Genomic DNA, 55485 nt, shown 5'->3' on the forward strand with positions numbered 1-55485 from the left:
GCCACGATAAATACTGTGTCGGCGGTGCTCACTGATGTCAAGGCAAGGAGGTGGGAGGCCCGGGGGCTGAACGTAGCTGAGAGGGGCTGGCTTAAGTATTATCCATTCCACAGGTTCAATGAGACGCAGCTTCCCACGCTCAACAGAGGAGACAGGCCTTTAGTTAGGTCAGTAGCCGTCAAGGTTTCATGGAGCGGTCCTGGGCTCAGGCTCAGCAGGCTCTCCCTGCTTGAGTGGATGGAGGCCAACGACCTGGGCACTAAGGGCACCAGGGCTAGGATTATAGAGACTCTCTATAAGAGAGGCTTCATAACATCTAGGGGTTCATACGCTGAGATAACGGACCTTGGCTACGCAGTTTACAAGGTGCTCAGCGAGGTAGCGCCTGAGTTGATGAGCGTCTCACTGACCAGGGACTTCGAGAGAATGCTTGATGAAATATCAATGGGGAAGGCAAGCAGGGAGGAGGTGGTGAGCAGGGCTAAGAAATACATATCAGAGCTGGTTGATAGACAGCTAGACAATAACAATATAAAGGCGATGGGTACTTACTTGGCAGAGTTCATAGGTAGAGTCAGGCCCAGGAGCAGGTGCGCCATATGTGGAAGGCCAACAGGTGGCCAGAGCCTCTGCGAGCTACACCTAGCCGCCAAGAGTAACCTGGAGGAGAGCATAGATGAGGTTGCCAGAAGGCTTGGAGTTAGCAAGGAGGAGGCCCTCAGGAAAATTTCCAACAACAGACTGGCAGGCAAATGGGTTAGGGACGTGGCCGCACTAATGATATCAGGGAAGGAGAGGCCCTAGGGCTGTTGTGACGAGGGATGAAACATGAGCGAGAGCCCACCTATGTAAGGTATCACCAGGGGGTGCCGGCCGCCTATAACCACTCCTTTAACATAAAAGTATGGAGTTCCGCCGACCTCATAGCCATCTATGTCAACAGTGCCGCATATCGATGGGTAACCTGGGTCAGGGAACGGGTTGTTGTCTCCTTTGGTGACGAAACATAGTATTCCATTATGATAGTACTTGTAGATGACCCTGTGAATTACGAGCGCGTTGTCAAGATATATGCCGTAAAAGTTACCCGTAAACTTGTATACTACTACGTCACCAACCCTTATGTCTGCAGGATTAACTTTCTCTATAAACACTACGTCGCCAGTCTGAAGGGTTGGTAACATGCTCTTGCCATCAACTACAACAGCCTGAAGGCCGTATGCCACGTGCCAGTACGCTATAAGCGACGTTAACGCTACTATAACTATGATGAGGGCGACGAGCCCTAAGGAGGCGGCCTCCAGGCCCTCCCGTCCAGCCTTGGAGCTCTGGGACATGACAGCTCATAGGGAGCTTACTTCAGAGCCCTTAAAATCGTTTGTTAGCGGTGTAACTAGCACCCGACGTTCAGCAACGTCATATGCGCAAGGTCCTCACGAGCTTCTGTGTGAGATAAGGCACGGTCAGCGTGCCAGCTATGCTCATGGAGATATAAAAGGACGAGAGATGGTGGCTATGGCTGTGAGCTGACTCAAGGCTCAGCCAGCAGGTCAGAGGCTGCAGGTTTTACATGTGCTATTTTCATCAGACTCAACTTCCACAATGTTGCTATCCCTCTTTATCTTGAAGAGGCCGCCTAACTTCTCGTCAGCTAAGGCCTCCTCAGCGTTCATGGATCTCTTTATTAGTGCCATCCTCATGCTTGGCTTCTTGAGCAGCTTCACTGGGACCCTGTTGAGCTCGCGTTGCTGCCCGCCGAAGTAGATGACCTGTACGCCCTTGCTTTCATCCCTGTAGACTGTGACCCCCTTGAGGCCTGTGAGCCACGCGGTTAAGTAGGCCGTCGCCACCGCGTTCACGCTGGCGTCCTTGGGCAGGTTCACGGTCTTGCTTATGGCCTGGTCCGTGTAGAGTTGGGCCGCCGCCTGGTGGGCTATGTGGTACCACACGTCGAAGTCCATGCTGGTGGCGAAGAGTTTGGCCAGCTCCTTAATCCTCGATATCAGTCTCTCGGCATCCCAGTTGGCCTTAACTATCTTCCCGTCAACCTCCTGCAGCTGGGTGTCCCTTATGGCCTTCTCGACGTCCTCCAGCGCCCACCTTAGGCTGCCCTTATGCCTTGATATAGCCTCAAGCAGTTTTTCTCCGAGCTCGGCGGGGGCCCCCGCCTCAGCTATAGCAGAGTATAGCCTGTCCCTGAACTCCCTGACAACCTCCCAGAGCTCTCCTATTGTAACTCTCCTGAGGTACACCAGGGCAAAGTACGGCTCTATGCCGCTCGTGGTGCCAGCGATTATAGAGATAGTGCCCGTTGGCGCGGTGGTGTTCACCGCGGTGTGCCTCGGCGCCCTGGCTCCCAGGGACCTGCCGTAACCCTTCAGGGCATCCCAGAGCCTGGCCGGGTCATATATGGCCATGGCTAACATGTGCCTCGGGCTCGCGGCCAGCTCCTGCGGCCTCATCCTCTCGGCCTCCGAGAGGGTCTCCTCCGTTACGCCGAACACGTCCCTCAGTACCCTCTCCAGGACCTCAAGCTTCAGCAGCTTCACGGAGCCGTCGGCAGAGACCCTCCTCGCGCTTTCACCCTCCAGTTGGCTTATTATGTAATCGCTAAGCTTCACATCATGATATTTGACCGTCAGGTAGCCATCCCTTATGCTTGCCACCTCAGCGGCCTTCAGCAGCGCTGGAGTTAGCAGGTTCACCATCTCCTCTGGATCCGCCTTTTCCACGCACTTCAGCTCCTTCCAGTCGAACTTCCTGCATTCAAACGCTGGGGCGTGGCCTAGTTTGGAGCCGAGCTCCCAGCTCCTCTTCCATGCCTCAGCCTCTATCATTGCCATAGCTATCATAGTGAACGCCACGGCCTCCTCGCTGTCATACGGTATGTTGAGCTTGGTCAGGGCGTTGGCAAGTCCCATTATCCCAAGGCCCACCTTCCTTGTGAACTTGTTAACCAAGTCCTGCCTCTGGTCTGGCTGCCTGTTGTAATCTATTACCGCGTCAAGGCCATCAACTGCTAGGTCTACATCCTTGGCGAAGTAGTCCAGGTCAAACTTGCCGTCTCTGATGTACTTGTCAAGGCTGAGGGACCCCAGGTTGCAGCTTTCATAGGGGTACAGCGGCTCCTCGCCGCACGGGTTGGTGGCCGCCACGGCCCCTAGCCATGGAGTTGGGACCCACTTGTTGTGGTTGTCAAGGAATATCATGCCTGGGTCTCCGCCCTCCCAGGCGCCCCTTACAATCTCCTCCCACAGCCTCCTGGCAGGGTAGTGCCAGCCGTGCGGGTTCCTCCTTGAGGCGTCCACGTCCTTAGGTATCCTTGACTTCGCCCTCTCAATGACCTCCTCAAACACATTCATGTAGGGGGTCTCTATCCTGTTTTCCCTGAGCACCCTTAGGGCCCTTCCCTCGCCCGTGGCCCTTGAGACTGAGTAGTGAAGCCTGTAGATTCCATCACCCTCATCACTGTACCTCGGGTTTACCATCCACCACTCCTCGCCGTTTATGACAGCCTCCATGAACGCGTCGCGCGTTCCAACGCTTATGTTGAAGTTGGTCAGGAAGGCATCCTGCATTGGCGCCCTCTTGGCCTGTATGAAGCCGGCCTCCTCAGGGCTCTGCCAGCCCGAGGTCAGCTTTGTCAGCGCCTCAAGGGCTGTTTTATCAACCTCATAGTAGCCGTCCTTCTCAAGCTGCTCTAAGGTCTTTCTGTACTGCTCCAGTATTGCGCTCACCTGCGGAGGCAGCAGGGAGGCCAGGGCTTTCCAGGGGTCGTACTCTGGGTTGTAGAGGTCGGGGTGCCAGTCGTGCAGGATGCCCATGTTAGCCCCCCTCCTCTTGCCTCCCTGCTTGACAACATCTGTTGAGACGTCGTAGAGTCTCATGAAGCTCAGGGGGCCGCTGGCCACGCCGCTGGTCCCAGCTACCACGTCGCCCCTTGGCCTCAGCTCCGAGAAGCTGAAGCCCTCGCCGCCGCCGTACTTGAACGTCATGACCTGGACGGTGAGGCCATCCATTATGTCCCTCATGTCGTCATACACCGGGGTCACGTAGCAGGCGCTCAGGGCGCCCCTCGCGCCGTCAGCGTACATGTTGAAGAGCGTCGGCGAGTTAAACATGAACCTGCCCTCTATCATAGCCTTATAGAGGGCGTCGGGGTCAACCCTTCTGCTGAAGCCCAGGGCCACCCTCCTCATTACCATTGAGGGGGTCTCTATGTACCTCCCCCTCAGGTCCTTAGTCATATACCTGCTCATGAGGACCCTGATTGCATTGTAGGTAAACTTCATGTCGTCTTCGCATAAGCTGTTTACACACGAGGGAAGCTCTGAGATCTTGCCGCCGTTAGGGGCGCGACCGCTGTAGGCCTGCCTGACCTCTGAGTATATGTCTAGCAGCAGCAGCTTCTTAGCTTCATTCTCAAGCTCGGGCCTTGTCAGCGAGGCCCTTATGAGCTCCAGCTGCTTCGCATCACTGCTCATTATATCTTCACCTCAGCGTAGCTAGCAACAGAGGGGTGTCAGCGGAGGCTCTTCTACAGCTACCATTGCGTGGGAGGGACCGCAAAATCATCTGGGCAAAATTAGACAAGAAACTACAAAGGCATGGCTGATTATTTGTCAAACCGTAGCCACCGCAGCGATGAGAGGAGTCTCGGTATGACTCGTAGGTCACTGCGGTATTATCATATGCAGTGTCGCTGATGTTCTTGGGCAGCATAGTTTGAGCCCCAGTTACATTCTGAGGCGACAGTTCTTTAGGTTGGGCATAACTCGGCTATCCACACGGCCCGCCGAATACCTATAACTTTCACTGAAACTTAAAGCCCGTGCGGCCAGCCTTGGAGCTCCCAGGAACCTGCAGCGTCTGCGACATCAGGCAGGCAAAGTACTATAGGGCCTCCAGCGGCGAAAAGCTGTGTGACAGATGCCTCTTCAGGCTCCTTGAGAGGTCTATGGCCAAAACCCTCGGCAGGGCGGCCGCCAGGGAGGACAGCAGGTTCGCCGTGCCCATAACTTCGTTTTCGCCGTCAAGCTCCATGCTCGCGGCTAAGGTATTGGCGCACGTGGAGCGTAAGTTTAAGTCTAAGGTATACGTGCTTCTGCCCAGCTTCTACCGTGGGCTTGAGAATTTCCTTGAGGGCCTGCCCCAGCCAGCTGAAGTGGTTAACGTGGCTGTTGACCCACCTCCTCCTGAGAGCTCAGGAATTATTTCATGTGTCAGGTACGACAGGTCGTGGTCGCTCAGGGCTTCAGAGCAGCTGGGAGTTGATATAATTGTCATGCCGCTGGCCAGGACCACCTCAACGCTGGTGCTCCTCGAGTCCCTCATGACAGATGGAGGGATAGGGCGCACGGAGTCCCTAGAGGTGCTCACCGTAGGCAAGGTTAAGGTTGTAAATGCCTTCTACAGGCTCGAGGACGAAGCTGTGAGGGCTGCGGAGTTCCTGGAGGGGTTTAGCGAGGTGCGGCCGGCCTGCAGGGCAACGATTACGGTTAAGGGCATTTACCTCTCAGTGGCCGGGAGGCCGGAGCTGGACCACAGCTCTGAAGAGCTCATAGAGCGCTTAGCGGCCTCAGTTACATCTACATGCCCGGTCTGCGGCGGCGCCTCAGAGGGGGGCGTGTGCAGGTACTGCAAGGCTATGGGACTTGAGGGCCTGAGGGTAAATGTTGGTCCCCGGCCCGTTGGGCCTGGCCCTGGCTATTAAGGAGCCTCTGCAGGAGCTCCCTCTCAGACCTGTTCAGGTGCAGGGTCAGCGCGTAGCCCTGCTTGGGGGCGAGGCTGGGGGGCTTCACGTCATCATCAAGCACTACGTAGCCGGCAGACACTATCTCCTCTATTAGCCTTGGGTGAAGCCTCGTCGCCAGGGACTCGAGGACCTTCTCGAGCTCAATGTGCTTCTTAATCTCACCTTCGCTGAGCTCAGCGCCGCAGACCGCGCAGGTGAGGTCTGGGGTCACGGCCCTGAACCCGCACCTGGGGCACTCGACAGGCGTTGGGTTACCGTACTGGGACCAGAGGGACCTAAGGCTGTCAATTATGTCGTCCGCCTTCAGCCTTAGGGCCTCCCTGTACAGGTAGGGGGCCGCCCTGCCAGCCATCTCGGGCGCATAGGCAACTATGAACTCCAGCTGCTCCCTGGTCAGGTGCTGCCCCCTTGAGAGCAGCGATGCCGACACCGCCTTAAGTACGTTGTCCCTCATGGCCACTATCCTCTTCATGGCAGCCTCCTCAGTTAACTTGGAGGACCTGGACTCAGCCAGAGAGCTTACAATTGAGTATACAAGGTCCTTTATGTCAGCAGGTTGCAGGCCTATCAGGTCAAGCCCTAAGGTCGGTATCAGCCTTGAGGACAGGGACTCGGCAATGGCCTTCACGTCCTCCTCGCTGGTGCCCCTCTTGACAGCTGAAGACCTGCGCCTTCTCTGGGCGGCGGCAGCGTCCTGAGGCTCCTCTGCGCGCTGTTTCCTTCTGCCCCTGGGCAAGTTCCACATCCACCATGTCTGGGTCTAGGAAAGGTAATTAGGGCTAGCAGTTCCGCGGCCTTTAGCCGTCGCGGTTCAAACTTCAGGCGTTTAGGCCACCGTCAACACAGTACAGGCAAGCGAGCGGGGTTGAGCCAGGAGGGCTACGATCCCCTTCAGAGGGCTGAGGCCGTCAGGAGGCTGGTCACGAGGGAGGTTAACGACGTGGAGCAGAGGTTATACTATAGGTTCAGGGCTGATAGGTGGTATGGCGGCATAGCCACCGGCGACGTCATAGGCTGCGACCTCTCGTGCGGCTTCTGTTGGAGCTGGCGTTTCAGGGACAACGTCTCCCTTGGTAAATTTATGACGCCTCAGCAGGCCTTCAATGCCATATACTCAATAGCCAAGTCCAAGGGCTTCACGCAGGTCAGGCTGAGCGGCGCGGAGCCCACCATAAGCAGGAGGCACCTGCTCGACCTAATAGAGCTCTTTGACGAGAGGGGGATAACCTTCATACTTGAGACCAACGGCCTCCTGATAGGAAATGACCCGTCATACGCCAAGGATCTCGCAGCCCACCCGAACGTCGTGGTCAGGGTGTCGTTCAAGGGGGCCAACGCGGAGGAGTTCCACAGGCTCACGGGGGCCAGGGCTGAGTTCTTTGAGCTTCAGTTCAGGGCCATTGAGAACCTGGTCTCGGCCGGCCTGGAGCCCGGCAGGGAGGTCTACGCGGCTGCCATGATAGGCTTCAGCGACGACAACTCCATAAGGGACTTCGTGAGGAGGCTCACCTCAATAGATGAGAGGCTTGCTGACGTGGACTGGGAGTACGTCATACTTTACAGGCACGTTGAGGAGCAGCTCAGGAGGCTGGGGCTAAGGCCTAGGAGGGCCGTGACCCCGGACAACATACCTGTGAGCATGGTATGAATCCCTGGCGGTCGACAGTACGGAAGCGTGAATAGGGGCGAGGCCACTGTAAGACAAGAGGGCGCTTGAGCTACAGGGACCAGCTGCTAAGCGAGGCCAACAAGTGCGTGTACTGCGGCTTCTGCGAGAGCGTGTGTCCTACCCAGCCCTTTGGGCCGCACAGGGGCTACGGTCCCAGGGGCAGGGTCACCCTGCTGAGGGAGCTCCTGGAGGGCCGCGCGAGCCTAAGCGACGAGGTGCTGTCAAGTTTCTACAGCTGCCTGCTATGCAACGCCTGTTCAACAGTATGCCCTGCCAGGATCAGGGTTGGGGACCTAATGAGGATGGCCAGGACAATGCTGTGGGGCGACTCCGTGATTAGCTCTAACGCGGCGGTGAGAACGAGATGAGGGGGCTTAAGATTTCCTCTGTCCTCAGGTTCATGAGAACGTACACTCTTCTCACAGGTTACCCTGTGCCAGCGCCGCCCGGCTTCGCCTCACAGTGGTCGCGGGGCCTCGACCTGAAGAGAGGGGGCGGCAGGTATCTCCTGTTCACGGGGGCCCTCTATCAGCTGGTGCCCTACATCAATGCGACGGTGAGGTTCCTCAGCCTCATGGAGTCACGGGGACTATCTAACCTGCTTGACGTTGCTGAAAGACTCGCGAAGCTGAGGCCCTCTTACCTTCAGGGGCTTGTCAGGCCCGACCCCCACGAGGTGGAAGAATATAACAGGATCCTTAGGTCTATAGCCTCGCTGCTGGTCAACTCGCAGGTAGACTTCATGTACGACCCTGAGGTCTCAGACATGTACAGCGGCGCCCTGCTCTTTGACTATGGGATAGCTGACGGCCTCATGGAGCACGCGACGAAGGTAGCTAAGGCCATAGAGTCCGAGGGGGAAGTAGAGGCTGTAATAACCATAGATCCGCACACGACCCTCACCCTGATGCACTACAGGGAGCTCGTAGGCCTTGACGTTAAAGTTGTCAGCTACTTAGAGGTGGTCAAACCTAAGCCGTCCACCCAGATTAAAGCCACCATTCACGACTCATGTATATATGCTAGGGACCTGGGGCTCGCCGACAGGGTCAGGTCGCTGCTTAAGGGGGCGGGCGTCTCATTGGTGGAGCCAAGGAATCATGGCACCAGGACCTCGTGCTGCGGCGGGCCAGTGGAATCCCTCTCGCCCGGCCTGGCCGAGGCCATAGCTGCGAGGAGGGTTAGGGAGCTCAGGGAGGCCTCTGACGTGGCCATAGCCATGTGTCCCATATGCCTAAGTAACCTCAGGCGGGCCGGGGGATCTGTAGTAGATATAGCGTTGGTCCTGAACGGCTTAGTCAAGCAGTGACGCCATGGCTAGCGACGCTGCAACGATTCCTTGACCTAATACTGCTGATGGTATAGCAGCGATGAGGGGGGCGGTTCTATTGGCGCGCGAGGCGGCTATGTAAGCTAATGGAAGTGCAACGGCTAGGACTAATGAGATGAGGGCCAACGGAAGGCTTGACAGTTCAAGGATCCACGACACGTTAAAATGTACTCCTATGGCGATGCTTATGGCCGCGGAGATCGCATAGGTTATGGCATTAATCATGCGGTCACGCCCCCCTCTAACCTTAGCGGTTACGCCAGTTATCCACAGGGACAGAGCTGCAGGGGTAAGGAATGTGGCCGCTCCCAGCATGAGTGAAGCCACTATGCTGCGATGCCCCCTGCTAACGTAAAGGGCCATAGCTATGACTACAATTAAGGCGGCGAGTGACGTCAGGGGCCCAGAAGTCAATAATGGTATAGCGGCGGCGCCGTCCATTAGGGCGGCGGCGCGTAGCAGCGTAAGGTTATCTTTGTGTGTAGACACGAAGAGCATAGCCGAGAGCAGAGCGAGGGCGCTGGTCATTGAGGCCACCAGAGCTAAAGTCAGAGGAAGGCCAGCTGCTTTAGAAGGCCAAAGCGTACCGTACTCAAAGGATCTGAAGGCCAACGGCAGCCCACTGCTTAGGTCATAGATTAAAGCGGGCGGCCCGCTGGCCACCCTTGAGACCATGACGACGGGCCATGATATGTAGTTCCTTGCGACGAGGGCCACAAGGCCTAGGCCCATGGGCAACACGAGCGTGGCGATCATAACGTCCAGCGACCCTTTAGACCTTAAGAGGCCCCCGGCCCGCGGCAGCAGGGCCGTCATGGTTAATGACATCAAAAGTACAGCAATAGTAAGTAGACTCAGCACCCCGCTGGCATAAATTGAAATGGCTGCTATAGTTGAAGCTATGCCCAGGCCCTCCAACGAAATGGACCTAATCAAAGAACTGCCATCGCCCTTCACGTTAGCGAGCGATGCTAGAAGTCCAACGAAGGGGAACCAGAGCCAGTAGGAGTAAAGGGGGCGTGATAAATGAAGAAGGCAAGCGCTGGAAAGACGAATGCCGTGGCCTCCAGCTCATCATAAAATGAGTAAGTAAGCACCGAACCCACCATAAGGGTTGCGAATGCTGTGACCTCAAGCCACAACCTTGGCAACGTCAGGTGTGATATGAAGTAGACGCTTGAGATGCCGAAGCCCTCCAGGTCCAGGTCAAGTCTTGCTGGGAGCAGGACACCACTTATGAAAACGCGCGGGGAGCTGACAAGGAAAGGCAGGTTAATTATGGCGGCGGTAGCTAACATTGAGAGGGCGCCCTTCATGGTCCTTGACCTGCCAAGCCTTCGAAGCGACAGCGGAAAATAGACGAAGGCCAGAGCAGCCGCGTACTGCCTGTATGAGGCTGCAAGGCCTATCATGACTCCAGCTATCACTGGATTATCTGCGAACGCAACCATTAGAATGGCCGGCGCAAGCCAGCCAGTTATGGGATCAAAGGTCGCTGGGTCCATTATCATGTAAAGCGCTCCCGACGCCACTACTAAGGGGAAGATGTCCCTTCCAGCCTGCTTGAGCCTTAAATATAAAATTGCCAGTGCGGCCCCGAGGACTGCCGAGTCCCAGACATTACCTGGTATCCGCAGTAGCACAGCCGGAATGTAGTAAATGAAGGAGAACGCTGGATAGTCGAGCGACGAAACGAAGCCCACGGCGTGAGAGGCATTATATGGGGGTCCCGCCTTGTAGATAAGCGTCAACTTGTTTACGGCGGTCCTCGATAGCAGGACGCTTGAGTAATTAACCAAGTAGGGGTTCAGGCCTTTGAGCAGTTCCTTGGCGGACTCCAACTGAATTATATAGGAGTCCTCACGGCCCCCGCTTACTATTATTTTACCGTGTAAATATGTCAGAAGAGTCGTGAAGGCCGAGGCCCCGGCTATTATCGCCGAGATTAGCACCACCTTGTTTTCCAGCCCTCTGTTAACTACAACTCCTGACAGCAGCATCATGCTGATGCCCGTCGCGAAGAGCAGGAATGCTATTGCCGCGGCAGCTGGATAGGGAACATAGTAGGGGAAGGGGTACCCCACGAAGCTACCTATGTTAACGTCCGTGCCGTCAGCTCCATAGACCATGACTGAGAGCACTGTTAGGTTAAATCCAATTAATGAAATGAGCAGCTTATTAAAGTCCCTGGCATCCATGCCGGTATCGCCATAATTGGCTGCTCACCGGTAAGGTGCTGCAGGAGAAATAAAAGGGCTGGACCTCTATGACTTTAAATTATGACGAACGACTGCTGGGCTAGCCACGTCATTTTGACGTGAGGGTGGTGCCGCGGCCGGGATTTGAACCCGGGTCACAGGCTCGAGAGGCCTGCATACTGGGCCGGGCTATACTACCGCGGCACCTTGGTACCATATGGGACCTGGGATATTTAAAATTAGCCGTGACCTTGAGGCTGCTCCCTTTTGTTCTCAGCTTTATTATCTATGAACTTCTTGTAGACAAGGTACTCCTCCTTAGCCTTGAGCAGGGCCTTGTAAAACGCCTGCTCCCCTCCCTTGAAGTACTCCTGCATGACCTTCTTGGCGGCCCTTGGGCCCACGCCGGAGGTCATGAGGGCCTCGACCACGTACCTGCCCAGGCCCTGGGACGCGTAGTTTATGTAAAGTATCGCCCTCTCCTGGACCTCCTTTATTAGCTTCCTCTCGTCGTTGTTGGGCTTCTTGAGGGACCCTCTCCTCCAGGCGGCGTACTTTGCGGCGGCCTCCTCTCCCCACTCAGTGGCAGGCAGGGGGGCGATCATCATGGCGCCGCACCTGGGGCACCTGATGGAATCACCTATGTCAGAGACCCTGGCCCTCCAGGCGTTGCCGCAGGCCGTGCAGAGGAACAGCGCCTCCTTTGAAAGCGCGGCCCTCCTGAGGCCCTCAGCTATGTAGTCTATCGCCACCTCCTTTATGTTGGTGGCCAGCTCCCTCCTGAGGTAGGGGTTATTTAAGACCTCCTTGAAGAGCGGTGACGGAGCTGAGGAGCTCACCGCGTGGACCTCCCTGAGGTTTGAGAGGAATTCATGTACTGCAGAGGGGTCCAGCTTATCAAAGGCTATCTCCTTCAGGGTCTCCTCGTCAACTATTGAGCCCCTGTAGGCTTCCATGGCCTTCCTGCCCTGCTCCAGCGAGATCCTGGCGTCAGGGTCGATCACGCCCAGCTTCTTAGCGACCTGCAGGAACCTAGCTATGTACAGGGGCGTTGACCTGACGGCGTCATAGCTCATGGCTACAAGCTCCGCCTGGTCAAGTGACTTGAGCTTTTCAAGGGCGTCCTTTATAGCCTCCGCGGGGACGCCCGATGGCGATGAGAACACTATGGCGTAAGGTATGTAGTCGAACCAGACCTTCATCCTGCTCTCCAGGGCCTTAGATATGAGGAGCGCGAGCATCAGGTTGCCCTTGCTGCCGAGGCAGGCGTAAAGTATGCTGACCCCCTTAGACTCCTCCACTACGGGCTCGCTGTACGTCAGTACCGTGCCCCACGTTTTGCGGCTCTCCTCGGCAACCCTCACAATTCTGTTGGCGGTCTCCTCATCAATGCCTTTGGACCTCAGCAGCTCAAGGCCCTTCTCGGGCTCCATCATAGAGAAGCTCAGTATGCTGCAGACCTCCCTGGCAACCTTTGAGCTAACGGGTATGAGCTCCCCCTCCCATATAGGTATCGCGCCCTCAGCCTCACCGACAGGCTTAGCGTCTATCCTCTCGCTGTCATAGTCTATGTTAACGACCTCCCACACCTTCCCGGCCAGGGTGAAGCGGAACTTCGTGCTCCCGCTGGTTAGCATTGCGACCTCCACGAACCTTTCACTGACCTCGCCAACGAGGTTCGTGGAGGATATGTCGTAAACCTTGAAGTTTATCTCGTCAGGTATCATCGAAACCTCGTAGAGGTACTTAAAGGTCCTTCTCGACCTCTTAATTTCCCCCGTCTCGGGATCGAACTTAATGACCTTCACGGAGTCCAGGTGCTCGGCAACCCTCCTAACGTCATCAAGGGAGACGTGGGCCAGCGGCGCGGCCCTTGCAGCTACCTCATGCACTCTCCTAATGTCGTCCGCCGACCCCTCAACTAGCATTGCAGTCATCTGGTGGGCTAGCACATCAAGCGGGCTGCGCGGGAAGCTGAGGTCCTCGAGTTCCCCCCTCTCGGTCCTCCTAGCTATTGAGGTGGACTCAAGGACCTCAAAGACGTTGTCAAAAGTAACTATCGTGGCCCTGCTCGTCCCCCCGAAGACGTGGCCAGATCTCCCCGCCCTCTGGGTCATGGCTATTACTTCCCTTGGTGACATGAACTGAACAACGTGGTTAACGGACCCAATGTCTATGCCAAGCTCCATGCTTGAGGTGGCGACCATCAGCTTTACCTTGCCCTCCCTGAACTTGGCCTCTGCCGTCTCCCTCACGCTCCTGGACAGGCTTCCGTGGTGTACAGCTATGTTGTCACTGCCAGCGATGTTCCCTATGAGCGATGCTAGCTTCTCTGCCACGGACCTCGTGTTTGTGAAGACGAGCACTGAGCCGCTCTCCCTTTCACCTATCTCAGCTATTCTCCTGGCGGCCTCCTGGAACTCGTCCTGGCCCTTGCCCCTCACTACGTCCACAGTAATTACATACCTTCTCTCCCCCTTGTCCTCAACTATGTTGACTGGCCTGTTGAAGGCCAGGAGCGACGCCGCCTCCCTCTTAGACTTCTCGGAGAGCGTCGCGGAGAGGCCGACCCTCTGGATCCTGCTCCTGGAGGCCTCCTCCAGCCTTTCCAACACCACGGAGAGCTCAGCCCCCCTTTTATTGTCAAGCATCTCCTGAATCTCGTCAACTATGACAAAGGAGACCGACGACCAGAGGTCCCTGCCCTTAGCAACCGTAAGGAGCAGGTTGAGGCTCTCAGGCGTGGTCACCATGAAGTCAGGGGGGCTCTGCAGGAACCTCCTCCTTATGGTGCTCGTGGAGTCCCCGTGGCGAAGCGATATCGTGAAGCCGACGGACTCGACGATCCTAGAGATCCTCAGCGTTACGTCCCTGTTAAGCGCCCTAAGCGGGGTTATATAGATGGCCTTAACGGTGCCGTCTCCTGGGCTGAAGCGCTCAAGCATCATTGACACTACTGGAAAGACCGCGGCCTCAGTCTTGCCGCTGCCCGTTGGGGAGATAACCAGGGTGTTGTTACCTGTTAATATCACAGGTATGGCCTTTTCTTGTATGGGAAGAAGGCCCCTGTAGCCGAGGGACTCTATGGCTGCCCTCAGCTTGGGGTTAAGCATGTCGATGGAGCTCCCCAACGGACTTCATCCACCCTGAACGGGGAAGGGAAGGCTATTAAGGGAGGGGGTCATCGAGTTAAAGAAGGAGCTGCAAGGAGCTGCCTGGTTATTGAAATAAATAAACATAAATATAATATAACATAAGATAAGAGTAGAGTTACGAGGGTAGTTCAGACGACATCTAAGAGCTTAAGCCGCTGCTCCCGCTGCCGCCGCTTGAGGAGCTTTCCTCGCCCTCCTTGCCCTTCTTCTCCTCCTTCGGCGGCGCCGCAGCTATGAGATCATCTATCTTAAGCAGGGCTATGGCAGCCTCAGAGGCTCCCTTTATTACCTGCTTCTTGACCAGCAGAGGCTCGTAAATGTTTATGTCTAGCATGTTCTCTGCAACCTTGCTGTTAAGTACGTCAACGCCAGCGAACGTGAGCTTCTTGCTGTGCAGGGACCTGAGCTGCATCACGGTGTCCAGCGGGTCCATGCCGGCGCTCTCGGCCAGCACGCTCGGTATGGTCTCAAGGGCGTCTGCGAAGGCCTCTATGGCAAGCTGCTCCTTGCCTCCTATGGTGGCGGCGTAGTCCCTGAGCTGCATGGCAATCTCAACCTCTGGGGCCCCTCCGCCGCCCACTATCTTTGGCTCCCTCATTATGTTCCTCAGGGCGTGGAGCACGTCGTTAAGGTTCCTCTCAGCCTCGTCAAGTAGCATGTCGTTGGCTCCGCGGAGTAGTATGGTCACGCTCCTGGGGTTCTTGGCGCCCTCTATGAAGACCATCTTATCATTGCCGACCTTCCTCTCCTCGACGAGGTCGGCGTAGCCCAGGCTCTCAGGCTTGAGGTCCTTCACGCTGGTCACTATCTTGGCACCGGTAGCCTTGGCCAGCTTCTCTATGTCGCTCCTCTTAGCCCTCCTGACGGCAAGTATTCCCTTCTTCGCCAGGAAGTGCTGGGCCACGTCGTCAATTCCCTTCTGGGTTATCACCACGTTGGCGCCGGTGGCGGCTATCTGGTCTACCATGTCCTTAAGTATCTTGGTCTCCTCATCTAGGAACGAGTCGAGCTGGTCGACGTCGCTTACCCTTATCTTTGTTGTTATGTCAGGCTTCTGTATCTCAAGCGGGGCGTCGAGCACGGCTATCTTTGCGTGCTCGACCCTCCTTGGCATGCCTGGGTGAACGACCTCCTTGTCGAGGACTATGCCCCTGACGAGCACGGAGTCCATTAGGCTCTCTCCCTTCTTCTTCTCTATCTTAACGTTGTCAAGGTCTATGTTGAAGCCGCCCTCGGGCTTGGGCTCGGCAACTATCTTTATGGCGCTAACTGCCAGGTCGACCATCTTGTCCTTCTCAGGCCCCTGGCCCGCGTACTTGCTGCCTATGGTGGTGTAGGCTATCTTCCTGAGGTTCTCGTCATTGTTCACGTCGACGGGCATGGCTATCTTGTCCAGGATCTCAAGGGCCTTGTTCATGGCCTTGGTGTAGCCGTCGATTATGATTGACGGGTGTATGTTCTGCTCCAGGAGGGCCTCGGCCTTCTCCAGCAGAGCCCCGGCGAGGACTACGACGCTGGTAGTGCCGTCACCCACCTCAGCGTCCTGGGCCTTAGCTATTTCAACTAGGAGCTTGGCGGCGGGGTGCTGGACCTCCATCTCCTTAACTATAGTGGCGCCATCGTTAGTTACTGTGACGTCGCCGAACGAGTCTATTAGCATCTTATCTAGGCCGCGAGGTCCGAGGCTTGTCTTAAGCATCTCGGCCAGGACCTGGGCAGCCAGTATGTTATTCCTCATAGCCTCCCTGCCGTAAGACCTCTGAGTCCCCTCCTTGAGTATCAGCACGGGTATCCCTTGGGCTGCCGCCATAATTCACCACCGGTATAGCTCTCAATAAGCTATCGTGAGATTACTTCTATAAAAGTTTTTCTCTGGCAGCAGGCCCTGGCTGAGCCACAGGTTTAATTCCGAGAGGTAAATCACGTTTTGTTGGGTTAAGTTAGGGCTCCCTTAAGATTCCCTGGAGCGGTAGGCCCTCCTCCTTGTGTACTTCCTTTCTTCTTTGCTATGGGATTCCTTTAGGGAGCTCAGGAGCTCCTCATTGACGCTTAGCTCTCTTGGCCTGCGGGCTGTCGTAGCCCCTCCCACGGAGCCGCACGATAGGAGCCCCTGGAGGGTGATCAAACACTCGTCGCAGACCCTGAGCACCCTGCTGTCGACGCGGCACAGCCTTGTAGGCACCCTTCTCTCGCAGATGTCACAGACCTCCCATGATAGTATGTCTCGCAAAGCTAACTCCCACCTAGCCCTATACAATCAGGAGCCCTTATTACGCGATCACCAGGACTAGAGACCTCCCCGCTTCTTGCTCTCCTCTTTGATCGCGTATATCCCTATTATCCTCCTGGGCGTTCCGTCAGAGCAGGAGCCCGTGACGAGGCCCACGTAGTCCCCTTCCCTGAAGTCTCTAGTGCTCGTGGAACCCCCGCACTGCTCCACAGTGACTATCTTAGGCCTCTTCCTGAGCTCCTGCAACTTCTTTATGTCGTTCATCTGCTTTATTGTCATCGCAGTAGTCGCAGCTAACAGTACTATGAGGAACATCAGCATGTAATACTGTAGGGTGTTCATCACTGGCCCACCCCCGCGGTGTTGCCAACCCCTATTATCACTACAGTGTCACCCTCCCTGCTCTCACTCCTGATGATCTGCTTGACCCTCTCCACGGCCTTCTCAACGCCATTATATATGTCCTGGTTCATGGCAAGTATGGCCTCGTCCATGCCCATCTTAACGATCACGGCCCTCAGAGGTATGTTATACTCCGTGGCCACCCTCTCGAACCTTATCTTCTCGGGGCCAGGGTCCCCTATTGCGGCTCCGACTCCCTCGGCAACGTCACCTGTGGCCTCCCCCTCGAACTTCAGCGCCGCGTCGACTGTTATCATGAGTGAGACCTTCCTGCCCTGCGCTATGGCCTCCCTTATCACCTTTTCCGCCGCCTCGCCTGGCCTCCCGACAGTGGACGCGGGCCCCTTGGCCTTGACAAGTATTAAGTTGCGTCCCTCGAAGTTAGTCTCTGTGACCACCGTGTCCTCTGTAACTTCCCTCCACTTCGCGTCAGGCCCTGCAAGCCTCATCGCCACCATGGGGCCGGCGCCGTCGCCCACTGGCACCTTGGTCAGGAAGTCGTCCAGGGCCCTCCTGTAGGTCTGCGCCAGCTGCACTATCTGGGGCATGAATATCTCCAGCTGAAGTATCAGGTACCAGTTCTTTGTCTTCTCGCTGAAGAGCAGGAGGTGCCTCACGTACTTATAGATGAAGTTTAGCGCCGAAGTTATCTCAGCAGCCGTGGAGGCTATGCTCCTGGTGACGTCGTCAGAGTTGGGCATGGCCTCTATGAACGAGTCCTTAAACCTCATGTCTCTGATGTTAAGCAGGTGCCTCATCCTGCTTATGATGTCCGTGGGCTCTACCGACACAGGATCTATTGTAAAGAAGTCGGTCAGCCTGTCAAGCAGGGAAGCGGCGTCCTTAGCGTTGTTCTTGTTCATGAAGTCCAAGGTCGCCTTCTTAGCCTCGTCCGCGAGGCCCCCCAGGAGGTTAAGCTTTGACCTTATGTCGGCCCTGTACCAGTAGACCTGAATCCAGTTGCCCAGGCCCGTCAGCCATAGGAATAGGAGTGCTATCCACAGAATGTTGACGCCCACAGTTATCCAAGTGGCCAACGCGTTGGTGGCCATTTTCTTTTCTCTCCGGTTAGCGGAAAACTGCAGAAGCTTTTAAACTATAGCAACTAAGGTCACAGCTTCGTGGCAACTATCACTCCATCGCGGGTTATTACGAAGGTATGCTCGAACTGCGATACAGGGGCCCTGGAGGCCTCTATGAGGACTGGGTACTCGACCAGGGCCCTCGCCTTAATGAGCTCGACAAGTCCGGCCTCTATTTCCTTGCGCTTCCACTCCGGGTAGAGCCACCTCTTGGCAAATGGCAGCGTGCCGTAATGGGAAAGTATGTACTCAAGGAGCTGCCTTGCGGCCTCTGAAATCCTCTGGGGTCTGTTGCCCGTGGCGGAGTATATATACGCCCTGGGCCCGTCAATCACGAGGCCCCTCCCAGTGGTGGCAAAGGGCTCCACTGCGACCTGGGTCCCAGGCCTCAGCCTGTGGTAGAAGAGCGCCCTCTCCGCATAGTTAGGGACTGAGAGGCCAGCGTGAAGGGTATACCTCTCTATTGTGTGGCCTGTCAGGTTCCTCACGGGCTTAAAGCCCATGGACTTTATGACGCTCTCTATGGTTTTGCCTATGTCGTAAACCCTTACGTCAGGCTTCATAACTTCAGCCACCCTGTCGAGGGCGCTCTTGGCCGCGAGGGCCAGCTGCTGGAAGGACTCGCTGCCTATGGCCACCGTCACAGCAGTGTCGGAGAGGTACCCGTCAACGGAGGCTCCCACGTCCACCTTTACGACAGCCTTGTCGGGCACCCTGACGTCGTCATCTATGCCGGGCGAATAGTGCGCCGCAACCTCGTTAACGGAGAAATTGCACGGAAAAGCTGGCCTCGCCCCCCTCTTAATGATAAGTGACTCCACCTCGTCACAGATCTCCCTTGCGCTGGCGCCTGGCTTCACCAGCGAGGCTCCAAGCTCCCTGGCCTCAGCGCCTATGCGGCCAGCCTCCAGAATCCTAGAGATCTCCTCTTGGCTTATCAAAGGCTAACCCTCGCGCTGCGGGGTCCCTGGGAAGGCTATAAGTAGAGACACATAGGTATTTGCTTTTATCCTCTCCAACCTCTGACAGCGCCAGTGGGACCAGGCATGGGGTACCTAGTCTATTATGGGCACTCTGCATTTGAGATTAACGCCTCTGGAAAGAAGATACTCATTGATCCATGGCTCACGAACCCCCTCTCGCCGGTGAAGCCAAGTGACATAACGGGGGTGGACTACATAATTTTGACGCATGATCATGATGACCATCTGGGCGACACCTTTGAGATTATGAAGAACAACCCTAAGGCTAAAGTTGTCAGCACCTATGAGGTAGCCAACTTCGTCGCTGAGAAGATAGGTGACGAGTCAAGGGCCATTGGAGGCAACATGGGAGGCCCTATGGTACTGGAGGGAGGCATAAGGGTGGCCCTGGTGCCCGCCAACCACACGAGCACTCACGGCTCGGCGGTCGGCGCGGTAATAATAACGGGCGAGGGGACCCTTTATCACGCTGGCGACACCGGCATCACAGCTGAGATGGGCCTCATAGGCGAGCTCTACAAGCCCGACATCGCCATGCTGCCCATAGGCGGCCACTTTACGATGGACCACAACGAGGCCGCCAAGGCCGTGGAGCTAATAAGGCCTAAGGTGGCCATACCGATGCACTACGGCACCTTCCCAGTGCTCTACGGCGACCCCCAGGAGTTCGCAAGGATGGTGACGTCAAGGGGGCTGCCGACCAAGGTTGTAGTTCTGAAGCCAGGAGAAAGGTTTGAGTTTAAGTTTTAAGGTCTCAGCCGCCCTTTAGCTAAGGGTCGCTTATGACAAGGATAGCTGTAATAGACAGCGACGAGTGCAAGCCTAAGCGATGTAGCTATCAGTGTATTTCGGTGTGCCCCATAAACAAGAGTAAGAAGGACGTAGCTATCGAGGCCGACACTAAGGCCAGGGCAAGGCCGGTAATTCATGAGGACGTCTGCATAGGGTGCGGCCTCTGCGTCAAGGCGTGCCCCTTTGACGCCATAGCTATAGTTAACCTGCCCGAGGAGCTCAGCGAGGAGGCCGTCCACAGGTACGGCGTTAACGGCTTCAAGCTCTTCAGGCTGCCAATACCTAAGGACGGGCAGATCATAGGGCTCCTGGGCAAGAACGGCGTCGGCAAGACAACTGCCCTGAAGATACTTGCCGGTGAGCTGATGCCTAACCTCGGCAGGACCGACGTTAAGGAGGTGCCAGCCGAGGAGGTTCTAAGACATTTCAGGGGCAGCGAGTTACAGACCTACCTGCAGAAGCTTTACGATGGAAAGCTCTCGGTGGCCCACAAGGTCCAGTACATAGACCTTGTGCCCAGGTACCTGAAGGGGACCGTGGGGGAGCTCCTTAAGCGTGCAGATGAGAGGGGGGTCGCCAGGGACCTGGCCCAGGAGGTAGGCCTGGACACTTTATGGGACAGGGACGTGAGAAACCTGAGCGGCGGCGAGCTGCAGAGGATGGTCATAGTTGCCACGCTGAGCAAGGACGCAAACGTTTACATGTTTGATGAGCCCAGCAGCTACCTTGACGTAAGGGAGAGGGTGAGGGTCTCAAGGCTCATAAGGTCTGAGGTGAAGCCAGGCAAGTACTTCCTGGTGGTAGAGCACGACCTCGCTATGTTGGACTACCTGAGCGACAACGTTCACATACTCTATGGCGAGCCTGGGGTCTACGGCATAGTGTCGCAGCCCTACGGGGTCAGGGTCGGCATAAACGCTTTCCTTGATGGCTACTTGCAGTCGGAGAACATGAGGATAAGGAGCACGCCAATAATGTTCAGCAGGTCCGTCCAGGCCGCCCAGCAGGAGGCGGAGTACAAGTACCTTGAGTGGACCCAGGCCAGGGTAAGGCTTGGGGACTTTACGCTTGACGTGATGCCAGGCTATATCAACGGGGGAGAAGTTATAGCCGTGACGGGGCCTAACGGGATAGGTAAGACGACCTTCATAAGGTACCTAACGGGCGAGCTCAAGGCCGACGAGGGAGTGCCGTTTTCCTACAGGGAACTCAAGGTGAGCTACAAGCCCCAGTATATAGGACCCGACTTCTTCCCGGAGGGCATGACGGTGGCTGACGTCCTCAGGAGCGTTAACCCAGAGGCCGTTACGACCGGCACGTGGCTTTACATAGAGCTCACTGAGAAGCTGGGCCTCCACAGGCTCTTTGACAGGGAGGCAAGGGAGCTGAGCGGAGGGGAGATGCAGAAGCTGGCCATAGCTATGTCACTGAGCAGGGAGGCGGACCTCTACCTGCTCGACGAGCCCTCAGCACACCTTGACGTGGAGGAGAGGCTCGCTGTTGGCAAAATAATAAGGAGGCTCACCGAGACAAGGAAGGCTGCAGCCTTCGTGGCAGAGCACGACATAATGATGATAGCCATGATAAGCAACAGGGCGATGGTGTTCAGCGGCACCCCAGGAGTCCATGGAATAGCGTCCTCGCCAGCGCCGCTAAGGGCCAGCATGAATGAGCTGCTCTCGCAGCTGGGCATAACTATGAGGCAGGAGAAGGAGAGCGGCAGGCCAAGGATAAACAAGGAGGGCTCCTACCTGGACAGACTTCAGAAGGCGAGGAAGGTCTACTTCGAGGTCTAGGCCTCCTCGCAGGGGCCCCCGCATAGCTCCTCCAGCTTCTTCCTTGCCAAGTCCCTGCAGCCAAGCGACGAGCAGGCCTTGCTGAGCAGGTTCAGGAGGTGCCTCGCCTCGGCCGCTGTGGCCTTAGAGAGCAGCCTCCTAACCGAGAGGCCCGGGTCGTCCTCGCCGCTGCCAACTGCTGCGGCCAGCGACCTTGCGTAGGCCTCAGCAAGTGCAATGGTCTTCCTGCTCGGGGGCTCGTACTCAGGCGACCTCTCCCTGGCCTTGTAAATCTCGTAAAGGAGTATGGCGGTGGCGTTGGATACGTTCAGCGCGGTGTACTTTGGCGACGCGGGTATGGTGCAGAGGAGGTCGCACTGGGCCAGCTCATCCCTTGTGAGGCCAACGCTCTCCCTCCCGACAACCAGGGCCACGGTGCCCTTCCTGGCGCTCATCAGCTCAGCAGCCTGTTCAGGCAGGACAGGCGATCTCAGCAGGTCCCTGGCGGAGCCCTCGTCTGAGGTGCACACGCTCAGCTCGACGTCCCTCAAGGCCTCCTTAAGGCTTCCCACGACAGTCGCTTTCCAGGCCATGTCTGAGGCCCTGGCGGCCCACCTGAGGGACTCCGCTATGCTGGCGGTGGGAGACACCAGGTAGAGCTCGTCTACATCAAAGTTCTCCGAGAGCCTGAAGATGTAGCCCAGGTTCACGGGCCCCTCTATGCCCACGGCCACTAGCCTGAGCCTCAAGGCCATCACTTAGAACTCGACGTTCGCATGCCTGCTCCTCATCTCCTCCTCGCTCACGTTAAGCTTTATCATGAGGTAGTAGACGACGCCGTCAAGGAACAGCATGGCCGTGTCCTCAAAGAGCGTGCCCAGAGGGGCCAAGGGCTCGTGAAGTCCAAGTATCTGCCTCGCGAAGTAGTCATCCATCTTGCTTATCTTAGACCTCCCAGGTATCCTGACGACCAGGTCAGCTATGCTCCCCAGGGGGCTCTCAGGGAAAGTAGTTATTGCTATTACATAGGCGCCCACCTTCTTGGCGGCGTCAGCGGCGTCAACTATTAGGCCTGTTCTGCCGGAGCCTGAGATGGCTATGGCCACGTCGCCCTTGGATATGCTGGGCACTATGGTCTCACCGAGCACGTATGAGTTAAAGCCGAGGTGGAGGAGCCTCATGGCAAAGGCCTTGCCCACGAGGCCGCTGCGGCCGGCGCCCATCACTAAAGCCTTACCTTTCCTGCGGTAGACGTCGGTCAATATGTCAACCATCTTGTCGACCTCGCTGACATCTATTACTTCAGCAGCTCTAATCGCGAACTCGGAGATCTCCTTCATAGCCTTTATGGCAGGGTGCTCGGAGCTCAAATGTAGCCCTCTCAAACAAGAGTACCCCTAACTTTAAGTTTTTCATGAAAATGCTAAGCCGCAGCCCAGCGCTCCTGCCGTTAAGTAAAGCAACCTGGAATTTCTGAAGTACTTTACTTTAGCGGAAATGTTTTCACCCCTGAAGCTCTATAGGTCTATGCGGCCCCGCCGGTCTCACGTTGCCTGAGATCCCATAAGGGAGATGAAGATGATGGGCAAACGGTTAGGCGGGGCACACGCGTTATAATCCTTAATTTTTAAGGGTCGCCCTGACCTCAGTTATGGGGGCGCTCTTGAAGAAAGGCAGGGGAGAATCGCCAGAGCCTCCAAGGGGCGTCATAGAGGTCGAAGGCCTTGCCATGAACGGCCTCCTGAAGAGTTTCAGCGTTGAGGACTGCGGTAAGCCTAAGGGGTACCAGAGGATAGTGGCAGAGACCATAGATGGCAGAACTATTAAAACTGGATGCCTTGAGCCTGATGCCGCCAGGAGGGAAGTCATGGTAATGAACTTATACCTCAGGCAGTGGAGCAAGTTTATTGTAAGGCAGGACTCAGGCCGGTGATGTAAGGTATTACCGCTGACCGGAAGTGACGAGACTTGTCCCCCACTGAGGCCGAGGGGTTCTGTAAAGGGGTTTCTAGACCTGAGTCTCAGCTTGTTGAGAGGCTCCTTAGATCCCTGTCGTCTGGGCCGAGGGCGTTCATCATAGACAAGAAGCTCGACGACTACCAGTCCCTTTTAAAGATAATAAACGTAAGCGGCGCGGGAAGGCTTCTTCAGGTGAGCGACCTGGGCAACCTGGTGGTCATCTATATAGACAGGCAGAGGCTTGAGAAGGCGTGCTCCTATGAGGAGTGCGGCGCCAAGAGCGACCCTGTGGAGAGGAACCTGTGCGCAAAGGAGTGCGGCGCCCGGAGAGTTAGCGAGGTCTTTCAGGCCATAGTCAGGAACCTTTGCGAAGCCCTCTCCTCTTAAGCTATTACTTAGGTTCCTTCTTAGAGAGCCTCTCCAGGCACCTGGATATCTGTTCATCCACAACAACGGCCGATGCCATAAGGCCCTTGTTCGGATCGGCCAGCGACTCAGGGGCTGCAGCGTAGAAGTCCCTTATGAGCCTCGCAATGGCAGCCCTTACCAGCGAGCTCTTGCTGACGTGGCAGATCTCGGCTATGGTGTTTATTGCTATCGACTCGGGCAGCGATATCTTAGCGCTTATAGTTATAATCTTTGAGACGTTTATGTCGTCAAGCGATATTATCTCAGCGCCCTGCGTTTCGGAGTACACGCTCTGCATAGCGTAAAGCCCTACAGGTTAACAACCTGTTACTATTATTATCCTATTCCTGTCGAAAGAGGGGAAATACCCTTATTTTTTAACGCTGAACCGATTCCATAGTTCAACGCGAAGCTCCTCCATAAAGAACCTTCGGCTAGCCAAGACTCCATCCATGTGAAGTCCCTCGTCCCTAAGACAGCTGTCTACATTAAACGAGGACAGCGACGACCTTACTATAAGCACCTCGTTGCCGACCTCAGCGGCATCCCTGCACAGCCTTTCATGGTTTGTGCCCTCGCTCCACGCCAGGAACTCCCAGAAGTCGCACTCATCACGAGGGACCTCGCTCGAGGGCAGGTATGGAGGGTTAAGTATCACAAGGTCCCATCTGTTGTTGAGGCACTTGGCGCCATTGCATTGTATAACTGCCGCGTCAGGGCCTAGCGTTGCCCTGGCGCACTCAACGGCGTAGGGAGAGATGTCAACGGCGGCAAGCCTTCTGGGGCGGAAAAGAAGTGAAGACGCCAACGCAAGCACGCCGGAGCCCGTGCCAAGGTCAAGCACGGCCTCGTAGGTCCTCCCCATCTCCTTAAGTTTTACCATAGCTTCTATCGCTAACAGTGAGTCGTCGCTGGGCTCGTAGACGCACCTGGACAAGGCCACCCTAAGCCTTCCAGCCGCAGTAGTTATTTCTGCCCACCTAGGCTCAGACACCTGGCAACACCAATCAGTTGTTCTGGGGCTAGGTCCCTGACCCTGGCGCTTGAGGGAAGACCCTTGAAGTCCTCCGGCACTCTGCCCAGACAACGGAGGGCGGCCTTCGTAACCAGCTTGTTCCTGTAAGAGAACAGGCACCTAGTGACCTTCTCTAAGGCCTCACCGGTGGAGTCCCACCTCCTTATCCTTACCATCCGCACCACGGCGGCGTCAACCTTAGGCCTTGGCCTAAACCACGACGACGGCATTACCCCTATAATTTGCGCCCTGAAGTAGGCCTGGGAAATCACTGACAGCCTGCCGTATAGCTCGCTTCCAGGGCGCGCCGTGACCCTTTTAGCGACCTCAAGCTGCAGTCCGAGAACCATGAGTTCCAGGTTGTTGTTTCTGGCAGCGTTGGTTATTATGGAGCTGCTAAGGTAAAATGGGGTGTTCGAGACCAGTACTGGCGACCTAGCTATGAGCACGTACTTAGCTCCGTCACCGATTACTACAGAGACATTATAAGGGACCCTCGCCATGAGCCTAGCTGCAAGCTCCCGGTCGAACTCCACTGCCAGGACTCTCCTGGCTACATTAGCTATTGATATAGTCAGCTGGCCCTCGCCGGGGCCCACCTCTAATACATCAAGTCCTTCAAAGCCACTGAGGCCTTCAAGGAAGAGGCCTACCCCATCCTTGTTGACAAGGAACCTCTGGCCAAGGTCCCTCGGGTACCTCATTTACGGCCCTCTCTGCGGGCTCCTTCAAGGACAGAGAGGTAATCCAGGAAGGGCACCCCGCTGGTGGAGGGCATCACAAATAGGTTGTACTTTGAACGGCCCTCTAGCTCCTCAAGGACCTTGTCGGTGAGCACTTCAACAGGGTCATCCTTTATTAGCTTGCGTATTTCATCAAAGGACTCGAAGGGCTTCTTGGTCCTGGCGTCCAGAATAGCCATCAGAGTCTTCTTGCCCACTCCCCTGAGGAGCTCTATGGAGTGAAGCCTTATGTTTATGGGCTCAGCCTTATTGAAGAACTCTATGAAAACCCTCTCGTTAGCCTTTATTATGAACTTTACGGCCTCCCTCAGGTTCCTCTTGGCTATCTCCGTTAGGCTTTCATATGTGAGGGGGGTCCTCGGGGCAGCTATGGCCTTAGGGGGCAGCCCCATGTTGGTGAGCGTCCTGGAGAACTCGGCGGGAGAATTAACTATCTCAAGCTCATCGCCAGCCATAACTTTAAGGAGGTCAAGCAGCCTCTGCTCAACCTTAGCTGTTGGCAGGCAGGTCCTCTTAGAGTCGCCGGTGTTAATGCAGGCCATAGGTATGCTCACCTTTCTTGTGTGCCTTCCAACAGGATCGAGGGGCTCCTCCACAGTCTCAAGGACCTCCTTGGTCACTGCGACCTCCTCGAGGGGCTCCACCGGCTGAAGTGGAATGCCGTCAAGCAGGGTGAACCTGCTCTCGCCGATTGCCTGGGCCACCGGCTTCTCCCTGTGCCACCTGTGTGGGTCCAGGTAGTAGCCGGCCTCCATGTAGTCCAAGATTATGGCTTTCCGCTCTACTTGGGACACCTCTGCCTGCTGCTCTCCCCTCCTCGGGGGCCCCCTCGGCGCTGCCATTATGTTACCTACCTAACTATTATCTGGTTGCGAAGCCTTTATATTGCTATAAAACGTCCACTCAGAGCTAAGGTGCCTACGCCCTGACCTCTCGGTAACACACTTTAAGCCTCCCGAGGCACGTCTCCCCAGGGAAGCTACATGAGCGAGGAAGGCGGCAAAGGAAGGAGGAGGATGGATCTTCCAAAGAGACGCGAGGACCTGGAAAGAATATCTGAGGAGGTCGAGGCCAGGGAGCACTCGGAGATGGAGGAAGAGCATCATCACCACCATCATGAGGAGGAAGTGGAGGACGTGGTCTCCGTCCTTGAGCTTCTGGTGGACTCACTGAACGCGAACTACAAGAGCCTGGAGTCTACGGTTAACATTCACTCTGACGAGATAATAAGGATATACAAGATATTGGCCAAGATAGTGGAGGCGTGCGGGGAAGCGGACCCCTCAGCCCGGGAGAAGAGCCTTAAGGAGGCAGTAGAGCTCCTTCGGCCTCCAGTTAAGGCCTAGATGGACTTATCTATTACTACGAAGTCCCTGCTCCTCAGCTTTAGGAGGCCATATATGAACCCAAAGCCTTCAAGTATCCAGAAGGCCGGCACTGCCAGGAGATACCTGAGCTTGCCGGCCCTCCTGACCCCGTAGACGTACACGAACCAGTAGGCGGCGCTGGTGGGCGCCGCCAACAGTAACAGGAGAAGGGAGTGGGTCAGGGGCACAAGGACCCACAGGCCTATGATGCCCACAGTCCTCAGGAATGACTTAATGAAGGTCATCAGCTTCATAGAGTTTGGCGCTCTCTTCCAGCTCTCGAGTATTCCCGCGTGCCACCTGCTCCTCTGCCTGATGAAGTCCCTCACCGAGTTGGGGCTGAGTATGCTCACCCTGGTCCTGCTCTGCCACGTGTGACCCCCAAGCCTTAGGATCTCGGCGGCAAACATGTAGTCCTCCACCCTGCTGGGTACGTTGAAGGCGTTACTCTTCAACAGAAAGGAGCCCTTTACTCCCAGCAGTTCGCCGTGGAGGCCCACGTAGGGCCTCTTTACGAGTCCTGTGAAAAGCCTGAAGAAGGAGATGTCGTCAAGGAACCTTGTGAAGTCCATTATAAATGTCAGGTAGGACCTCCCCCTGCGGGGCATGAGGACGGGGTTAAAGGCCACGAAGCCTCTCCTTTCATAGTAAGGTATCTCGTAGAGGAAGCTGTCGTCAAGGACAAGGTTATCATCATCAAGAAAGACATACCACGTGTCAGGCCTCACGTAGTTTTCCACAAAGTATCTCAGGGCCCTTCCCTTGCCAAACAGGTCCCTTCTGTAATCCTTAGGTACGACGACCACGTTAATCCAGTTCAAGCTCTTCAGGTAGCCCTCTAAAGGCGCGCCCTCATCAATCACTACGTATATTGGAATGTTCAGGAACCTGTTGTGGTTCAGGGACATTATGAGCGAGTCCCTGACCTTCTCATCAGCCACGGAAGGTATTACTAAGGCCACGTTATTGGCCTTTGTCGGGCTCCTCTTTGCGGAGTATGCGGTGAGCGCTATGAGAAGCACTATGAGGTAAACGCTCAGCATGCCCCAGTCGACTGCAATTGCGTACTTGACGTAGGGCTCTGACTGAGGTATTTGAAGCGATGAAACTATTTCCTGCACCGTGTCCGTGGCGAAGACACCTGTAGAAGATGTTAAGGGGTGAAATATATTAACCTAAGCAGCTGCCCGGCGGGGTCACTTATGGCTTAGGCGTACTCACGCCACGTGTAGCCGCACTTGGTGCACCTGTAGAACCTGGTGGGCGGCTCATCCGCGGCCCTGGTCTGCATCATCCACGCCAGCACTTCGTCGTTGCCACACCTGGGGCACCTGACGCTGCCCTTAAGAACCTGCGCCGTGGGCGGTGGTGCGTTTGCGTCGACTACTATTATCCTCTCCTTAGGCGTGTGGGCAACCCTCTCAGTGAAGCTGAGCGGGGTGGCAACGCGCGCCTTGCTGGGCGCCTCCTCCTCATAGCCGCACTTGGGGCAAACGAACACTAACTTGCCGTTAATGGACTTTGGCCTCATTAGCGTGCCACACCTTGGACAGAACTTCATCTGCTGTGCCATGCTTCCTACCCCGTCAGCCTCTGGCAGAGGTATAAATTACAAGTTAAATAGGTTAACACGGCTCTTGGCGGTTACTGGCCGCCGAACCTAAAAGCTGCCAGTGAGGCCCTTCTAATGGCATCCTCGAGCTCCTTGTCACTGATGCCCTTCTTCACCCTTCCGGACGCTATGTTCTCATGGCCTCCCAGGTCCTCTATTACACCCTGCTTGAAGAGCTCCTCAGCTATCCTCATGGCCTCCCCGTGGCCGCTCCTTATTATTAGGAGCTCCGTGTCGTCACCCTTTGAAACAAGGAGGGCCACGGTACCTCTGGTGATCTTATAAAGGGCTGAAGCTAACGCCGAGGCCCCGCTCTTGTTCCACTTGCCCCTGGCATCGACCAGCTTCAGGAAGCCCACGGCCTTAGCCGTCATTGCCAGCCCCGTGGCCACCTCCTTTATTTCCCTGTCACTTCTCTCGGAGACCTCGAGACCCTTTGACACTAGGTTCTCATAATCCTTGGCCGAAGGCACTACCGAGACGTCGAAGGGCAGCACGCTTGAGGCCCACTGCACGTACTTTCTCCAGAGCTCAGGGTCCTTAGACTGGTTTATCGCCTTAGATATGGAGGCCGCCAGCTTTACCATGCCTTCAGTTGCGCTTCTGTTGTTCCTGCTCAGCCAGCCGCCCCCCTCAAGCACCGCCGCGCTCGACACTAGGTCCTTAAGCCTTGGAGTCAGCTTGACGCCGAGCGATTCCAGGAAGACCTTTACCAGCACTGAGGTGGGCGAGAGCCCTATGAATGTAACGGCCGAGTACTTGCCCTCTATATATGTGCTCTTCTCTATGGTTACCTTGTGGTGGTCAAAGTAGTAGATCTTGGGCCTGCAGCCGCTCGCCGTCAGCTGATCTAAGGACGCCTCCACCTCCTGAGTGAACGGTATGTCCAATATTATAACGTAGTCCCAGCAGCCTCCCTTAAAGGCCTCAGACATAGTCCTTGGGCTCGCGGGCCGGAGCTCTGCCGGGCACTTGTTACCCTTTATGGGAAAGGCCTTCGCAACCTCGTTGGCATAGACCATCTCAGCTGACGCGATGATCCCATCTGCGTCCCAGTCACCAACTATCAGTATCTTAGGGCATTGTCCGCTCATTGTGACTCTAAAACCTCCTGCCCCGGCGGAGCCCCAGCTCACTTTACATGTCCAGCAATGAAAAGCGTTTTTAATTGTTATCGCTTTAAAGAGTTAAAGCCTGGGCCTTACAGAATCACACGCTCCTTTGCAGAGCCCCTCAGGCAGCAGGACTAACTCCCCCTCAAGTCCCTTGAAGCTGTAGTAGGTCCGGGCCGAGTAGCACATGGCAGCCAGGGCGGCCACTGCGGCGTCAACCTCATGCCTGTTAGACATGGACCCCGGAACAACCTCAAGGTCAAGGCTTCTTATAATATCATGCACGTCAGCGCAGCCGCTTGACTTAACCGCGCTGGTAGGGTGGGTCTCTATAACTTTAATACCAAGGCTAGATAAGGCGTGGGCTATCCTCATGCCCCTGATGGCAAGCGACCTCATAGAGCGCATCGTTAGGGGGAGCAGCCTGAAGCCCTTTGACACGGCTGCTAGCTCAAAGTCCCTAAAGGGTCCTCTTCCAAGGCTAAGCGGTGAGTCCAGGGCCACAACTTCAGGGAACTCAGCCACTATGAAGTTCAAGATCTCCTCGTCGGTGTGAGTGCTTTTAGTAGAGACGCTTCGGCCCCTTACAACGGCCAGCCCCGTCACCCTTTTCGGGCTGGCCGCCAGGTCTATGCCAACAAAGGACGGCATCAGGGCGTTAGCCTCTCTGGGTCCCTTGGGAGCAGCCTGGCCTCCCTCACGTTCTCGAGGTTAAGGAACTGTTTGACTATCCTCTCCAGCCCAAGGCCTGCCCCACCATGAGGAGGCGCCCCGTACTTGAAGAAGTTCAAGTAGAACTGGAACCTCTCAGAGTTCAAGCCCTTGTCCCTGAGGTTTGCGAGCAGCTGGTCATACCTGTGCTCCCTCTGGCTGCCAGTGGCTATCTCAAGGCCCCTGAAGAGGAGGTCGAAGCCCAGCGTCCACTCCGGCTCCTGGGGCTTCCTCATAGTGTAGAAGGGCCTGACCTTCCACGGGTACTCGGTGACGAAGATGAAGTCGCTGTCGTACTCCTTAAGGGCGTAGTCGCCGAGCTCACGCTCTGCCTGGGGGTCAAGGTCCTCCATGTAGGGCAGCTGGTGGTTGTACCTCTCTTTGAGGACCTCGTACGCCTCCCTTGTGGTTATACGGGGTACCTTGGACGGCACCCTGAGCGTCAGGTCAAAGTAGTTGCGGACAGTCTTAATGGAGTCGTCAGCCTCTGCCTCCTTAGCGAGGTACCTGAAGAAGGACTCAAGCATGTTCATTACATCCTCTGGCCCCTCTATGAAGCCCATCTCTATGTCAAGTCCATGAAACTCCGTTAGGTGCTTCACGGTGTGGTGGGCCTCGGCCCTGAAGACGGGGCCCACCTCGAAGACCCTCTCAAGGCCTGCTATGACCGCCATCTGCTTGTAGAACTGGGGGCTCTGGGCCAGGTAAGCCTCCCTGCCAAAGTATATCACGGGGAAGACCTCGGCTCCACCCTCGGTGCCGGTTGCCACTATCTTAGGCGTGAACACCTCGACGAAGCCGTTCTGCCTGAAGAACTCCCTGAACTTGTTGGCTACCCATGATTCAAACTGGAAGATGGCTGACACCTTAAGGTTCCTGACGTCGAGCCACCTGTAGTCGAGCCTCACGTTGAGCTGGGCCTCGGTGCTCGTGGCCGGTTCAAGGGGTATGGGCTCCACAGGCTTTGAGAGGACCTGAACGTCTGAGGCCTGCAGCTCGTACTTCAGCTTGCTCTTGCTTTCAACAAGAGTGCCCTCAAAGCAGGCCACGGTTTCCTTGACAAGCTCCTTAGAGGCCTCTATGGCGGTCTCGGGGGTCACGCCTTTCTTTATAACGACCTGAAGGACGCCGCTCCTGTCCCTGAGTAGCACGAACCTGACGCCGCCCAGGTCCCTTATGTTGTCGACCCACCCGCACACTCTGATCTTCTGGCCTAGCAGGCTGTTAGCCCTGTCGTATACCTGGGAAATGAAGCTGTCCTTTAGCACGCTGGCCCCCGCGTCGCATGCCGGTGAGCATAATTTTAAGCTTGATAGGGATCATACGCTCTGCATTTTTAAGGTTAAAAATGTAGGACTATTAATAAAATATCTGTGGGACTTATGCCGTCAACGAAGCTTGTCAGCCTAAGCGAGGCCGCTGGCCTAGTAAGGGACAACGACGAGGTCACCATAAGCGGCATGACGTTCTTTAGAAACCCAATGGCATTAATATCTGCAATAATAAGGGCTGGCATAAGGGGCCTCTCGTTCGTCGACAGGGAGCCAGGCCTTGGCCTCGATATTATGGTGGCCTCAGGCGCTGTTAACAGGGTTAGGGCCGCTATGGCCACCTTCGAGCATTACGGCCTGGCGCCTACGGTGAGGAGGAAAGCTGAGGAGGGAGCCATAAGCTACCTGGAGGACACCTGCGGGGCCGTGATAGCCGGCCTCAGGGCCGGCGCTCAGGGGGTCCCATTCATGCCAGCAAGGGGCATCGTGGGCTCTGACCTGCTCAAAATACATGAAGCGGCTGGCACGTGGAAGGTCATAGAGGACCCATTTACTGGGGAGAAGCTAGTCGCGGTAAGGGCCATAGAGCCCGATGTCGCGTTGGTTCACGTTCACGTGAGTGATGAGTACGGCAACGCGGTGATAATGGGGCCACGGTTTGAGGACGAGCTAAAGATAAGGGCCGCCAAGAGGGTTATACTATCTGCTGAGAAGGTGGTCAGCAGCGAGGAGCTTAGGAAGCTAACCAGGGACCTGGGCCTGACGCTCTCAGCGACTTCGCTGTACGTCTCAGCCGTGGTTAGGGCTCCTGAGGGTGCGTGGCCCACGGGAGTCTATGGGCTCTACGAGCCTGATTATGAGGCCATAGAGGCCTACTACAAAGCCGCCAAACAGGGATTAGCAGCGAGCTGGATCAAGGACAACCTATTGAGGAGGTGGCAATGATGTCGAGTAGGCCAACAGACCTTATGATAAAATGTATGGCGAGCTTTATATGCAACGGTGACTACATATATCACGGCTTGGACAGCATACTTCCAACTCTTGCCATGGTATATGCTGCCAGGTACCTTAAGAGGGACTTCGTATGGCACAGCGTGGGCGAGTCCTTTATGCCTGACCCCGCTAGGGTTGCAGTGAGGCCCTCCACCGGCGACCCCTCCATGGAGCCCGACCCAGTGGGGTTCTTCACCACTATAGACTCTTTTGACATAGCTGCCAAGGGAAGGATGGACCTGATGTTCTTTGGCGCGGCCCAGGTGGACGAGGGCGGGAACATAAACTTGACGGTAATAGGCAGCTACGAGAGGCCCAGGGTAAAGCTCCCAGGGGGCGCGGCGGCCGCATATCTGTTCCCCCTGGTTAGGAAAATAGTTGTGTGGGCAAGGCATGAGCCCAGGGTACTGGTTCATAGGGTTGACTTCGTCACGGGGAGCGGCGAGGAGAGGCTCAGGAGGGGGCTGCCGCTTTACCTGTGCACTAACAGGGCCCTCATAGAGTTCACCCGGGAGGGACCCGTGCTCAGGTCCCTGCTGTACGGCTTCACGGTGGACGACGTCCTGAAGTCTGCGTCAATGAGAATAAAGGTGCCTGACAAGGTCGGGGTGATACCCCCTCTCGGCGAGGAGGAGCTGAGGGTCATCTCAGAGGCGGACCCTGGCGGGCTAAGGTATGAGGAGGGCTACGGCTAACTGTAGTACGCTTTGAAGCCAGCTCTAACTGATTGGGAGGGCTCAATGACGGTGAGGCCCATGCGATTATGGTAAGCGTCAGGGGCTCCACTCATGGGCTCTATGGCCACGGAGCCCTTGATCCCAGTGTATATCTGGAAATACCTCATGCTGTCGCTTACTACCCTGACGGCCTCCCTGCCGTTGACTATGAGCTTGACTAGGCCTGAGGGAACGAGGAAGCAGTCGTCGTATTCACCATCATCGCCAAACACGTAATAGTAGAGTTTTCCCGTTGGTATCTTGTCAACGGCCTCACACCTAAAGGCCTCCGCCTCCACCCTCCACGGCAGGTTGCCGACGGCGAAGTAGGGGTGCCAACCCACGACTAAGGGCGCCGTCCTGGGCCCTAGGTTCCTGATCACGGCCTCGGCCGTCAGGAGGCCTTCGCTTATGGAATACGTGACCTGTACGCTGAGCTGTGAAGGGTAGCCTGGGTGAGAGAGCACGGTCTCAAGGGTCACAGAGTCCGCAGATGAGCTGATGACCTTGAACTCCCTGTCAAGAAGCAGGCCATGAATGGCGTTCCCTTCGCTGTTGCGGGGCAGGCTGTATACAATTCCGTCAAAGACGTAAGTTGCGCCCTTGACTCTATTGGCGAACGGTGCAAGGAAGGCCATGCCTGCCTTTGTTGGTGTGGATGGGTCCCCTTCCGTTATTACAGCCCTTCCACTGTGCCTAAGAGCTGCCAGGTAGGCGCCTTTTTCGTGTATGACTGCCTCGTCACCGCCACTCTGAAGCCTTATCAACGACTTTCACCCAAGGAAGGTGGTTAAAACAGGTCATTTTAAAGCTAAGAATGATCGTGCGGTGGGCTAAGTGTAAATAAGGTCCTGGGTCCTTGTTAGGGGTGGCGGATGAGGAGAACTTACCCGACTTAGCGGTGCTGAGGGGCTCAGGGTTCCCGACGCCGTAGGTTTTAGCTAAAAGCCTTCAAAAGGTTTGGCTTTTGCGCAGGCAGAGAGGCCGCGGGTCGTGAGGCCGAGGAAACTGCTGATAGTAGACGGTTACAACGATGAGCCAGGCGGCCTGGGGGTACCTCCGTACATAGACGTGTATGCCAGGTACATGGCTGGGGCGGTGTTTGACGTCGATAAGGCCGCCAAGGCTCACTACATAACAATTGATGAGCTGAGGAAGAGGCCCAACCCGGCTCAGCTGCTGAGGCTTTATGAGGCCATAATATTCATAGCTGGCGTTGTAGTTCCAGGAAAGTACATAGGCGGCAGGCCTGCAACTGCTGAGGAGCTGGCCTCCATAGCCTCGTCGCTTGAGGGCCCGCTCAAGGTCCTGGTGGGCCCAGCCGCGAGGTGGGGCATGGGGCCCGAGGGCGGCTCAGCGGGCTACCCTCCTTCGTTCTTTAAGGCTCACGGCTTTGATGTTCTCGTCACAGGCGACCCGGAGGAGTACGTCTATGACCTTGTTAAGTACGGCGAGGAGGCCGCGTCGCCGAGGGCCATCAGGGAGGACTATAGTAAGGTTAACAGGTTCGCGGTCCTCGGCGCTAGCATAGTGAGGTTTCACCCTAACTTCGGCAAGAACCTCATAGCCGAGATAGAGACCTACAGGGGCTGCGCCAGGTGGGTCAGCGGCGGCTGCTCATTCTGCGTTGAGCCCCTCAGGGGTAGACCAATAGCCAGGGATCCCATGGCAATAGTTGAGGAGGTAAGAGCGCTTTACGAGGTAGGCGTCAGAAACTTCAGGTTAGGGAGGCAGGCTGACATATTGGTCTACAACTCAAGCCAGCTGGGCTCTGAGGAGTGGCCGAGGCCCTCGCCGCAGGAGCTTGAGAGGCTCTTCCATGGTATTCGCACGGAGGCCCCTAACCTTGAGGTACTTCACATAGACAACGTTAACCCAGGCACCATAGCCAGGTATCCGGAGGAGTCGACCGAGGCCCTCAAGGTAATAGTTAAGTACCACACGCCTGGGGACGTGGCGGCCCTAGGCGTCGAGAGCGTTGATCCTCAGGTAGTTAAGCTCAACAACTTAAAGGTGACCGCTGACGAGGCCTTGAAGGCCATAGAGATAATAAACAGGGTGGGGGCGTCAAGGGGTTACAACGGGCTTCCTGAGCTGCTTCCAGGCATAAACTTCATCCTGGGCCTGCCCGGCGAGAGGAGGGAGAGCTATAGGCTTAACAGGGAGTTCCTCGAGGAGATCCTGAGAAGGAAGCTGCTCGTCAGAAGGGTCAACGTGAGGAAGATACTGGCGCTGCCTACCACGAGGGTCTATAACATGAGGTGGGGGATAAGCGGAAAGCTCGAGGCCGAGGCCAAGTCCTTCACTTACTTCGTTAGGCACGTCTTTGACAGGACGGAGCTGTCCTGGGTAGCGCCGAAGGACACCATCATGAAGAGCCTCTGGGTCGAGGAGTGCGAGCTGGGCTACTGCTACGCGAGGCAGGTCGGCAGCTACCCGCTCATGGTTATGATAAGGGGAAGCTACCCGAGGCTACAGTACATAGATGCTGTTAGGGTTGAGAGGGTTCACTCGGCGAGGGCCGTGGAGGGAAGCGTCACACAGACTGAGCCTGGTTAGCCCTGGGAAGCTCGAGGCCTAGCTCGTAGGAGACGAGCCTTAAGGCCAGCACAGTCGCAAGCCCAAAGGCCGATGCATATACCTTGGAGAGCTCCTGCGCAAGGTAGTAGACCACGCCTCCAGCAGCGGCAGCGGTGGCGTAGATCTCCCTCCTGAGCACCATGGGGATCTCCCCCACCAGCACGTCCCTGAGCGCCCCGCCGCCCGTGCCCACCAAGGTTGCAATTATGGCAACGGCCACTACGTTTAACCCCCTCGAGGTGGCCAAGTAGGCCCCAAAGACGGCAAAGTCCGCGAGGCCTATTGCGTCAGCGACGAAGAGGGCCTTTGCAGTTGAAGGCCTCTGCAAAGCTCTCCAGAAGTAGAAGACGCCTATGGAGACAGCTATTGACATTAACAGGTCGAAGGGGTCCTTAAGCACGAGAGGGGGTACCATGCCCAGGAGTACCTCGGCAATTATTCCGCCGGCGTAACTGGTTACGAGCCCAAGCACCGCGACGCCAAATATGTCCAGGCCCTTCCTGACGCCCTTAAGGGCGCCGGAGGCCGAGAAGCTCACTATGCCTATATAGTTAAGCAGCCCGAGCAGCGAGACCATGCCGCGTCGCCTTTAAAGGCGCAGAAGGCGCGCTTTTCAGATTTAACTTGCCCAATGGTCTCAGGTGCTATATTTAACCCTTCGTTTAGGCATATAAGTTATATAGGGACTAAGAGTTGCAGGGACAGGACGAGGAAGGGGGGGCCAGCTCCTTCATTGTCAAGAGAAAGGTCCAGATAACTGGCGGCTCGACCTATATAGTCTCTCTTCCTAAAGAGTGGGCTAAAGCGCTCAATATAGACAAGGGCTCAGAGGTTCTCCTCGAGCTAAACCCAGAGGGGTGGATAAGGCTTAGGTCGCCAAATTCTGCCTCAAGGAGCGTTGAGAGGGTTACTGAAGTATTGCTGAGACCTAACCTGAGCGACGCGGTGCTGTCCATGCAGATAATATCAGCTTACCTAGCGGGCTACGACACCATAAATATAAAGTTCGACACCCAGATGGCCGAGGCCGCTGAAAGAATAGCTAACTTCGTGAGAACCAAGACTATAGGCCTTGAACTGCTGGAGGAGTCCAACGATCAGCTGACCTTGAAGACCGTGGTGGACCTCACCTCCATATCGGCCCACACCGCAGTGGAGAACATGATAAGGGTAGTGAAGTCCATGATAACGGACCTCTCGGACGTGATTGAGGGCTTAAAGCAGAGGGACCTCCTTGATGCAATGATAAGGCGCGACGATATAGTAGATAAGCTCTACCTCTACATATTCAAACAGCTGAACCTAGCGCTCCAGGGCCTGATGAGCCCCAAGGAGCTTGGCATGAACGCGCTGGCCGAGGCTATAAACCTCTACACGATGGTCAAAAGCCTTGAGCGTATAGCTGACCAAGTAGTCTCAATAGCCCAGTGGCTCCTTGACTATAACGGCCAGCTGACCCCCGAGATAAGGCAGCTCTTCGACAAGGTGAAGCTGAGCGTCCTCAGCTCCATAGACCTTATAAACACGCTCTCGCAGGAGCAGATACTCCTCATGTATGAGTCCCTTCACAGGGAGGCGGTGTGGGTGGCGGAGCTCTACTCAAAGGCCAGGGCCTCTGGCTGCGCCAACGAGTGCTACCCGATATTCGACGGCGCCAGGAGGATAGTGGCGCAGACAATAGACCTGCTCGAGGCCATGATGGGCCTGAACGCCCTAAGGAGCCTTGAGAACAGAAGGGCGTTCGCGGCCTGAAAGAAAAGAATAAAACGCCCTTGTCTTTGAGTTGTGCGGGGGTGCAGGTTCCCTTTGGGGAATGTTCGAGGGAGGAGCTTGAGGAGCTTCTGCGCCTTCTGAGGCTCTCCAGGCTTTCCTTTGAAGAGGACGAACTTCAACAGCTCTGCGTTGATGTAAGTAACATCAGGTCGCTGCTTTCAAAGGTTTCGAAGTACAGGGACTGCAGGGTGGAGCCCCTCTATAATGTTTGGGATGAGACCCTGTCGCCGCCTCAGCAGGTGGCAGAAAGGCGCATCACAATAGCGTGGCTTCCTAAGGATCGCCTTAAGGATGGCATGGTCAGGGTGCCGTGGAGGGGCGGGTAACGATGAGGACAAGGACCGCCGCTTCTGTGCTCTCGGAGATGCTCTCGGGCTCCAAGACGCCAGAGGAGCACGTGATGGAGGTATATGAAGCTATAGAGAGGTGGGAGCCAAAAGTCAAGGGCTTCATAACTCTTCTTGACAGGGATTTAGTGATAAAAAGGGCAAAGGACGTTGAGAGGGAGCTCAGAGAGGGCCGCAAGCTCCCACTTGCAGGCTTAGTTGTTGCAGTTAAAGACAACATCTCAACAAGCTTCGCGCCCACCACTGCAGGCTCAAGGATCCTCTCGGGGTACGTGCCGCCATTTAATGCAACAGTTATCGAGAGACTCCTGGAGGCGGGAGCTATAATAATAGGAAAGACCAACATGGACGAGTTCGCGATGGGCAGCACCACGGAGCTCAGCGGCTTCTGGCCAACGCGTAACCCCTGGGACCTCGACAGGGTGCCAGGGGGAAGCAGTGGCGGCTCCGCCGCGGTGCTGGCCTATGGCGGCGCCGACCTGGCCCTGGGAAGTGACACTGGGGGCTCTGTCAGGCTCCCTGCTGCTTACACTGGCACTGTGGGACTTAAGCCGACGTATGGCCTCGTGAGCAGGTACGGACTCATACCGTATGCCAACAGCCTGGAGCAGATAAGCCCTATGGCCAGGTCCGTGAGGGACGTCGCGTTGCTCCTGGAAGTGATAGCGGGCCACGACCCTCGCGACGCCACCAGCCTAGCAATTGACAGGATCAGCTTAAGCTCCACGCCTTCGCCAGACCCCAGGGACTTTCGCATATGTGTTCCCCACGAGATGATAGACGGTTCTGACGCCCCCGTGAGAGGAACCATAACTAAGCTCCTTGACAAGCTGCAGTCGGAGGGCGTCGAGGTAAACTATGACGTATCTCTTCCCTCGGCTGCCGACGCGCTGCCCATATACTATACAATAGCCCTGGCTGAGGCCGCGAGCAACCTGGCCAGGTATGACGGCAAGCTTTACCCCTTCGCCGAGCTGAGGCCCAACTACACGGAGACGGTAACCGCCACCCGCGCCAGGGGCTTCGGCAGGGAGGTCAAGAGGAGGATAGTGCTGGGAGTTATGGCCCTGAGCGAGGGCTACCGCGACGAGTTCTACGTGGCAGCGGCCAAGGGCAGGAGGCTGTTGAGGGACGAGGTTCTAAGACTTACCAGGGGCTGCGTAGTTGCGGGCTCCGTGAGCCCAACGCTGCCGCCCAGGATAGGCGAAAGGATAACGGACCCGCTCAAGCTGTACGCCCTCGACGTCTACACGGTAATCGCTAACCTGGCCGGAGTTCCCTCCCTTGCCATGCCTGCAGGCTTCTACAATGACCTGCCTGTTGGCGTGCAGTTCATGGCAGGCCCTCTTGAGGAGGCCAAGCTGGTCGCCCTGGGCGAGCTCGCTGAAAGTGTTACGGGGCTCGGAGGTGCGATGGCATGAGCTACCTGCCCTTCAGGATAGGCCTTGAGATACACTTGCAGCTCACCGAGGCCGGAACCAAGCTGTTCTGCGACTGCAGCTCAAACTACAGGGGCATGGCGCCGAACACCAACGTGTGCCCGGTGTGCATGGGCCTCCCCGGCGCCTTACCTGTGCCAAAGAGGCAGCCGCTCAGGTTTGCCGCAGCCCTCTCCATGCTAATGAACTGTGAGATGCCGCCAGCAATGATATTCACGAGGAAGCACTACTTCTACCCGGACCTACCCAAGAACTACCAGATAACGCAGTACCAGGGCGGTGGCGGCGCCCCCATATGTCTCAGGGGCAGGGCCAGGTACTATGACCCTGACTCTGACGAGTGGCGCGAGGTCACAATAAGGAGGATAAACGTAGAGGAGGACCCCGGCAGGACTGAGTACGATGGCACGATAACGTCGAGCGAGAACGCCTACATAGACTACAACAGGAGCGGGGTGCCCCTGGTGGAGGTCGTCACGGAGCCAGAGCTAAGGAGCCCCAGGGATGCAAGAAGGTTCGTGGAGTACCTGCTGCTTGTCATGGAGTACATAGGTGCCACTAACCCACGCCTTGACGGGGCCTTCAGGGTTGATGCAAACGTCAGCGTCGAGGGCGGCGAGAGGGTGGAGATCAAGAACATAGGGAGCACCCTCGACCTGGAGAGGGCCATAAGGTATGAGCTGTTCAGGGAGAGCAAGCTCGTCTCCCAGGGGGGCCACGTAGAGAGGGAGACGAGGGGCTGGGACCCCGTCAGAAGGGTCACTAAGCCGCAGAGGGCTAAGGAGACTGAGGAGGAGTACCTGTACTTCCCAGACCCAGACATACCCCCGGTGCCCATGAAGGAGCTCATAGAGGAGGCCAGGCCGCTGACGCTCAGGGACCCCGCCAAATTCATGGAAGTCATAACGGCCCATGGAGTTCCCAGGAGGCAGGCGTGGAGCATGGTGCTCTACAGGCCAGCCCTCTCAGTTTACTTAAGCGCTGTGGAGAGGGGGGCGGACCCGCTTATAGTCGCCAGAATGATAGCTGTTGACCTCAAAGGCCTCATGAAGAAGCAGGGCGTGGACCCACACGAGGACAGCTCATGGCCTTCACCTGAGACCATAGCCTCTCTAGCCGAGCTCATCAGTCGGGGCGAATACACCTACGATGAGATTAAGTACAACGCGTTGCCGCTGCTGGCCACAAACCCTGGGACGCCCATTGAGAAGCTGCTGCCTCCCAGGCCGAGCGACCTGAGCGAGGTAATTACAGCTGTCCTGTCTAAGGAGAAGAAGGCAGTTAAAGACTACCTAAGTGGCAAGGAGGAGGCTCTTGACTACCTGGTTGGCTCAGCGCTCAAGATGAGGAGGGGCTATGCCGTTGACCCTAAGCTTGTGCGCAGCGTCATACTCGAGAAACTAAGGCAACTTCAAGGTAACGACGGGGGCAACTGAAGCCGCCATTGTTAAGGTTAATACATAGAAGTTAAAGCCTTGCTGCGGGACAAGATGCCGGGAGGCAAGCATGGAGGAGAGGCAGGACTTCGTGTGGCCAGATTATACTGCTGAGAGCAACCTGTACTCTGTCTCATGCGGCCTTGCGGGGTTCTTTGGCGTCAAAAGGCAATGTATAGGCAAGAGCTTTGAGATAACCGGCAGGAGGCTGGTACTTATATACCTTGACGCGCTCAGCTGGGACCTCTTCGTGGAGTCAGGAGTCAAACTGTCAGGCTCTGCAACTAGGGCGACCACGGTGTTCCCATCAACAACAGCCGCGGCCCTGAGCACTTTAATGACCGCCCAGTCGCCGGGCGAGCACGGCCTAGTTGGCTACACGGTCTTCAATAAAAGGCTCGGCGGCGTGATAAATGGAATAAAGTACTCGTATATGGCTGAGAGCGGGTCTGGTACCATAGATTATATGCCGCTTCAGAGGGCCTTTCCCGTCAAGCCGTGGCTTGCCGAGAGCTCAGCCAAGGTGTTGGCGCTCATGTCAAGCGGCGCCGCCAGCGGGGAGCTCACCAGGGCTTACTTGAACACCAGGCCTCAGGAGGGCCTAACTAAGATAAAGTCTCACTCCAACTCATTTGAGATGTTAGCCTCCCTCAGGGAGGCTTTAGAGGGCGATCCCTACGACCTCATATATGTATACTATGATAACCCCGACCACATAGGGCACGGCTATGGCTTTAGGAGCCAGCACAGGGACCTAATACTTGAGGAGCTCAGGCTCACCCTGACGCACTTAGATGAGCTTGCCCAGAAGTACAAGGACAGGTACACGTTCCTGCTGCTGTCAGATCACGGTCAAGTAACTGTGAACAACGTCTATGTGTTTAACAATGACGAGGAGTTACTTAAGGCGCTTGAGGTGCCTCCCTACGGCGACTCAAGGGCCGTCTGGTTCAGGACCAGGGAGAACATAAGGGACACGCTAAAGTCCAAGTATAAGCTCGAGGTGATGAGCAAGCAGGAGGTCATAGAGAGCGGCATACTTGGCAGGGTTGACAGCTTTGTAGCTGACAACATAATAGGCGACTACCTGGGTGTGGCGACGGACCCGGCCTCCAAGTACCACTACTCTTACAGGGACGACGACCCTGCCCTGAGGCTCAGGGGCAACCACAGCGGAATGACGCCTGAAGAGATGTACATACCTCTGGTGGTCTGGCAGTAGCCTTCACATTTTAAAAGCCCTTGTAAGGCTAAAGCTGTGAAAGAGTAGGTGGCTATGGCTTACTCGGAGCTGGAGCCTCTGCTGATGTCTGTGGCGGTGGGGGCAATAGTAGGCCTCGTCAACGAGTACAGAAAGATAACAGGTTCAAGGATATTCCTGGGACTGAGAACCTCCATTTTCACTTCAATGTTAGGCTACGTTTTTGCGCTGCTCTATGAGAAAGCCGGTTACCTGCTCCTGGGAGTCGCCTTCATTTCTATTACGGTGATAGCGGCCACCATATACGTGGAGAGGGCCAGGGCCACGAGAAGCTTCGGGGCGACCACTTATGTCAGCATGTTCCTCGTGTTCGCCTCAGGGATATTGGTAGGCATGGGCATGTACCTTCAGGGCACCGTAATATCAGTGCTTGTGGCCGCACTCAGCTTCTACAAGACCCAGCTCCTTAATGCTATATCGAGGATTAGGCGCGAGGAGCTGCTGGCGCTCCTGAACCTCATGGTGATATCACTAGTCATACTGCCGCTGCTGCCAAACAAGTTCATAGGTCCCCTCGGCATCTTCAACCCGTACGAGTTCTGGTTCACGGTGGTGGTCGTTGCCATAATATTCTTCGCCCAGTACGTGACCCTGAGGGTCTCTAAGAGGGGGCTCCTGGCGTTCACAATAATAGGTGGCCTCATATCAAGCACTACCGTGACGCTTAGCCTTATACAGCTAAGCAACGAGAGGCGGGAGGCCTCGAGGTCGCTCGCCCTAAACACATTGCTCTCTAACGTGCCTCTCGCGCTCATACAGGTGCTGGCAGCCATATACTTCACAACTTACTCAGCGCAGCTCGCGGCCATAGTGGCTGTCCCGACCATGCTCATAGCTTTAGCTCTAACCCTCCTTGGGGTAATTAGATTCAAGGAGCTGAGCCCAACTAACATAGAGCCTCCCTCAACGCCGCTTCCGATACTGAGGATAGTGGAGTTTGCCGTGCTCCTCTTCATAATAACTTCGGTCGCCAAGGCCATAGGCGTCCTCTTCCCAAGCCTGTTACCTATTACAATATTCGCAAGCGCCCTCGGGAATGCCCTTGGTGCCGTAATAGCCGTTGGAATCCTTTACAACCGCTCTATAATAACCTTAAAGGTGGCTGCCCAGCTGGCGCTGCTCTCGCTGACCGCTGGTGTAATAGAGAAGGCGTTCCTCTCACTGCTATCGTCCAGCTGGAGCTACAGGAAGCTGGTGATAGCGGGCTCCGCGGCCCTGGGAGGCTTCATAGTGGTCCTCATGTATCTTCTCGGTGTTGCGTAAAGGATACTGACCGTCTTCCGGCGGGCCTAAGGCCCTCTCCGCTCAGGGGTAAACTCCATTGGGGTATTACTAAGGCTTCCCTATATAATGGTTTCAAGCGACGCGGTGACCTTACTTGGAAATATAGGGCTTAGTTTCTATAGAGAAGTACCGAGGAGACCGAAAGTGTCCGAGGCTAACGCGAGTCAGGCAGTTAAAAAGCCCAAGGACATAACGGAGCTGCCTGGCGTGGGGCCTACCACTGCAGAGAAGCTTGTGGAGAGCGGATACGCCACCATAGAGGCCATAGCGGTGGCGACGCCGCAGGAGATAGCCCAGGCCACAGGGATACCGCTGCAGACGGCCCAGAAGATAGTGGACTCCGCGAGGCAGGCGCTTGAGATACACTTCAAGACGGCCCTTGAGCTCAAGAAGGAGAGGATGAGCGTAAGGAAGATAACCACTGGCAGCAAGGCGCTTGACGACCTCTTGGGCGGAGGCATAGAGACTAAGCAGATAACCGAGTTCTTTGGGGAGTTCGGCACCGGCAAGACTCAGATCTGCCACCAGCTCTCCGTGAACGTCCAGCTGCCTGAGGACAAGGGAGGCCTCAACGGAAAGGCTGTGTACATAGACACTGAGGGAACGTTCAGGTGGGAGAGGATAGAGCAGATGGCCAGAGGCCTCGGCCTCGACCCTGACAAGGTCATGGATAACATATACTGGATAAGGGCGATAAACAGCCACCACCAGATGGCGATAGTTGACCAGCTGTTTGACATGCTGGATAAGGACAACATTAGGCTAGTGGTGGTCGACTCGCTGACGAGCCACTTCAGGGCAGAGTTCCCAGGAAGAGAGAACCTAGCTGCAAGGCAGCAGCTGCTCAACAGGCACCTACACCAGCTCATGAGGCTCGCCGAGGTCTACGACGTGGCTGTAGTTGTCACGAACCAGGTAATGGCTAGGCCTGACGTGTTCTACGGGGACCCCACGGCGGCCGTTGGAGGCAACGTAGTTGCCCACGCGCCTGGCATAAGGGTTCAGCTCAAGAAGAGCAGGAACAACAAGAGGATAGCCAGGATAGTCGACGCGCCTCACCTGCCTGAGGGCGAGACCGTATTTGCAATAACAGAGTATGGCGTGCGCGACGCTGAGGAGGAGTGACCTCTTGGAGTGGTCCTCCCTCTCGCTCCTGCCCTGGGCCCTGGTTGCGGTTGTGTCCCTGCCCCCCGCTGTGCTTGACTTCCTGTACAGGTCAGTGCCGGAGCACCTATGGTACGTGGGAGGCAAGGTCGTGGCCGTGATCTCGTTCCTGATATATCTTAAGATTTACCCTTTCAGGCTTCTAACAATGTTCTACCTTGAATCTCTGGCGGCGCCCGCGGCCGTGGGGGCCTCGGTGGCTATGGGACTCATGGGGGCGGGCGACCTCTGGGCGTCCCTAGCAGTCTCTTTAATGCTGCCGGCGCCTCCGCCGGGGAGCCTCATGCCCCCCTCGCTGCTGGTGATACTCTTGGCGGCAGCTATGGAGCTCGTGTCAAGGCCTCTCGTCACGGCGGCCACGGCAGCTAAGCTGGGCCTAAGGGCGAGAGGCCTCAGCATGTCAGTGCCCTGTGACATGGCCCACAGGGTCAGGTGGTGGTTCCCGGAGGGCGCCTCGGCTGTTAAGGAGGTGCCCTCGGAGTCCATATCAAGGGCGTGTCAGGGGGGCGGCGAAGTTCGCCTGCAGGTCGGAATGCCGTTCGTTACATTCATTTTAATTGCCCTGCCCCTGGCTCTAGTCCTGGAGCTTACGTTGTTCAGGGTGCCTTAGATGGACTGGCCTAAGTCGTGGTACAGCATACTGTGGGCTCCCTGGAGAATGACCTACATCTCAACCATAGCTGGAAAGTCGGAGGAGTGCTTCCTCTGCGAGGCGTCGAGGAACCCGGACGAGAGGAGCGCCCTGGTGCTCTTCAAGGGTAAGTACTCATTCATAATACTTAACAAGTACCCCTATAACACAGGCCACCTGATGATAGCTCCCTACAGACACGTGGCTTCAGTTGAGGACCTCACGGAGGAGGAGATGAGGGAGATAGGCCTGCTGCTTAAGGCCTCAGTCGAGGCGATCAGGGCCGTTTACAGGCCTGAGGGGTTCAACATAGGCATAAACATAGGGGACGTGGCGGGCGCTGGGGTGCCAGGCCACATACACGTGCACGTGGTGCCCAGGTGGAAGGGGGACGCTAATTACATAACAGTGGTCGGAGGCACCAAGGTCATCTCGCAGGCCCTGGAGGACACCTATGATAAGCTCAGACCCGAGGTGCAGAAGGCGGCGAGGAAGTATGGAGTTGCAGCCGAGGACTGACAGGAGGATAGTTATAATAACTCATAATGACCTCGACGGCGCGGCTGCCGCGGCCTCCTACCTCAGGATAATAGGGGTTAAGCCGCAGGACGCTGTGATACTGTTCGCAGAGCCGTACAACGTTGATCAAGTTATAGACCGCCTAACGCCTTACCTTGAGCCGCACACTACCATGGCCTTCATGGACATAGGCTTTAACTCACAATCGACCCCCAGGGCTATAGATAGGCTTAGGTCAGCCGCCGTCAAGGACCTTGAGGTGGAGTGGTACGATCATCACGTCTGGGCCGAGGAGGACGTTAGCGCTGTGCAGAGGCTAGGGGCAAGGCTTTTCGTTGACAGGAGCACGTGCGGCGCAGGGGTAGTCATAAGGTACGCCTCTAAGCTTTATGGCGCTGAGGTAGACGACTTCATGAATAGACTTGAGAGGGCCGTATGTGCAGCGGACCTATGGAGGTGGGACGACCCTCTGGCTCCCAAGCTATTTAGGGCTTCAACTTCGCCCCCCGACACCCGTAATGGACAGTGGAAGGAGAAGCTGGTGGAGAAGTTTTTCAACGGAGTTTTATGGGATGACGAGCTTCAGGCCAGACTTGAAGGTTACTTGGAGGAGGAGCTGGCGAACTCATCAGCTGAGCTAAGGAACAGCTATTCTGCTAGCAGCAACGGGTGCGTCATAGCATCTGTGGTGAGGGACTCAGACCTGCCGTCAGACAGCATACTTGGATCAATGCTTGTTTCAAGAGCTCACGCGAACGCCGCTGCGCTAATTAAGAGGAAGGGCTTCAGGAGGGTCTCACTTTCGTTGAGGAGCAGGGGAGTCGCCAACGTTCAGGTAATTGCAAGGCGCCTCGGAGGAGGCGGCCACCCGAGGGCTTCAGGAGCCTCAATCATTCTGCCCATTCACGTAGCGCTGCTGGGTATGGTAAGCAGGAAATACATAGCCAAATACGTGTCGCAAAGGCTCCTGGAAGTTGCTGTGGAAACGGAGGCCTGTAAGTCAACAGCGGATGCAGGTGGCAGCCAGGGTAACTCCATGTAATTACTGCTGGGAAGAGCCTTCCTTCTTCTCCTCTGCTGCCGCAGGCTGGGCCTGCGCCTGTTGTCCCTGCGAGGCCTGCACCTCCTGCGTTCCACCAGCGGCTGCTGACTGCGCCTCCTGCGCGGCGGCCGCCTGCTGGGCCTTTGCCTTCTCCTCCTTTGCCTTCTCCCTCTCTTCAGCCTTCCTCTTCTTGGCCTCAGCTATCTCCTGATCTACGTCAACTACCTTCTTGCAGTTGAGCTTTGAGAGCACATCATTAAGCTGCGAGGGGTCGACCTTGTAGGTGTACAGGTACCTCTTGGTCCTTACCTTTATCTTTGCCTTGCCGTCCCTCGTTACCCTCTTAACCCTGCACTCGAGCGCCTTCTGCGCCACCTTAACGAGGTCATCAACGCTTAACAGCTCTACTGGCACATAGCCTCACCAGCGGCTCTGTACAAGGAATGGCTATAAAAACTCTCCCTCCGCGCGGCTGCATAAGTAACGCTGTCACTTTGCCACTAATGTTTCTGCCTCAGCCATACCGCCCTTCCCGGAGAGCTCCAGTATCCTCATTATAGGAACCATGCTCTGCCCAAGTATGCAGAGACCCCACATGGCATTTATGAGCGGTGGGAACACGTTATAGAGCGCGTAGATCATGCCAGTCAGGCCTCCGATGCTGAGCTTTCCTGACCTGACCTGTTGAACGCCAACGAACGCCATCAGCGCTGGGAGGCCATACCCATAGAGCAGCGAGAGCGACCAGAACACCCTGTCGTAGTGTACCTGTTTTACCATGCCATGCTGCCACTTGGTGATGGAGCCCAGGACCTCGCTCTCAGGCGACTCGCCCCGCAGCAGGGTCTCAATCCTGTGTATCATGTCGCTGTAGTACTTCCTCTCAACGCTCCTGGCCCTCTCGACCCCAGCAAGGTAAGGCTCCAGTATGGCCAGGGAGAGGGGCATAACGGCTACCGTGAGCGCGCCTATGAAGGGCGACAGCTCCCACACCGTGACCGCCGCGGTGGCGGCTGTGAGCAGGTTAGGGACGAACGTGGTATATATGCCTCCTACGTTCCACATCACGAAGTCAACGTCATTTGCAACCCTTCCTATTACGTCTGAGGGGTCGCCGGACTTCCTGAGGCTATTGAGCAGCCTCAGCTTTATCTCGGAGATCCCCTTAACTATCGATACCCAGAAGGGCCTGTAGAGCCACTCCGTGGCCCCGTAGATGGCTGCGGCCAGTGCCATCATAAACAGGGCCCTTCTAAGCCCGAGGCCGTCATCCCTCTGAAGGTAGTTTACAAGGTTGGTTATCGAGAGCGGCACAAGGTAACCTGAGGCATAGGCTCTGAGAATGAAGGCGGCCAGCGCTGTAACGAAGCCTATGCTTATCTCTCGCCTCATGAGGTAGGCCCTGTAGAACTTGACCGTAAGGGACAGCATCTTGGCGCTCCTCAGCAAGCTAACAGTCCCAGCTCGAGGGATCGTTGAGAGTTTTTAAAAGGCGATGAGTTGGCAAGTAAGTTCATTAGTTGGAGTGCAACTACTCTTCAAACGTCTTAAACTTAAGTATGTTAAATCTGACCTTTTCACCCTCCTTTAGCCTCTGGTTGGAGTAACCTCTAACTTCGTAGTCTCCAAGCTCTATGTGGACTAGGTACCTGCCCATTATGAACTCTACAGTGTCGACTACGCCTTCGTATGGGCCCTGGCCTATGATTACATCATCAGCCCTGACGCCTATCGTCCCCTTGAGGCCGAGTACAGAGCCGTCAATTATAGCCATGGGTGGGTCCCCAACAAATGCGGCCACGTACTTGTTAGCGGGATCATAGTAGAGCTCCTCTGGCGTGCCCACCTGAAGTATCCTTCCCTCCATCATTATCGCCATTCTGTCGGCCTCAGCCATGGCCTCTATCTGGTCGTGCGTGACGTATATGGTGGTTATCCTCTCCCTCCTCTGCAGGTCCTTTATGAACCTTCTTGCTGATATTCTCTGCGGCGCGTCTATGTTGCTCAGGGGCTCGTCCAGGAGGAGCACCCTGGGCCTTCTGACCAGGGCCCTGGCCAGGGCGACCCTCTGCTGCTGCCCTCCGGAGAGCTGTGAGGGGTAGCGGTCAAGCAGGTCCCTTATGCCAAGCTCTTCAGCCATATCGATGGCGCGCTTGCGCGCGTCAGGCTCGCCCTCTATGGGCATCATTATGTTCTCAAGGACTGTCTTATGAGGGTACAGAACGTAGTTCTGGAAGAGCATGGAGACGGACCTCCTGCCTGGAGGCAGGTTCGTGACATCAACATTGTCTATGTATATTTTTCCTGCGTCGACCTTTTCGAGGCCCGCTATGCACCTGAGCAGGGTAGTCTTTCCTGACCCGGAGTATCCCAGTATCACAAAAAGCTCTCCGTCGTGAACATCAAGGTCTATGCCGTTTAGTACTCGGTGCTTTCCGAAGCTCTTAACTAGGCCCCTTATTGAGAGCCCCAAGTAGCAGTACCCTGCCTTCTGTGGACCCTTAACTTTAATACTTTAATTCCTTATCACGCGTCAGCCCTGGCCCTAGTTTAGGCCGAGGATCTTCAGAAGCGCCGGCCCCGGCGTGGAGGGGGCTGCGAGGCCTTTCGGACCTCACTGCCCCCTCCAACGTGGCCTGCTTAACTTCCGGGTTCGAGGCGAGTCCGGGTGTTGCCAGGCCACTATGGCCGGGCCGGCAGGCTTACAGTTTCCAGAATGGGGTAAATAAGTGTTTCCTTACGATAGTGACGCACTGAAGACCTTTTAACCAGAGGCCTAGGCCTTTGTCACTTTAAGCCAAAGAACGCTGTTTCAGTCGCTGTTGATAACCTCCACGTGAGCGCGTCTGGCGGCCTCAAGGAACTCGTCATAGGTGAGGGGAAGCCATGACCTTAGCTGTTCATAGAGACCATTGTTTACTCTGTTTGTGCCCTTGTCGTTGGAGTACTTTACTATCTCCCTGTAGGCCCTCGCTATTCTGTCCTTCTTGCTCATAGTTGTTATTATGGCCTTCTCTATGTCGCCGCCGTAGAGGTAGCGGCTCTTGAGGAGGACCTCTACTATCCTGTTTATTCTTTCGGGAACCCCTATTACAGAGCCCTTGAGCTCTATCCTCCTTGGCACGCCCCACGGCACCAGGCTGTCGAGCATTCTGCTGAGGCCAGGCCTCGGTATCTTGTCCACAATGCCCCCTATCAGGAAGGCATCAGCGGTCATCACGTCGTCTGGCTTGAGGGGCGTAGAGGCGTCAGGCCTCAGTATTATGACTTTGTCGGCGTCGTACCCCCAGAGGACCTCGCTGGGCCTGGCGTTGACTATGGCAACCTTGTTGACGCCCATGACTTCATTTATCCACTTGGCGGTCTCTTCATCAGCTCCCGTTATTGACATGTGGGCGTCCCACAGGTACTCCCTTATCACTGAGAGCGTGACGCCCAGCTGAAGCCTGAGCTTAGAGAGCTCCTCGGGCGTGTGCAGGAACTTCATGCTGAGGTCTATCACGAAGAGGGGAAGCGGGGGCTGAGGCAGGTAGTCAAGGAGCGCCCTCCACGGTACAGTCTTCTCAGTGGGCGAGGTCTTCCTCACTATCACCGCATCAGCGTTAACGTCCCCCTTGCCGTACACTATTGACTTGTTTTTGCCCTTCCACTCGGTCTCGTAAGCCTTCTTGCCCTTGAAGGCCTCCTCGCCGAGGAAGTACTCCCTTATCAGCATCTCAACCGCTGCGTACTGGAAGCCCAGCCTGTAGAGCCTGTCCCCCTCGAGCCACTCCCTTGACCCAAGCACGTCATAACCATAGGCGTCCATAAGCTTGAGGAGGGCCCCAGAAGGCCTTGACTCTAGGCTCTGCTGAACTTTATCGCTCGTCTCCAGCACCCCTATACCATGAAGTCCTCAAGTGTCCTCCTAGGGCTTTTAGCTTTCCTAACAAAAGCGTTGGTGCCCCTCAAGGTGCCCCAGGAGTACCTTATTATTGGAGGCCTGGCGCCGGAGGAGAGCACCTTCATGACCCAGCTCACGGTCAGCGGGTCCGAGGGGTAGCCGCTGCCCTCAACCCCATACATTGACCTGAGCACCTCTATCCTGCGGTCCCTTATTGCCTTGGCAATTATGCTCGCCGCTGAGACTACGACGTAGTTCGCGTCGGCCTTAGGCTCCACTACGAGCCTCCCCCTGAAGCCGAGCCTCTTAAGCTCCCCAGGAAGGACCCTGAGCTCGCCGAACTTATCGATATAGATGGCCTTGACGAGCTCAGGCCTCAACTTGCTGAGCAGGACCTTTAGTCCTTTGAGCGCGGCCCTCTCCTCAAGCATGTTGACGTTCTCCCTGTCTATCTCGGCTGGCGGTATTGGAATTACAACGAACTCGCCAAGCCTCACTATAGACCTGTAGAGCGCCTCCCTCGAGTGGGGGGTCAACTGCTTGCTGTCCCTCACGCCCATATCTTTAAGGAGGCCCAGGTTCTCCTCCTTGGTTGCAAAGCACGCTAGCATCAGCTCTCCGACAAGGCTCCCCCTTCCAGCCTCGTCAACGCCTATTACCCAGCTCACGACGCCCTGCCTACGCTAACGGCTATAGCTCTGGGTAGGGCTTTACGCGTTGCCCTGCTGTGGGCTCTGCTCTTCGTTCATCTGCTGATACCTCTGCTTCCACTCCTCAACTACGTCGTAGCCATATACTTCCTTGAGCAGCTCCCTGCCCTCCTCGCTGACCATGTCAGGGCTCCAGGGCGGGTCAAAAGTAACGTCAATCTGTATGTCATCCTCACCGATTCCAGGAACCCTGTCTAATATGGCCTGCTCGACGTAGCCTAGTATTGAGCCTGTCACCGGGCAGCCAACGGCCGTCAGCGTCATAAGTACCCTGACCTTGGGCTTCCCATTCTCCTTGGTGGCCTCTATCTCGTAGACTAGGCCAAGGTTGAGTATATCAACAGGTATTTCCGGGTCATAGACCTCTTTGAGCGCGTCCTCCACGAGCTTTATCAGCTCTGGGTCGCCGCTCACCTTCAGCTTAGGCGGTCCTGCGCGGTTCTCAGCCAAGGCTTACCTCCTCATAGTAAGGTTCGCGGGAAAATTTATATAAAGCCGTTTAGACGCCGCTAGCCCTAGCGAAGCACCTCGTCCCTGTAGAGCCAAAGTATGATGAGGTATGAGAGCCAGGGGGCCGCTAACATTATTGCTGCGCCCAGGAAAAGGTAAGCCTTGCCAAGCCTGGGGCTCATGACAACCAGGGCGCCCCCTGCGGCGGCTATGGAGAAGGTCAACACTAACTTGTCACGAACAGCCCTCCTCACTAATCTCTCCGCCGAGCTTCTGCGCTCCAACCTTGACAGCCTCCAGGGCCGACATGGCCTTAGTCAGGGCCTCTTCCCTTGTGCTATCTGAGGCCAGGACTTTTATCTCTAGGATGGGGTTCCCGACCTCCACCCCCTTGGGATGGCTCTTTACGTAGCAGCCAGGGTTCTTCCTTTCAGCCTCCTCAACGAAGGGGGCGAGCGACGACTCGGGCACGCCAACTACCTTGAAGCCGCACTCCACCACTGAGAGCTGCGGGGCTATAGCCTTAAGCCTTGGCATCACCTCCTCCTCAAATATCGCCTCCATCTCCCTGGGCACGCCCGGGAGTGAGACAATTATGGTGCTGCCGAGGTCAAGCCATGAGCCTGGGGCGGTCCCCGCCGAGTTCCTCAGCGCCACCGCCCCCTCGGGCATGTAGGCCATCTTCTCCCTCTCCTTAGTCATCTGCATGCCGCCCTGGCTGTACTTGGCTAAGACCATCTCGTAAGCCTCCCTGTTCAGCACAAGCCTGCGGTTAGTGGCCAGGGCCACGGCCTCCAGGGTCCTGTCATCATATGTTGGCCCGAGCCCCCCGGTGGTTATGACTAGCCTCGCGCCGTGTGACAGGGCCCTCCTTATTTCATCGCCTATCTGCTCAAGGTCGTCTGGGGTCACTATGATCCTCTCAACGCTGAACCCTAAGAAGGTCAGCCTCCTGGCGAGCCACGCGGCGTTGGTGTTTACTATCCTTCCTATCAATATCTCGTTGCCTATGGTCAGCAGCCACGCCTTAGGGCCCTGCTGTAGGGCCATATGCAAACCCTCATACTAAGTGAGGTCCGAGGGAAAACAGCGTTGCGCTTCGGAAGTATTACTATGCGTGATACCCTTAGTGAGCCCTAGGAGTAAGTAAGTAGCGGTGAGAAGGGGTGACCTTAGAGGCCCTGCAGTACGCTGTAAACTCCGTGTTTGGCCACTTTGGCGGGCTCCAGCTGAGTTCAGCAGGTAACGTGCTTGCCCTAGCGGGCGTTGCGATGCTGTTCGCCATAATAGTGATAGGGGGAGTGGTGCTCATAGCCAGGGGCATAAAAGCCGTAGGAAACCTGACGCCGGGCAAGTTCCTGGCGGTGCTAGTAGGCCTTGCCGTGGTATTCATAGTTGTTGGGGCGTTGGCGCCCTAGCGGCCCTGCTCTCCTCAGCTGTCATGAGCATTCTTTTGAGGTGCTTCAGCCTGACGAAGTCCTCCCTTTCCCTCTCGTCAAGCACCATAGATATGAACTTTATGGCCCTCTCGTAGCTTGGTATTATAACGTAATCGAGCGAGTTGATGAGCCTCTGCGTCCTCTTCAGCTCCTCTATCAGCCTAGTTATGGTTTCCTCGTACTGGGCGAGCCTGAGTATTGCGGGCACCTCCTCCCTTAGCATAACGTAGCTTTCTACCAGGTCAGGTGAGGAGCCGGGAGGTATGGCGGGAGTCGCCACAGACGTCGGTATGAGCTGAAACACGGGGGCCCTTACCGTGAACATAACCGTAACCCCGGCCTTTATCCTGAGCGAGCTCTTCACGGAATTGGCGTAGGCCCACGTCCTCTGTATGCCCTCGGAGGCCTCACCCCTGTAGAACTCCGTGAACATCTCCTCAAGCCTGCTGTAGACCTCCTTTTGGTACCTGTTGTAGTCCTCCGCGACGCTCCTTATGTAGTGAAGCAGGACGTCCCTCTTCTCCTCAAGTACCCTCCTAATTCTCCTTATGGTAGCGTACTCCCTTCGCAGCCTTATCAGGTTTATCTTGGTTGGCAGCGTGCTCCTGACGTCTATGGCCAAGCCTCAGGCCCCAGTGTCTGCGGGCTATGCTAGACTTTAAGCGGTGCGGTCCACCTGGACTAGGGAAGGAAGCACGGCATGGAAGTCAGGCTGCTGGACTCCAAGGCCAGGTACATAGAGGTGCTGCCCAGAAGCGAGGAGGACCTCTGGACATTAGCTATGACCTTAAGGCAGGGGGACCTCATCAGGACAGTCGTCACCCGTGACGTGAGCGGAAGGGACGCGAAGAGCAAGGAGAGGAGACCCATCGAGGTCCTGTTAAGGGTTGAGAACGTGGAATTTCAGCCGTTCACTGGAGCCCTGAGGATCTTTGGCGTCATTGAGGAAGGCCCGGACAGGTTCGGCGTCAAGGGCAAGCACCAGTCGGCTTACATAGGGCTCAACCAGTGGGTAACCCTCATAAGGGACGGGGGGTGGAGCCAGAGGATTATAGAGAAGCTGAGGGCGAGCGGGCCCCGGGGCAAGGCAATCATACTCGCTGTGGACTACGAGAGCTACGCAGTGGCGGTCCTGACGCCCGTGGGCCTAAGGGTACTTTACGAGAACCCGCTCTCCCTGGGCTCCAAGGATGACCCGAGGAGGGAGGCCAACCTTGAGGAGGCCATAGATAGGATTGCCAACGAGCTTGTCGAGCAGGCCTCCAAGGAGAGCGCAAACGTAGTTGTAGTCGCAGGCCCAACCACTGTGAAGGACGAGGTGGCGTCAAAGGTAAGGCTCCTGGCCCGCGGCATGAGAGTCGTAGAGGACACGGTATCCTCCGGGGGAGTAGAGGGGATCTATGAAGTTATGAGGAGGCAGAGCGTGCTGGAGGCGCTTAACGAGATGAATAGCGTCAGGGCTGAGAGCATACTTGACGAGTTCATGAAGCTCGTCTCCACAAGTCCCGACCTGGTGGCCTACACGCTCCCTGAGGTAAAGCTGGCGGCGGAGCTGGGAGCGGTGAAGTCCCTGGTTATAATTGACTCCCTGCTCTACTCCATCGACGATAGTGAGAGGGAGACGGCCCAGAATATAGTTGAGGTCGTGGAGTCCAGGGGAGGAGAAGTTGTAGTGATAACCAGGGAGTCCCCGGCCTCAGACACCGTGGCCTCAATGGGAGGCGTGATAGCCATCCTGAGGTACAAGGTGCCCAGGGAGCTCAGGGAGACTCAGAGATCGCCCTGATGATATCACCTGCCCTTTCCTTCCTGGCCACTATAACATCACCGACCACCGACACTTTATCTATGTCCCCGCTCAGCTCATTGCCCCTGGAGTTCAGTGTGGCGGCGCCGCACTCCCTGGCTATGCCAAGGGCCGCGGCCACGTCAACGTTCCTCAGCTTGCCCCTGAGGTCAATGAAGGCGAGCCCCCTGCCAAGGCCCACCATGGCTATCTCCAGGGCTGAGCTGCCGAGGCTCCTGACCTTGAGCTTAGGCATGTAATTGAAAAGCCTGGATATCCTGTAAGCCTCCTCGGGCCTCTCGACGTAGACAAAAACTATCTCGCTCTCAGAGGTCGCCGGCGAGACCCTCTCGTCGCCCTCAAAGCACCCCTCTCCCCTGCCAAAGGATATAGTATTGCCGAACCCTATGGGGGCCACCGCGCCGGCCACTGCATCGGACAGGGACCTGGAGCCTGGAGG

At 56.3% G+C, this 55485-nt stretch carries 59 protein-coding genes, 1 tRNA gene and 1 rRNA gene (2 of these 61 running past the window's edge); 25 read left to right on the forward strand and 36 right to left on the reverse strand.

Annotated elements, in window-relative coordinates; genetic code table 11:
• Positions 1 to 804, forward strand: the final stretch of a protein-coding gene (locus tag ACP5H1_RS01320) for a DNA topoisomerase I (RefSeq protein WP_427970861.1). 1236 nt of this gene lie to the left of the window's left edge; 804 of the gene's 2040 nt are visible here — the last part of the coding sequence; its start codon lies beyond the left edge, outside the window; it ends in the stop codon at positions 802 to 804.
• Here the strand turns inward: ACP5H1_RS01320 and ACP5H1_RS01325 are convergent.
• Positions 801 to 1337, reverse strand: coding sequence for a signal peptidase I (locus ACP5H1_RS01325; RefSeq protein ID WP_427970863.1), 537 nt, complete (start codon positions 1335 to 1337; stop codon positions 801 to 803). The two genes, ACP5H1_RS01320 and ACP5H1_RS01325, sit on opposite strands and share 4 nt — an antisense overlap.
• A 213-nt stretch (positions 1338 to 1550) precedes the next feature.
• On the reverse strand, positions 1551 to 4484 hold the full coding sequence (locus tag ACP5H1_RS01330; RefSeq protein ID WP_427970865.1) for an adenosylcobalamin-dependent ribonucleoside-diphosphate reductase: 2934 nt from the start codon (positions 4482 to 4484) through the stop codon (positions 1551 to 1553).
• Between the two features lie 359 nt (positions 4485 to 4843).
• Between ACP5H1_RS01330 and ACP5H1_RS01335 the strand changes: the two genes are divergently transcribed.
• On the forward strand, positions 4844 to 5713 hold the full coding sequence (locus tag ACP5H1_RS01335) for a hypothetical protein (protein WP_427970867.1): 870 nt from the start codon (positions 4844 to 4846) through the stop codon (positions 5711 to 5713).
• Here the strand turns inward: ACP5H1_RS01335 and ACP5H1_RS01340 are convergent.
• Positions 5646 to 6491 carry a hypothetical protein gene (locus ACP5H1_RS01340; protein WP_427970869.1) on the reverse strand — a complete coding sequence of 282 codons (846 nt, stop codon included), beginning with the start codon at positions 6489 to 6491 and terminating at the stop codon, positions 5646 to 5648. The genes ACP5H1_RS01335 and ACP5H1_RS01340 overlap by 68 nt on opposite strands.
• A gap of 129 nt (positions 6492 to 6620) precedes the next feature.
• On the opposite strand from ACP5H1_RS01340, the gene ACP5H1_RS01345 reads away from it, so the two are divergent.
• The 3 genes from ACP5H1_RS01345 (at position 6621) to ACP5H1_RS01355 (ending at position 8733) form a co-directional block, all read left to right on the forward strand.
• Positions 6621 to 7403: a radical SAM protein gene (locus tag ACP5H1_RS01345; protein WP_427970871.1), complete on the forward strand. Its 783-nt coding sequence runs from the start codon at positions 6621 to 6623 to the stop codon at positions 7401 to 7403.
• 65 nt (positions 7404 to 7468) lie between these two features.
• Positions 7469 to 7792 carry a 4Fe-4S dicluster domain-containing protein gene (locus ACP5H1_RS01350; RefSeq protein WP_427970873.1) on the forward strand — a complete coding sequence of 108 codons (324 nt, stop codon included), beginning with the start codon at positions 7469 to 7471 and terminating at the stop codon, positions 7790 to 7792.
• Complete coding sequence (locus ACP5H1_RS01355; RefSeq protein WP_427970875.1) at positions 7789 to 8733, forward strand: heterodisulfide reductase-related iron-sulfur binding cluster; 945 nt, start codon at positions 7789 to 7791, stop codon at positions 8731 to 8733. Before ACP5H1_RS01350 ends, ACP5H1_RS01355 begins: the two co-directional genes overlap by 4 nt.
• On the opposite strand, the gene ACP5H1_RS01360 is transcribed toward ACP5H1_RS01355, so the two are convergent.
• From ACP5H1_RS01360 to map, 9 genes are all read right to left on the reverse strand, one after another.
• Positions 8719 to 9672: a hypothetical protein gene (locus ACP5H1_RS01360; protein WP_427970877.1), complete on the reverse strand. Its 954-nt coding sequence runs from the start codon at positions 9670 to 9672 to the stop codon at positions 8719 to 8721. The genes ACP5H1_RS01355 and ACP5H1_RS01360 overlap by 15 nt on opposite strands.
• Before the next feature lie 53 nt (positions 9673 to 9725).
• Entirely contained in the window at positions 9726 to 10952 is a 1227-nt protein-coding gene (locus tag ACP5H1_RS01365) for a hypothetical protein (protein ID WP_427970879.1), read from the reverse strand.
• A gap of 126 nt (positions 10953 to 11078) precedes the next feature.
• Positions 11079 to 11156: transfer RNA gene (locus tag ACP5H1_RS01370), tRNA-Glu, on the reverse strand.
• A 35-nt stretch (positions 11157 to 11191) separates the two neighbouring features.
• The gene (locus tag ACP5H1_RS01375) at positions 11192 to 14083 is read right to left on the reverse strand and encodes a DEAD/DEAH box helicase (RefSeq protein ID WP_427970881.1); all 2892 of its coding nucleotides are present in this window, start codon (positions 14081 to 14083) and stop codon (positions 11192 to 11194) included.
• A gap of 163 nt (positions 14084 to 14246) precedes the next feature.
• The gene (gene thsA / locus ACP5H1_RS01380; RefSeq protein WP_427970883.1) at positions 14247 to 15917 is read right to left on the reverse strand and encodes a thermosome subunit alpha; all 1671 of its coding nucleotides are present in this window, start codon (positions 15915 to 15917) and stop codon (positions 14247 to 14249) included.
• 141 nt (positions 15918 to 16058) lie between these two features.
• The gene (locus ACP5H1_RS01385) at positions 16059 to 16364 is read right to left on the reverse strand and encodes a hypothetical protein (RefSeq protein ID WP_427970885.1); all 306 of its coding nucleotides are present in this window, start codon (positions 16362 to 16364) and stop codon (positions 16059 to 16061) included.
• A 30-nt stretch (positions 16365 to 16394) separates the two neighbouring features.
• A complete protein-coding gene (locus tag ACP5H1_RS01390; RefSeq protein ID WP_427970887.1) occupies positions 16395 to 16679 on the reverse strand; it encodes a hypothetical protein in 285 nt (94 codons plus the stop codon).
• Complete coding sequence (locus tag ACP5H1_RS01395; RefSeq protein WP_427970888.1) at positions 16679 to 17791, reverse strand: DUF1512 domain-containing protein; 1113 nt, start codon at positions 17789 to 17791, stop codon at positions 16679 to 16681. Before ACP5H1_RS01395 ends, ACP5H1_RS01390 begins: the two co-directional genes overlap by 1 nt.
• A gap of 59 nt (positions 17792 to 17850) precedes the next feature.
• Positions 17851 to 18762, reverse strand: a complete 912-nt coding sequence (map, locus tag ACP5H1_RS01400; RefSeq protein ID WP_427970890.1) for a type II methionyl aminopeptidase — start codon at positions 18760 to 18762, stop codon at positions 17851 to 17853.
• A gap of 105 nt (positions 18763 to 18867) precedes the next feature.
• Here map and ACP5H1_RS01405 point away from each other — a divergent pair, with 105 nt between their 5' ends.
• Positions 18868 to 19554: a metal-dependent hydrolase gene (locus tag ACP5H1_RS01405; protein ID WP_427970892.1), complete on the forward strand. Its 687-nt coding sequence runs from the start codon at positions 18868 to 18870 to the stop codon at positions 19552 to 19554.
• A gap of 32 nt (positions 19555 to 19586) precedes the next feature.
• Positions 19587 to 21392, forward strand: a complete 1806-nt coding sequence (locus ACP5H1_RS01410; protein ID WP_427970894.1) for a ribosome biogenesis/translation initiation ATPase RLI — start codon at positions 19587 to 19589, stop codon at positions 21390 to 21392.
• Here ACP5H1_RS01410 and ACP5H1_RS01415 read toward each other — a convergent pair.
• Both ACP5H1_RS01415 and hxlB read right to left on the reverse strand, forming a co-directional pair.
• Complete coding sequence (locus ACP5H1_RS01415) at positions 21389 to 22126, reverse strand: RNA methyltransferase (protein ID WP_427971019.1); 738 nt, start codon at positions 22124 to 22126, stop codon at positions 21389 to 21391. The two genes, ACP5H1_RS01410 and ACP5H1_RS01415, sit on opposite strands and share 4 nt — an antisense overlap.
• Positions 22127 to 22129: 3 nt before the next feature.
• Positions 22130 to 22711 (reverse strand): 6-phospho-3-hexuloisomerase, encoded by a 582-nt coding sequence (gene hxlB, locus ACP5H1_RS01420; RefSeq protein ID WP_427971021.1) that lies wholly within the window; start codon positions 22709 to 22711, stop codon positions 22130 to 22132.
• 311 nt (positions 22712 to 23022) lie between these two features.
• On the opposite strand from hxlB, the gene ACP5H1_RS01425 reads away from it, so the two are divergent.
• Together ACP5H1_RS01425 and ACP5H1_RS01430 are read left to right on the forward strand one after the other, a co-directional pair.
• Positions 23023 to 23304, forward strand: coding sequence for a hypothetical protein (locus ACP5H1_RS01425; protein ID WP_427970896.1), 282 nt, complete (start codon positions 23023 to 23025; stop codon positions 23302 to 23304).
• Between the two features lie 35 nt (positions 23305 to 23339).
• Positions 23340 to 23717: a hypothetical protein gene (locus ACP5H1_RS01430; RefSeq protein ID WP_427970898.1), complete on the forward strand. Its 378-nt coding sequence runs from the start codon at positions 23340 to 23342 to the stop codon at positions 23715 to 23717.
• A gap of 4 nt (positions 23718 to 23721) precedes the next feature.
• On the opposite strand, the gene ACP5H1_RS01435 is transcribed toward ACP5H1_RS01430, so the two are convergent.
• From ACP5H1_RS01435 to ACP5H1_RS01450, 4 genes are all read right to left on the reverse strand, one after another.
• The gene (locus ACP5H1_RS01435; RefSeq protein WP_427970900.1) at positions 23722 to 24036 is read right to left on the reverse strand and encodes a hypothetical protein; all 315 of its coding nucleotides are present in this window, start codon (positions 24034 to 24036) and stop codon (positions 23722 to 23724) included.
• 72 nt (positions 24037 to 24108) lie between these two features.
• Positions 24109 to 24732 carry a methyltransferase gene (locus ACP5H1_RS01440; protein WP_427970901.1) on the reverse strand — a complete coding sequence of 208 codons (624 nt, stop codon included), beginning with the start codon at positions 24730 to 24732 and terminating at the stop codon, positions 24109 to 24111.
• The gene (gene rsmA / locus ACP5H1_RS01445; RefSeq protein ID WP_427970903.1) at positions 24705 to 25457 is read right to left on the reverse strand and encodes a 16S rRNA (adenine(1518)-N(6)/adenine(1519)-N(6))-dimethyltransferase RsmA; all 753 of its coding nucleotides are present in this window, start codon (positions 25455 to 25457) and stop codon (positions 24705 to 24707) included. Before rsmA ends, ACP5H1_RS01440 begins: the two co-directional genes overlap by 28 nt.
• On the reverse strand, positions 25454 to 26338 hold the full coding sequence (locus tag ACP5H1_RS01450; RefSeq protein ID WP_427970905.1) for a DUF655 domain-containing protein: 885 nt from the start codon (positions 26336 to 26338) through the stop codon (positions 25454 to 25456). Before ACP5H1_RS01450 ends, rsmA begins: the two co-directional genes overlap by 4 nt.
• A 141-nt stretch (positions 26339 to 26479) precedes the next feature.
• Between ACP5H1_RS01450 and ACP5H1_RS01455 the strand changes: the two genes are divergently transcribed.
• Positions 26480 to 26842 carry a hypothetical protein gene (locus ACP5H1_RS01455; RefSeq protein WP_427970907.1) on the forward strand — a complete coding sequence of 121 codons (363 nt, stop codon included), beginning with the start codon at positions 26480 to 26482 and terminating at the stop codon, positions 26840 to 26842.
• Here ACP5H1_RS01455 and ACP5H1_RS01460 read toward each other — a convergent pair.
• The 5 genes from ACP5H1_RS01460 to aspS form a co-directional block, all read right to left on the reverse strand.
• Positions 26839 to 27984: a glycosyltransferase gene (locus ACP5H1_RS01460; RefSeq protein WP_427970909.1), complete on the reverse strand. Its 1146-nt coding sequence runs from the start codon at positions 27982 to 27984 to the stop codon at positions 26839 to 26841. The genes ACP5H1_RS01455 and ACP5H1_RS01460 overlap by 4 nt on opposite strands.
• 86 nt (positions 27985 to 28070) lie before the next feature.
• On the reverse strand, positions 28071 to 28424 hold the full coding sequence (locus ACP5H1_RS01465) for a transcription factor S (protein ID WP_427971023.1): 354 nt from the start codon (positions 28422 to 28424) through the stop codon (positions 28071 to 28073).
• A gap of 83 nt (positions 28425 to 28507) precedes the next feature.
• On the reverse strand, positions 28508 to 29569 hold the full coding sequence (locus ACP5H1_RS01470) for a phosphoesterase (RefSeq protein ID WP_427970911.1): 1062 nt from the start codon (positions 29567 to 29569) through the stop codon (positions 28508 to 28510).
• 93 nt (positions 29570 to 29662) lie between these two features.
• The gene (locus ACP5H1_RS01475; RefSeq protein ID WP_427970913.1) at positions 29663 to 30238 is read right to left on the reverse strand and encodes a DUF429 domain-containing protein; all 576 of its coding nucleotides are present in this window, start codon (positions 30236 to 30238) and stop codon (positions 29663 to 29665) included.
• Entirely contained in the window at positions 30238 to 31566 is a 1329-nt protein-coding gene (aspS, locus tag ACP5H1_RS01480; protein WP_427970915.1) for an aspartate--tRNA(Asn) ligase, read from the reverse strand. Before aspS ends, ACP5H1_RS01475 begins: the two co-directional genes overlap by 1 nt.
• A gap of 114 nt (positions 31567 to 31680) precedes the next feature.
• Here aspS and ACP5H1_RS01485 point away from each other — a divergent pair, with 114 nt between their 5' ends.
• Both ACP5H1_RS01485 and ACP5H1_RS01490 read left to right on the forward strand, forming a co-directional pair.
• Positions 31681 to 32514 carry a CoA transferase subunit A gene (locus tag ACP5H1_RS01485; RefSeq protein ID WP_427971025.1) on the forward strand — a complete coding sequence of 278 codons (834 nt, stop codon included), beginning with the start codon at positions 31681 to 31683 and terminating at the stop codon, positions 32512 to 32514.
• Positions 32511 to 33260, forward strand: coding sequence for a CoA-transferase subunit beta (locus ACP5H1_RS01490; RefSeq protein ID WP_427970917.1), 750 nt, complete (start codon positions 32511 to 32513; stop codon positions 33258 to 33260). The genes ACP5H1_RS01485 and ACP5H1_RS01490 overlap by 4 nt, the downstream gene beginning before the upstream one ends.
• Here the strand turns inward: ACP5H1_RS01490 and ACP5H1_RS01495 are convergent.
• The gene (locus ACP5H1_RS01495) at positions 33257 to 34048 is read right to left on the reverse strand and encodes an aldose 1-epimerase (protein WP_427970919.1); all 792 of its coding nucleotides are present in this window, start codon (positions 34046 to 34048) and stop codon (positions 33257 to 33259) included. The two genes, ACP5H1_RS01490 and ACP5H1_RS01495, sit on opposite strands and share 4 nt — an antisense overlap.
• A gap of 226 nt (positions 34049 to 34274) precedes the next feature.
• Here ACP5H1_RS01495 and ACP5H1_RS01500 point away from each other — a divergent pair, with 226 nt between their 5' ends.
• Positions 34275 to 35840, forward strand: coding sequence for a radical SAM protein (locus ACP5H1_RS01500; protein WP_427970921.1), 1566 nt, complete (start codon positions 34275 to 34277; stop codon positions 35838 to 35840).
• Here ACP5H1_RS01500 and ACP5H1_RS01505 read toward each other — a convergent pair.
• Positions 35818 to 36438, reverse strand: coding sequence for a trimeric intracellular cation channel family protein (locus ACP5H1_RS01505; protein ID WP_427970923.1), 621 nt, complete (start codon positions 36436 to 36438; stop codon positions 35818 to 35820). The two genes, ACP5H1_RS01500 and ACP5H1_RS01505, sit on opposite strands and share 23 nt — an antisense overlap.
• A gap of 116 nt (positions 36439 to 36554) precedes the next feature.
• On the opposite strand from ACP5H1_RS01505, the gene ACP5H1_RS01510 reads away from it, so the two are divergent.
• From ACP5H1_RS01510 to ACP5H1_RS01555, 10 genes are all read left to right on the forward strand, one after another.
• Positions 36555 to 37613 (forward strand): PhoU domain-containing protein, encoded by a 1059-nt coding sequence (locus ACP5H1_RS01510; RefSeq protein WP_427970925.1) that lies wholly within the window; start codon positions 36555 to 36557, stop codon positions 37611 to 37613.
• Positions 37614 to 37654: 41 nt separating this feature from the next.
• A complete protein-coding gene (locus ACP5H1_RS01515; RefSeq protein WP_427970926.1) occupies positions 37655 to 37960 on the forward strand; it encodes a hypothetical protein in 306 nt (101 codons plus the stop codon).
• 2 nt (positions 37961 to 37962) lie between these two features.
• Positions 37963 to 39402 (forward strand): Asp-tRNA(Asn)/Glu-tRNA(Gln) amidotransferase subunit GatA, encoded by a 1440-nt coding sequence (gene gatA / locus ACP5H1_RS01520; RefSeq protein WP_427970928.1) that lies wholly within the window; start codon positions 37963 to 37965, stop codon positions 39400 to 39402.
• Positions 39399 to 40856, forward strand: coding sequence for an Asp-tRNA(Asn)/Glu-tRNA(Gln) amidotransferase subunit GatB (gatB, locus tag ACP5H1_RS01525; protein ID WP_427970930.1), 1458 nt, complete (start codon positions 39399 to 39401; stop codon positions 40854 to 40856). The genes gatA and gatB overlap by 4 nt, the downstream gene beginning before the upstream one ends.
• A gap of 70 nt (positions 40857 to 40926) precedes the next feature.
• Positions 40927 to 42078, forward strand: a complete 1152-nt coding sequence (locus ACP5H1_RS01530; RefSeq protein WP_427970933.1) for an alkaline phosphatase family protein — start codon at positions 40927 to 40929, stop codon at positions 42076 to 42078.
• Between the two features lie 54 nt (positions 42079 to 42132).
• Positions 42133 to 43380, forward strand: a complete 1248-nt coding sequence (locus tag ACP5H1_RS01535) for an MgtC/SapB family protein (RefSeq protein ID WP_427971027.1) — start codon at positions 42133 to 42135, stop codon at positions 43378 to 43380.
• Positions 43381 to 43467: 87 nt separating this feature from the next.
• The gene (gene radA / locus ACP5H1_RS01540) at positions 43468 to 44526 is read left to right on the forward strand and encodes a DNA repair and recombination protein RadA (protein WP_427970935.1); all 1059 of its coding nucleotides are present in this window, start codon (positions 43468 to 43470) and stop codon (positions 44524 to 44526) included.
• A gap of 4 nt (positions 44527 to 44530) precedes the next feature.
• Complete coding sequence (locus tag ACP5H1_RS01545) at positions 44531 to 45175, forward strand: hypothetical protein (protein ID WP_427970937.1); 645 nt, start codon at positions 44531 to 44533, stop codon at positions 45173 to 45175.
• On the forward strand, positions 45176 to 45715 hold the full coding sequence (locus ACP5H1_RS01550) for an HIT family protein (RefSeq protein WP_427970939.1): 540 nt from the start codon (positions 45176 to 45178) through the stop codon (positions 45713 to 45715).
• Complete coding sequence (locus ACP5H1_RS01555; RefSeq protein ID WP_427970941.1) at positions 45693 to 46757, forward strand: DHH family phosphoesterase; 1065 nt, start codon at positions 45693 to 45695, stop codon at positions 46755 to 46757. The genes ACP5H1_RS01550 and ACP5H1_RS01555 overlap by 23 nt, the downstream gene beginning before the upstream one ends.
• Here the strand turns inward: ACP5H1_RS01555 and ACP5H1_RS01560 are convergent, their stop codons facing one another.
• The 9 genes from ACP5H1_RS01560 to ACP5H1_RS01600 all read right to left on the reverse strand — a co-directional run bounded on the left by ACP5H1_RS01560 (position 46758) and on the right by ACP5H1_RS01600 (position 52850).
• Positions 46758 to 47171: a hypothetical protein gene (locus tag ACP5H1_RS01560; protein ID WP_427970943.1), complete on the reverse strand. Its 414-nt coding sequence runs from the start codon at positions 47169 to 47171 to the stop codon at positions 46758 to 46760.
• 75 nt (positions 47172 to 47246) lie between these two features.
• A complete protein-coding gene (locus ACP5H1_RS01565) occupies positions 47247 to 48206 on the reverse strand; it encodes an ABC transporter ATP-binding protein (RefSeq protein ID WP_427970945.1) in 960 nt (319 codons plus the stop codon).
• An 82-nt stretch (positions 48207 to 48288) separates the two neighbouring features.
• Positions 48289 to 49230, reverse strand: a complete 942-nt coding sequence (locus ACP5H1_RS01570) for an ABC transporter ATP-binding protein (RefSeq protein ID WP_427970947.1) — start codon at positions 49228 to 49230, stop codon at positions 48289 to 48291.
• A gap of 102 nt (positions 49231 to 49332) precedes the next feature.
• Positions 49333 to 49453, reverse strand: a 5S ribosomal RNA gene (gene rrf, locus ACP5H1_RS01575).
• Positions 49454 to 49569: 116 nt separating this feature from the next.
• Positions 49570 to 50634 carry a tRNA (guanine-N1)-methyltransferase gene (locus tag ACP5H1_RS01580; protein WP_427970949.1) on the reverse strand — a complete coding sequence of 355 codons (1065 nt, stop codon included), beginning with the start codon at positions 50632 to 50634 and terminating at the stop codon, positions 49570 to 49572.
• A gap of 2 nt (positions 50635 to 50636) precedes the next feature.
• Positions 50637 to 51308 carry a ribonuclease HII gene (gene rnhB / locus ACP5H1_RS01585; RefSeq protein ID WP_427970951.1) on the reverse strand — a complete coding sequence of 224 codons (672 nt, stop codon included), beginning with the start codon at positions 51306 to 51308 and terminating at the stop codon, positions 50637 to 50639.
• A 42-nt stretch (positions 51309 to 51350) separates the two neighbouring features.
• Positions 51351 to 51800 carry a metal-sulfur cluster assembly factor gene (locus ACP5H1_RS01590; protein WP_427970953.1) on the reverse strand — a complete coding sequence of 150 codons (450 nt, stop codon included), beginning with the start codon at positions 51798 to 51800 and terminating at the stop codon, positions 51351 to 51353.
• Between the two features lie 65 nt (positions 51801 to 51865).
• Complete coding sequence (locus ACP5H1_RS01595; RefSeq protein ID WP_427970954.1) at positions 51866 to 52054, reverse strand: hypothetical protein; 189 nt, start codon at positions 52052 to 52054, stop codon at positions 51866 to 51868.
• Positions 52035 to 52850 carry a nicotinamide mononucleotide deamidase-related protein gene (locus ACP5H1_RS01600; RefSeq protein WP_427970956.1) on the reverse strand — a complete coding sequence of 272 codons (816 nt, stop codon included), beginning with the start codon at positions 52848 to 52850 and terminating at the stop codon, positions 52035 to 52037. Before ACP5H1_RS01600 ends, ACP5H1_RS01595 begins: the two co-directional genes overlap by 20 nt.
• A 116-nt stretch (positions 52851 to 52966) precedes the next feature.
• On the opposite strand from ACP5H1_RS01600, the gene ACP5H1_RS01605 reads away from it, so the two are divergent.
• Positions 52967 to 53218, forward strand: coding sequence for a hypothetical protein (locus ACP5H1_RS01605; protein ID WP_427970957.1), 252 nt, complete (start codon positions 52967 to 52969; stop codon positions 53216 to 53218).
• On the opposite strand, the gene ACP5H1_RS01610 is transcribed toward ACP5H1_RS01605, so the two are convergent.
• Positions 53190 to 53861: a V-type ATP synthase subunit D gene (locus tag ACP5H1_RS01610; RefSeq protein ID WP_427970959.1), complete on the reverse strand. Its 672-nt coding sequence runs from the start codon at positions 53859 to 53861 to the stop codon at positions 53190 to 53192. The two genes, ACP5H1_RS01605 and ACP5H1_RS01610, sit on opposite strands and share 29 nt — an antisense overlap.
• Positions 53862 to 53939: 78 nt before the next feature.
• On the opposite strand from ACP5H1_RS01610, the gene ACP5H1_RS01615 reads away from it, so the two are divergent.
• Positions 53940 to 55025: a pelota family protein gene (locus ACP5H1_RS01615; protein ID WP_427970961.1), complete on the forward strand. Its 1086-nt coding sequence runs from the start codon at positions 53940 to 53942 to the stop codon at positions 55023 to 55025.
• Here ACP5H1_RS01615 and ACP5H1_RS01620 read toward each other — a convergent pair.
• Positions 55000 to 55485, reverse strand: the 3' portion of a protein-coding gene (locus ACP5H1_RS01620) for an inositol monophosphatase family protein (RefSeq protein WP_427970963.1). Its footprint extends 309 nt past the window's final position; 486 of the gene's 795 nt are visible here — the last part of the coding sequence; its start codon lies off the right edge, out of view; the stop codon is at positions 55000 to 55002. The genes ACP5H1_RS01615 and ACP5H1_RS01620 overlap by 26 nt on opposite strands.

The sequence above is a fragment of the Acidilobus sp. genome (assembly GCF_049973875.1).
Lineage (GTDB): Archaea > Thermoproteota > Thermoprotei_A > Sulfolobales > Acidilobaceae > Acidilobus.

What these genes read in the sequence shown, in the direction of transcription:
- ACP5H1_RS01325 (WP_427970863.1), bottom strand. Translation starts at nt 1,337, where the DNA reads ATGTCCCAGAGCTCCAAGGCTGGACGGGAGGGCCTGGAGGCCGCCTCC.
- ACP5H1_RS01330 (WP_427970865.1), bottom strand. Translation starts at nt 4,484, where the DNA reads ATGAGCAGTGATGCGAAGCAGCTGGAGCTCATAAGGGCCTCGCTGACA.
- ACP5H1_RS01355 (WP_427970875.1), top strand. Translation starts at nt 7,789, where the DNA reads ATGAGGGGGCTTAAGATTTCCTCTGTCCTCAGGTTCATGAGAACGTAC.
- ACP5H1_RS01365 (WP_427970879.1), bottom strand. Translation starts at nt 10,952, where the DNA reads ATGGATGCCAGGGACTTTAATAAGCTGCTCATTTCATTAATTGGATTT.
- thsA (WP_427970883.1), bottom strand. Translation starts at nt 15,917, where the DNA reads ATGGCGGCAGCCCAAGGGATACCCGTGCTGATACTCAAGGAGGGGACT.
- ACP5H1_RS01390 (WP_427970887.1), bottom strand. Translation starts at nt 16,679, where the DNA reads ATGAACACCCTACAGTATTACATGCTGATGTTCCTCATAGTACTGTTA.
- ACP5H1_RS01395 (WP_427970888.1), bottom strand. Translation starts at nt 17,791, where the DNA reads ATGGCCACCAACGCGTTGGCCACTTGGATAACTGTGGGCGTCAACATT.
- ACP5H1_RS01405 (WP_427970892.1), top strand. Translation starts at nt 18,868, where the DNA reads ATGGGGTACCTAGTCTATTATGGGCACTCTGCATTTGAGATTAACGCC.
- ACP5H1_RS01410 (WP_427970894.1), top strand. Translation starts at nt 19,587, where the DNA reads ATGACAAGGATAGCTGTAATAGACAGCGACGAGTGCAAGCCTAAGCGA.
- ACP5H1_RS01415 (WP_427971019.1), bottom strand. Translation starts at nt 22,126, where the DNA reads ATGGCCTTGAGGCTCAGGCTAGTGGCCGTGGGCATAGAGGGGCCCGTG.
- hxlB (WP_427971021.1), bottom strand. Translation starts at nt 22,711, where the DNA reads ATGAAGGAGATCTCCGAGTTCGCGATTAGAGCTGCTGAAGTAATAGAT.
- ACP5H1_RS01425 (WP_427970896.1), top strand. Translation starts at nt 23,023, where the DNA reads ATGGGGGCGCTCTTGAAGAAAGGCAGGGGAGAATCGCCAGAGCCTCCA.
- ACP5H1_RS01435 (WP_427970900.1), bottom strand. Translation starts at nt 24,036, where the DNA reads ATGCAGAGCGTGTACTCCGAAACGCAGGGCGCTGAGATAATATCGCTT.
- rsmA (WP_427970903.1), bottom strand. Translation starts at nt 25,457, where the DNA reads ATGAGGTACCCGAGGGACCTTGGCCAGAGGTTCCTTGTCAACAAGGAT.
- ACP5H1_RS01450 (WP_427970905.1), bottom strand. Translation starts at nt 26,338, where the DNA reads ATGGCAGCGCCGAGGGGGCCCCCGAGGAGGGGAGAGCAGCAGGCAGAG.
- ACP5H1_RS01455 (WP_427970907.1), top strand. Translation starts at nt 26,480, where the DNA reads ATGAGCGAGGAAGGCGGCAAAGGAAGGAGGAGGATGGATCTTCCAAAG.
- ACP5H1_RS01465 (WP_427971023.1), bottom strand. Translation starts at nt 28,424, where the DNA reads ATGAAGTTCTGTCCAAGGTGTGGCACGCTAATGAGGCCAAAGTCCATT.
- ACP5H1_RS01470 (WP_427970911.1), bottom strand. Translation starts at nt 29,569, where the DNA reads ATGAGCGGACAATGCCCTAAGATACTGATAGTTGGTGACTGGGACGCA.
- ACP5H1_RS01475 (WP_427970913.1), bottom strand. Translation starts at nt 30,238, where the DNA reads ATGCCGTCCTTTGTTGGCATAGACCTGGCGGCCAGCCCGAAAAGGGTG.
- ACP5H1_RS01485 (WP_427971025.1), top strand. Translation starts at nt 31,681, where the DNA reads ATGCCGTCAACGAAGCTTGTCAGCCTAAGCGAGGCCGCTGGCCTAGTA.
- ACP5H1_RS01490 (WP_427970917.1), top strand. Translation starts at nt 32,511, where the DNA reads ATGATGTCGAGTAGGCCAACAGACCTTATGATAAAATGTATGGCGAGC.
- ACP5H1_RS01505 (WP_427970923.1), bottom strand. Translation starts at nt 36,438, where the DNA reads ATGGTCTCGCTGCTCGGGCTGCTTAACTATATAGGCATAGTGAGCTTC.
- gatA (WP_427970928.1), top strand. Translation starts at nt 37,963, where the DNA reads ATGAGGACAAGGACCGCCGCTTCTGTGCTCTCGGAGATGCTCTCGGGC.
- gatB (WP_427970930.1), top strand. Translation starts at nt 39,399, where the DNA reads ATGAGCTACCTGCCCTTCAGGATAGGCCTTGAGATACACTTGCAGCTC.
- ACP5H1_RS01530 (WP_427970933.1), top strand. Translation starts at nt 40,927, where the DNA reads ATGGAGGAGAGGCAGGACTTCGTGTGGCCAGATTATACTGCTGAGAGC.
- ACP5H1_RS01535 (WP_427971027.1), top strand. Translation starts at nt 42,133, where the DNA reads ATGGCTTACTCGGAGCTGGAGCCTCTGCTGATGTCTGTGGCGGTGGGG.
- radA (WP_427970935.1), top strand. Translation starts at nt 43,468, where the DNA reads ATGGTTTCAAGCGACGCGGTGACCTTACTTGGAAATATAGGGCTTAGT.
- ACP5H1_RS01550 (WP_427970939.1), top strand. Translation starts at nt 45,176, where the DNA reads ATGGACTGGCCTAAGTCGTGGTACAGCATACTGTGGGCTCCCTGGAGA.
- ACP5H1_RS01555 (WP_427970941.1), top strand. Translation starts at nt 45,693, where the DNA reads ATGGAGTTGCAGCCGAGGACTGACAGGAGGATAGTTATAATAACTCAT.
- ACP5H1_RS01600 (WP_427970956.1), bottom strand. Translation starts at nt 52,850, where the DNA reads ATGGCCCTACAGCAGGGCCCTAAGGCGTGGCTGCTGACCATAGGCAAC.
- ACP5H1_RS01615 (WP_427970961.1), top strand. Translation starts at nt 53,940, where the DNA reads ATGGAAGTCAGGCTGCTGGACTCCAAGGCCAGGTACATAGAGGTGCTG.